At 68.6% G+C, this 57215-nt stretch carries 45 protein-coding genes, 1 tRNA gene, 1 pseudogene and 2 riboswitches (2 of these 49 running past the window's edge); of the genes and pseudogenes, 25 read left to right on the top strand and 22 right to left on the bottom strand.

Annotated elements, in window-relative coordinates:
* Positions 1-146: the final stretch of an AMP-binding protein gene (locus SB786_RS08710; protein ID WP_410727124.1), read on the top strand. Its footprint begins 1582 nt before the window's first position; 146 of the gene's 1728 nt are visible here — the last part of the coding sequence; the start codon falls outside the window, past its left edge; it ends in the stop codon at positions 144-146.
* A 715-nt stretch (positions 147-861) separates the two neighbouring features.
* On the opposite strand, the gene SB786_RS08705 is transcribed toward SB786_RS08710, so the two are convergent.
* Positions 862-1668 carry a transporter substrate-binding domain-containing protein gene (locus SB786_RS08705; RefSeq protein WP_410727123.1) on the bottom strand — a complete coding sequence of 269 codons (807 nt, stop codon included), beginning with the start codon at positions 1666-1668 and terminating at the stop codon, positions 862-864.
* Positions 1669-1817: 149 nt separating this feature from the next.
* Here SB786_RS08705 and hemE point away from each other — a divergent pair, with 149 nt between their 5' ends.
* The 4 genes from hemE (at position 1818) to SB786_RS08685 (ending at position 11145) form a co-directional block, all read left to right on the top strand.
* Positions 1818-2912 carry a uroporphyrinogen decarboxylase gene (gene hemE, locus SB786_RS08700; protein ID WP_410727122.1) on the top strand — a complete coding sequence of 365 codons (1095 nt, stop codon included), beginning with the start codon at positions 1818-1820 and terminating at the stop codon, positions 2910-2912.
* A gap of 448 nt (positions 2913-3360) precedes the next feature.
* Positions 3361-5622 (top strand): primosomal protein N', encoded by a 2262-nt coding sequence (locus SB786_RS08695; RefSeq protein ID WP_410727121.1) that lies wholly within the window; start codon positions 3361-3363, stop codon positions 5620-5622.
* A 366-nt stretch (positions 5623-5988) separates the two neighbouring features.
* Positions 5989-9921, top strand: coding sequence for a trifunctional transcriptional regulator/proline dehydrogenase/L-glutamate gamma-semialdehyde dehydrogenase (gene putA, locus SB786_RS08690; RefSeq protein ID WP_410727120.1), 3933 nt, complete (start codon positions 5989-5991; stop codon positions 9919-9921).
* A gap of 84 nt (positions 9922-10005) precedes the next feature.
* Complete coding sequence (locus SB786_RS08685; RefSeq protein WP_410727119.1) at positions 10006-11145, top strand: branched-chain amino acid ABC transporter substrate-binding protein; 1140 nt, start codon at positions 10006-10008, stop codon at positions 11143-11145.
* 178 nt (positions 11146-11323) lie between these two features.
* Here SB786_RS08685 and SB786_RS08680 read toward each other — a convergent pair whose 3' ends face one another.
* Positions 11324-11992, bottom strand: a complete 669-nt coding sequence (locus SB786_RS08680) for an FMN-dependent NADH-azoreductase (RefSeq protein WP_410727118.1) — start codon at positions 11990-11992, stop codon at positions 11324-11326.
* 113 nt (positions 11993-12105) lie between these two features.
* On the opposite strand from SB786_RS08680, the gene SB786_RS08675 reads away from it, so the two are divergent.
* The gene (locus SB786_RS08675; RefSeq protein ID WP_410727117.1) at positions 12106-12957 is read left to right on the top strand and encodes a LysR substrate-binding domain-containing protein; all 852 of its coding nucleotides are present in this window, start codon (positions 12106-12108) and stop codon (positions 12955-12957) included.
* Positions 12958-13166: 209 nt separating this feature from the next.
* Here SB786_RS08675 and SB786_RS08670 read toward each other — a convergent pair whose 3' ends face one another.
* A complete protein-coding gene (locus tag SB786_RS08670) occupies positions 13167-14819 on the bottom strand; it encodes an acyl-CoA dehydrogenase family protein (RefSeq protein WP_410727116.1) in 1653 nt (550 codons plus the stop codon).
* Positions 14820-14938: 119 nt separating this feature from the next.
* Here SB786_RS08670 and SB786_RS08665 point away from each other — a divergent pair, with 119 nt between their 5' ends.
* The 4 genes from SB786_RS08665 to SB786_RS08650 all read left to right on the top strand — a co-directional run bounded on the left by SB786_RS08665 (position 14939) and on the right by SB786_RS08650 (position 19343).
* Positions 14939-15607: a TetR/AcrR family transcriptional regulator gene (locus tag SB786_RS08665; RefSeq protein ID WP_410727115.1), complete on the top strand. Its 669-nt coding sequence runs from the start codon at positions 14939-14941 to the stop codon at positions 15605-15607.
* Positions 15608-15834: 227 nt separating this feature from the next.
* Positions 15835-16989: a pyridoxal phosphate-dependent aminotransferase gene (locus SB786_RS08660; protein WP_410727114.1), complete on the top strand. Its 1155-nt coding sequence runs from the start codon at positions 15835-15837 to the stop codon at positions 16987-16989.
* A gap of 115 nt (positions 16990-17104) precedes the next feature.
* Positions 17105-17893 carry an ABC transporter substrate-binding protein gene (locus tag SB786_RS08655; RefSeq protein WP_410727113.1) on the top strand — a complete coding sequence of 263 codons (789 nt, stop codon included), beginning with the start codon at positions 17105-17107 and terminating at the stop codon, positions 17891-17893.
* 13 nt (positions 17894-17906) lie between these two features.
* On the top strand, positions 17907-19343 hold the full coding sequence (locus SB786_RS08650) for an FAD-binding oxidoreductase (RefSeq protein WP_410727112.1): 1437 nt from the start codon (positions 17907-17909) through the stop codon (positions 19341-19343).
* 26 nt (positions 19344-19369) lie between these two features.
* On the opposite strand, the gene SB786_RS08645 is transcribed toward SB786_RS08650, so the two are convergent.
* A complete protein-coding gene (locus tag SB786_RS08645; RefSeq protein WP_410727111.1) occupies positions 19370-19942 on the bottom strand; it encodes a helix-turn-helix transcriptional regulator in 573 nt (190 codons plus the stop codon).
* Between the two features lie 68 nt (positions 19943-20010).
* On the bottom strand, positions 20011-20442 hold the full coding sequence (gene cadR / locus SB786_RS08640; RefSeq protein WP_006756450.1) for a Cd(II)/Pb(II)-responsive transcriptional regulator: 432 nt from the start codon (positions 20440-20442) through the stop codon (positions 20011-20013).
* A gap of 80 nt (positions 20443-20522) precedes the next feature.
* Between cadR and SB786_RS08635 the strand changes: the two genes are divergently transcribed.
* Together SB786_RS08635 and SB786_RS08630 are read left to right on the top strand one after the other, a co-directional pair.
* Positions 20523-23141, top strand: a complete 2619-nt coding sequence (locus tag SB786_RS08635; RefSeq protein WP_410727110.1) for a heavy metal translocating P-type ATPase — start codon at positions 20523-20525, stop codon at positions 23139-23141.
* A gap of 10 nt (positions 23142-23151) precedes the next feature.
* Positions 23152-23517, top strand: a complete 366-nt coding sequence (locus tag SB786_RS08630) for a zinc ribbon domain-containing protein (RefSeq protein ID WP_410727109.1) — start codon at positions 23152-23154, stop codon at positions 23515-23517.
* Between the two features lie 234 nt (positions 23518-23751).
* Here the strand turns inward: SB786_RS08630 and SB786_RS08625 are convergent.
* Positions 23752-24270, bottom strand: a pseudogene (locus tag SB786_RS08625) (GyrI-like domain-containing protein); the annotation flags it as partial.
* Between the two features lie 380 nt (positions 24271-24650).
* Here SB786_RS08625 and SB786_RS08620 point away from each other — a divergent pair.
* The 4 genes from SB786_RS08620 to eutC all read left to right on the top strand — a co-directional run bounded on the left by SB786_RS08620 (position 24651) and on the right by eutC (position 30036).
* Positions 24651-26114, top strand: coding sequence for a mechanosensitive ion channel (locus SB786_RS08620; RefSeq protein ID WP_410727108.1), 1464 nt, complete (start codon positions 24651-24653; stop codon positions 26112-26114).
* Positions 26115-26326: 212 nt separating this feature from the next.
* Complete coding sequence (gene eat, locus SB786_RS08615) at positions 26327-27739, top strand: ethanolamine permease (RefSeq protein WP_410727107.1); 1413 nt, start codon at positions 26327-26329, stop codon at positions 27737-27739.
* A gap of 111 nt (positions 27740-27850) precedes the next feature.
* Positions 27851-29248 (top strand): ethanolamine ammonia-lyase subunit EutB, encoded by a 1398-nt coding sequence (locus SB786_RS08610; RefSeq protein WP_410727106.1) that lies wholly within the window; start codon positions 27851-27853, stop codon positions 29246-29248.
* Positions 29245-30036, top strand: a complete 792-nt coding sequence (gene eutC / locus SB786_RS08605; protein WP_410727105.1) for an ethanolamine ammonia-lyase subunit EutC — start codon at positions 29245-29247, stop codon at positions 30034-30036. The genes SB786_RS08610 and eutC overlap by 4 nt, the downstream gene beginning before the upstream one ends.
* A 48-nt stretch (positions 30037-30084) precedes the next feature.
* On the opposite strand, the gene SB786_RS08600 is transcribed toward eutC, so the two are convergent.
* A complete protein-coding gene (locus SB786_RS08600; RefSeq protein WP_034177060.1) occupies positions 30085-30969 on the bottom strand; it encodes a LysR family transcriptional regulator in 885 nt (294 codons plus the stop codon).
* 154 nt (positions 30970-31123) lie between these two features.
* On the opposite strand from SB786_RS08600, the gene SB786_RS08595 reads away from it, so the two are divergent.
* A complete protein-coding gene (locus SB786_RS08595; RefSeq protein ID WP_410727104.1) occupies positions 31124-32731 on the top strand; it encodes an MFS transporter in 1608 nt (535 codons plus the stop codon).
* Between the two features lie 172 nt (positions 32732-32903).
* Here SB786_RS08595 and SB786_RS08590 read toward each other — a convergent pair whose 3' ends face one another.
* Positions 32904-33332, bottom strand: coding sequence for a pyridoxamine 5'-phosphate oxidase family protein (locus tag SB786_RS08590; RefSeq protein ID WP_410727103.1), 429 nt, complete (start codon positions 33330-33332; stop codon positions 32904-32906).
* Positions 33333-33649: 317 nt separating this feature from the next.
* Here SB786_RS08590 and SB786_RS08585 point away from each other — a divergent pair, with 317 nt between their 5' ends.
* From SB786_RS08585 to SB786_RS08575, 3 genes are all read left to right on the top strand, one after another.
* Entirely contained in the window at positions 33650-35176 is a 1527-nt protein-coding gene (locus tag SB786_RS08585) for an aldehyde dehydrogenase family protein (protein ID WP_410727102.1), read from the top strand.
* Between the two features lie 298 nt (positions 35177-35474).
* A complete protein-coding gene (locus SB786_RS08580) occupies positions 35475-36017 on the top strand; it encodes a pyridoxamine 5'-phosphate oxidase family protein (RefSeq protein ID WP_410727101.1) in 543 nt (180 codons plus the stop codon).
* A gap of 185 nt (positions 36018-36202) precedes the next feature.
* Complete coding sequence (locus tag SB786_RS08575; RefSeq protein WP_410727100.1) at positions 36203-37237, top strand: helix-turn-helix domain-containing protein; 1035 nt, start codon at positions 36203-36205, stop codon at positions 37235-37237.
* A 57-nt stretch (positions 37238-37294) separates the two neighbouring features.
* Here the strand turns inward: SB786_RS08575 and SB786_RS08570 are convergent, their stop codons facing one another.
* A complete protein-coding gene (locus SB786_RS08570) occupies positions 37295-38389 on the bottom strand; it encodes an ADP-heptose--LPS heptosyltransferase (protein WP_410727099.1) in 1095 nt (364 codons plus the stop codon).
* A complete protein-coding gene (locus SB786_RS08565) occupies positions 38386-40089 on the bottom strand; it encodes a thiamine pyrophosphate-binding protein (RefSeq protein WP_410727098.1) in 1704 nt (567 codons plus the stop codon). The genes SB786_RS08570 and SB786_RS08565 overlap by 4 nt, the downstream gene beginning before the upstream one ends.
* Positions 40090-40387: 298 nt before the next feature.
* On the opposite strand from SB786_RS08565, the gene SB786_RS08560 reads away from it, so the two are divergent.
* From SB786_RS08560 to SB786_RS08550, 3 genes are read left to right on the top strand one after another with little or no spacing between them, the layout of a single operon-like run.
* Complete coding sequence (locus tag SB786_RS08560) at positions 40388-40849, top strand: hypothetical protein (RefSeq protein ID WP_410727097.1); 462 nt, start codon at positions 40388-40390, stop codon at positions 40847-40849.
* On the top strand, positions 40846-41232 hold the full coding sequence (locus SB786_RS08555; protein ID WP_410727096.1) for a type II toxin-antitoxin system RelE/ParE family toxin: 387 nt from the start codon (positions 40846-40848) through the stop codon (positions 41230-41232). The genes SB786_RS08560 and SB786_RS08555 overlap by 4 nt, the downstream gene beginning before the upstream one ends.
* Positions 41232-41633: a type II toxin-antitoxin system VapC family toxin gene (locus SB786_RS08550; RefSeq protein WP_410727095.1), complete on the top strand. Its 402-nt coding sequence runs from the start codon at positions 41232-41234 to the stop codon at positions 41631-41633. The genes SB786_RS08555 and SB786_RS08550 overlap by 1 nt, the downstream gene beginning before the upstream one ends.
* Positions 41634-41703: 70 nt before the next feature.
* Here SB786_RS08550 and SB786_RS08545 read toward each other — a convergent pair whose 3' ends face one another.
* The 8 genes from SB786_RS08545 to SB786_RS08510 form a co-directional block, all read right to left on the bottom strand.
* Positions 41704-43092 carry an L-serine ammonia-lyase gene (locus SB786_RS08545; protein WP_410727094.1) on the bottom strand — a complete coding sequence of 463 codons (1389 nt, stop codon included), beginning with the start codon at positions 43090-43092 and terminating at the stop codon, positions 41704-41706.
* 30 nt (positions 43093-43122) lie between these two features.
* Positions 43123-44259 carry an alginate lyase family protein gene (locus SB786_RS08540; protein ID WP_410727093.1) on the bottom strand — a complete coding sequence of 379 codons (1137 nt, stop codon included), beginning with the start codon at positions 44257-44259 and terminating at the stop codon, positions 43123-43125.
* A gap of 152 nt (positions 44260-44411) precedes the next feature.
* The gene (gene gcvP, locus SB786_RS08535; protein ID WP_410727092.1) at positions 44412-47339 is read right to left on the bottom strand and encodes an aminomethyl-transferring glycine dehydrogenase; all 2928 of its coding nucleotides are present in this window, start codon (positions 47337-47339) and stop codon (positions 44412-44414) included.
* 61 nt (positions 47340-47400) lie between these two features.
* Positions 47401-47781, bottom strand: coding sequence for a glycine cleavage system protein GcvH (gene gcvH, locus SB786_RS08530; RefSeq protein ID WP_006754103.1), 381 nt, complete (start codon positions 47779-47781; stop codon positions 47401-47403).
* 115 nt (positions 47782-47896) lie between these two features.
* A complete protein-coding gene (gene gcvT, locus SB786_RS08525; RefSeq protein ID WP_410727091.1) occupies positions 47897-49015 on the bottom strand; it encodes a glycine cleavage system aminomethyltransferase GcvT in 1119 nt (372 codons plus the stop codon).
* 84 nt (positions 49016-49099) lie between these two features.
* Positions 49100-49233, bottom strand: a riboswitch (glycine riboswitch).
* Positions 49234-49264: 31 nt separating this feature from the next.
* Positions 49265-49369: riboswitch (glycine riboswitch) on the bottom strand.
* Between the two features lie 114 nt (positions 49370-49483).
* Positions 49484-49852, bottom strand: coding sequence for a hypothetical protein (locus SB786_RS08520; RefSeq protein WP_006754101.1), 369 nt, complete (start codon positions 49850-49852; stop codon positions 49484-49486).
* Between the two features lie 226 nt (positions 49853-50078).
* Positions 50079-51131, bottom strand: a complete 1053-nt coding sequence (locus SB786_RS08515; RefSeq protein WP_410727090.1) for an oxidoreductase — start codon at positions 51129-51131, stop codon at positions 50079-50081.
* A gap of 378 nt (positions 51132-51509) precedes the next feature.
* On the bottom strand, positions 51510-52232 hold the full coding sequence (locus tag SB786_RS08510) for an SGNH/GDSL hydrolase family protein (protein ID WP_410727089.1): 723 nt from the start codon (positions 52230-52232) through the stop codon (positions 51510-51512).
* 279 nt (positions 52233-52511) lie between these two features.
* Between SB786_RS08510 and SB786_RS08505 the strand changes: the two genes are divergently transcribed.
* Positions 52512-54599: a UvrD-helicase domain-containing protein gene (locus SB786_RS08505; RefSeq protein ID WP_410727088.1), complete on the top strand. Its 2088-nt coding sequence runs from the start codon at positions 52512-52514 to the stop codon at positions 54597-54599.
* 88 nt (positions 54600-54687) lie between these two features.
* Here SB786_RS08505 and SB786_RS08500 read toward each other — a convergent pair whose 3' ends face one another.
* The gene (locus SB786_RS08500) at positions 54688-55587 is read right to left on the bottom strand and encodes a c-type cytochrome (protein WP_410727087.1); all 900 of its coding nucleotides are present in this window, start codon (positions 55585-55587) and stop codon (positions 54688-54690) included.
* A gap of 261 nt (positions 55588-55848) precedes the next feature.
* On the opposite strand from SB786_RS08500, the gene SB786_RS08495 reads away from it, so the two are divergent.
* Positions 55849-55924, top strand: a tRNA-Arg gene (locus SB786_RS08495).
* Between the two features lie 98 nt (positions 55925-56022).
* Here SB786_RS08495 and SB786_RS08490 read toward each other — a convergent pair.
* The 3 genes from SB786_RS08490 to SB786_RS08480 all read right to left on the bottom strand — a co-directional run.
* The gene (locus SB786_RS08490) at positions 56023-56307 is read right to left on the bottom strand and encodes a helix-turn-helix domain-containing protein (protein WP_410727086.1); all 285 of its coding nucleotides are present in this window, start codon (positions 56305-56307) and stop codon (positions 56023-56025) included.
* Complete coding sequence (locus SB786_RS08485) at positions 56300-56614, bottom strand: transcriptional regulator (RefSeq protein WP_410727085.1); 315 nt, start codon at positions 56612-56614, stop codon at positions 56300-56302. The genes SB786_RS08490 and SB786_RS08485 overlap by 8 nt, the downstream gene beginning before the upstream one ends.
* A 316-nt stretch (positions 56615-56930) precedes the next feature.
* Positions 56931-57215, bottom strand: the 3' portion of a protein-coding gene (locus tag SB786_RS08480) for a glycosyltransferase (RefSeq protein ID WP_410727084.1). 2502 nt of this gene lie beyond the right edge of the window; 285 of the gene's 2787 nt are visible here — the last part of the coding sequence; its start codon lies off the right edge, out of view — the gene reads right to left on this strand; its stop codon occupies positions 56931-56933.

Raw genomic sequence — 57215 nt, 5'->3', positions numbered from 1 at the left:
CCGGCCAGATCGCGCACTACAAGATTCCGCGCTACATCCGCTTCGTCGACGAACTGCCGATGACGGTGACGGGCAAGGTGCAGAAGTTCGTGATGCGCGAACGGATGATCGAGGAACTAAAGCTCGACGTGCAGAAGACCGCTTGAAACGACGGGCGGCCCGGCGGCGGGAAAAGCGCGGCGGCCTTCGGGCCGTCCCATGCGGGCCGCTGCGTTTTCGATGGACGAAAAAAAGCGGGCTTATTAGCCCGCTAAAAACCACACGCTACGGGGTTAGCGCGAGGAGACCAAAGATGAAACCGAGTCCGACCGGGGCCGGAAACGACTCCAACAGGGATGCCCCTCGGAAGGGCTTCGGTACGTGACCGACTGGCTCGCAGCGCTTCGCGTCCGCTCACACTTGGCACACGAGACCGCATCCGTGTTGAAACCGTTGAGGCCCATTGTGGGCGAATTAATGACCCGTCGCGGTAACAAAGTGTTTCAGGTTGTAACGTCCGCCAGATAAGGCTTTCCGGGATTTTTTGCTGTTTTCGGGATACTGAAAATGGTCATATTTACTTATCGTTTCCGCAGAGTTTTCATCGGGTGCGCGCAATGCGTTTTTCATGCGTATCGGCATCGATGAATTGCCGATTTACACGATCGAACGTGCATCGCATGGCAGATACGGCGTATGACGATTGATTCGTCGGAAAGATTTTGAAACGTGATCGGCCGCCGCGATAGTCAGCCATTCGGCCGGTTTCACGGTTTTTCCACCGCGGCGTCCCGCGCCGATGTGTAACGGCACCCGGCGTTCGGCTTCAGGGACGCGCGGTCGGTGCCCGTTATCCGCCACCGTTGCAGTGCGCGATCGTATTTATTTCAGCCACTTGTCGGAGATCGCCTGGTACTCGCCGCTCGATAGCGCGAGGTGCAGCCACTGGTCGACGTACTGCTGGAACGCGACGTCGCCGCGCGGCACCATGTACGCCTTTTCGCCGAACTGGAACGGCTTGTCCGGGTGCACGGAGCAGAGGCCCGGATTCAGCTTTTGCTGCAGCAGCGTCTCGGACGCATCCGTCACCATCACGTCCGCCTTGCCCGCGAGAATCTGCTTGAAGATGGTCACGTTGTCAGGATAGACAGTCAGGTTTGCGTGCGTGAAGAACTGCTTCGCAAAGCGCTCGTTGGTGCCGCCCGGGTTCACGATCACGCGGGTCTCGGGCCGGTCGATCTGCGCGACGGTCTGGTATTTGTCGGCATCCGCGCACCGTGCGATCGCCGTCTTGCCGTCGACCACATACGGCTGCGTGAAGAACACGCGCTTCTGGCGCTCGAGCGTCGTCGAGACGCCGCCCACCGCGATATCGCACTTCGCGACGAAGTCGTTGGTGAGGTTCGACCAGCTCGTCTTCACGAAGTCGGCCTTCACGCCGAGCGATTTCGCGAGCGATTCGGCCATGTCGATGTCGATGCCCTCGAAGCGGCCGTCGGTCCGGTAGTACGAATACGGCTTGTAGTCGCCCGTCGTGCACACGCGCAGCGTGCCGCGGGCGAGCACGTCGTCGAGTCGCGAGCCGGCGCTGGCGGCCGGGGGCGCGGCTGCGGCGGTCTGAGCGTGCGCGACGGCGCAGCAAAGCATGGTGGCGGCGGCGAGCGCGCCCAGCGCGGCGAATGTCTTCATCGGTCTCCTCCTTCGTTCGGGTTGATATCAGCGTCCGATCATAACGGAGCCCTCGCGCGTGTCATATGGCCGCCATCGCATCGGCATACGCAGCGGCGGGGCCGCGCTCCGGTAAAATGCCGCTTTGCCTTCGCACCGTCGCTCCTACCGTGGCCCATAACCTGCTCAACGACACCTTCCTGCGTGCGCTTCTGCGCGAGCCGACCGACTACACGCCGATCTGGCTGATGCGCCAGGCCGGCCGCTACCTGCCCGAATACAACGCGACGCGCGCACGCGCCGGCAGCTTCCTCGGCCTTGCGAAGAATCCCGACTACGCGACCGAAGTGACGCTGCAGCCGCTCGAGCGCTTCCCGCTCGACGCCGCGATCCTGTTCTCGGACATCCTGACGATTCCCGACGCGATGGGTCTCGGCCTCGACTTCCAGGTCGGCGAAGGGCCGAAGTTCGCGCATCCGGTGCGCACCGAGGCCGACGTCGCGAAGCTCGCGGTGCCGGACATCGACGCGACGCTCGGCTACGTGACGGGCGCCGTGCGCGAGATCCGCCGCGCGCTGACCGACGGCCAGGGCCGCCAGCGCGTGCCGCTGATCGGCTTCTCGGGCAGCCCGTGGACGCTCGCGTGCTACATGGTCGAAGGCGGCGGGTCGGACGATTTCCGCACGGTGAAGTCGATGGCGTATTCGCGCCCCGACCTGATGCACCGGATCCTCGACGTGAACGCGCAGGCCGTGGCCGCGTACCTGAATGCGCAGATCGAAGCCGGCGCGCAGGCCGTGATGATCTTCGATACGTGGGGCGGCGCACTGGCGGACGGCGCGTACCAGCGCTTCTCGCTCGACTACATTCGCCGCGTGGTCGCTCAGCTCAAGCGCGAGCACGACGGCGAGCGCGTGCCGGTGATCACGTTCACGAAGGGCGGCGGGCTGTGGCTCGAGGAAATCGCGGCGACCGGCGTCGACGCGGTCGGGCTCGACTGGACGGTCAACCTGGGCGCCGCACGCGAGCGCGTCGCGGGGCGCGTCGCGCTGCAGGGCAACCTCGACCCGACGATCCTGTTTGCGCCGCCGGCCGCGGTGCGCGAGCAGGCGCGCGCGGTACTCGACAGCTACGGCAATCATCCGGGCCACGTATTCAACCTCGGCCACGGCATTTCGCAGTTCACGTCGCCGGATCACGTCGCCGAACTCGTCGACGAAGTGCACAGCCACAGCCGCAAGATCCTTAGCGGAGCGGCGGGCTGAGCGCAAGCGCTGTCATGCTGCAACGCGGCGTGACGGCGTTTCGCTGTCGGCACTAAACAGGGCGCAAGCCCGCACCGGTTGCCGATTCATGGCTTGTCAAGACTTGACTTATGCACATTTTCCACGTTGCAGCGCGGTAGAGCCCTGTATCGGTCGAATTGTCTCGCTATGGTTGGGGAATTTGAATAGCAGCCTTATGGAATAAGGCTTCGCGGGGCGCGGCAGCGAGCGGGCCAAATCGACGGAAAGCACGGCCCCGCGCGCTTCGCGGCTGGTGAACGGCGAGTTCTCAACAAAGTTATCCACAGGCTGTTCAGGGTATACGGCGATTCCCAATGCGAATCCAAAACTTAGCGCCGAATCTGAAGTTTTACTTTAAGTTCGCCACCTTGACGCGGATGCGCGGGCCAGCCGTTCGCGCGCCCCGGACCGCCGCCGGAGCGCGCTGATGGGCGATACCTACCTGCGCGTCGCGCTCGACCACCCGCTCGCCACCCTGTTCGACTACCGCTGCGACGTCCAGCCGGCGCCCGAGCCCGGCACGCTCGTCCAGGTGCCGTTCGGCAAGCGGCAGGTCGTCGGGCTCGTGTGCGAAGTGACGACTCACACCGACGTGCCGCCGTCCCGGTTGCGGGCGATCGACGCAATCTGTACCGAACTGCCGCCGCTGGCGCCGGACTGGCTCGCGCTCGTGTCGTTCGCGGCCGATTACTACCAGCGCGGCCGCGGCGAAGTCGCGCTGCCGGCGTTGCCGCAGGCGTTGCGCGATGCGCAGCGCTGGGGGCGGCTGCTGGCGCCGGAGGTGCGCTATCGGTTGAGCGAAGCCGGCCGCGCCGCGCTTCCCGACGCACTGCCCGCGCGCGGGGCGGCGCTGCGAAGGCTCGCGCAGGCGCTCGCCGACACCGATTCGCTGACGTTGCCCGACGCGCGCGCGTTGCACCCGAAGGCGGCCGCTACGCTCGACGACTGGGCGGCGCGCGACTGGGTTGCGATCGAGGAGATCGGCTGGGCCGACGCGCCTGTGCCCAAAGCTGTGGATAACCTGTCGACAACCGGTGGACGAGCTGTGCCGCCGGCGCTCACCGACCAGCAGGCCGAGGCGCTCGACGCGATCCGCGCCGGGCAGGGTTTCGCGCCGTTCCTGCTGCATGGCGTGACGGGCAGCGGCAAGACCGAGGTCTATCTGCATGCGCTGGCCGCGCTGCTCGAGGCGCGGGCCGACGCGCAGGCGCTCGTGCTCGTGCCCGAAATCAACCTGACGCCGCAGTTCGAGGCCGCGTTTCGCGCGCGCTTCGCGGGCACGCTCGCGGACGACGCAATCGTCACGCTGCACAGCGGGCTCGCCGAGGGCGAGCGTGCGCGCAACTGGCTCGCCGCGCACACGGGCCGCGCGCGGATCGTGCTCGGCACGCGGCTCGCGGTGCTCGCGTCGTTGCCGACGCTCGCGCTGATCGTCGTCGACGAGGAACACGAGCCCGCGTACAAGCAGCAGGAAGGGTTGCGCTATTCGGCGCGCGATCTCGCGGTGTGGCGCGCGAAGCATCTCGGCATTCCGGTCGTGCTCGGTTCGGCGACGCCATCGCTCGAAAGCTGGTGGCAGGCCGAGCAGGGGCGCTACACGCGGCTCACGCTGTCGCGCCGTGCGGTGGCCGACGCGACGCTGCCCACCGTGCGGCTGATCGATCTCGAAGAGGAGCGGCGGCGCGGGCGCGCGTCGATGGGCGGGCTGTCGGGGCCGCTCGTCGCGGCGCTGAAGGCGCGGCTCGAGCGCGGCGAACAGAGCCTCGTGTTCCTGAACCGGCGCGGTTACGCGCCGCAACTCGCGTGCGACGCGTGCGGCTGGGTCGCCGGTTGCCCGCGCTGCAGCGCCTACGTCGTGCTGCACAAGCCCGAGCATGCGCTGCGCTGCCATCACTGCGGCTGGGAAGCGCGTATTCCGCGCTCGTGCCCGGAATGCGGGAACGTCGACATCGCGCCGCTCGGGCGCGGCACGCAGCGCATCGAGGAGGCGCTCGCCGAGGCCGTGACGGGCGCGCGGATCCTGCGGATCGACGCGGACAGTACACGACGCAAGGGCAGCGCGCAGGCGTTGTTCTCGGACGTGCACGCCGGTGAAGTCGACATCCTGGTCGGCACGCAGATGATCGCGAAGGGGCACGACTTCCAGCGCGTGTCGCTCGTCGGCGTGCTCAATGCGGACACCGCGCTGTTCTCGCACGACTTCCGCGCGAGCGAGCGGCTGTTCGCGCAGCTGATGCAGGTGAGCGGCCGCGCCGGGCGCGCCGGGCTGCCCGGCGAGGTGCTCGTGCAGACGCGCTATCCGCGTCACGCGCTGTATCACGCGCTCGGCCGGCAGGATTACGTCGGCTTCGCGAATTCGACGCTCGGCGAGCGCCGCGACGCGCACCTGCCGCCGTTCGTCTACCAGGCGCTGCTGCGTGCCGAGGGGCGCACGCTCGACGCGGCACTCGCGTTCCTGCTGCAGGCCGCCGCCGCGCTGCCGGGGCTGCCGGGCGCCGATCGGGTGACCGTATACGACGCGGTGCCGATGACGATCGTGAAGGTCGCGAACGTCCACCGCGCCCAGCTGCTGCTCGAAAGCGCGTCGCGCGCGGCACTGCAGCATGCGCTGCGCGCGTGGCAGCCCGAGCTGCGCGCGCTGAAGGGCGTACATCGGTGGAGCCTCGAGGTCGATCCGCTGGATATCTGATCCGGGCGCCACGGCTGCGGCCGTCGGGCCGCGCGCCCACCATGTGACACCCCCGGCCGACTGTCGAGGCCCTTCCATACCCGCTTTGCGGCACCCGTCCGGCCGCCCAGTGCAACCGATTTTCCTCTCCGCCTCGCGCCCCGCGGGTTGCCCCACGCACGCCGAATCGACCCGATCAGGGAAAACACCGATCCGCCGACCACGGGCAACCCCTAGGTTGCAACGATCTAAGTGGCTGATTATATTGGCTAACTTGCGGGTGCAACCAATCTCGTAATTCGGTTGCACCTTTTTATTGCGTGCCGTAGGATTTCGCGCATCCTCTCACACCACATTGCCGGGCCCGCACCGGCGCACGAACCCACCATGGCAAGCACGACTCTCGGCGTCAAAGTCGACGACCTTCTCCGCTCGCGCCTGAAAGACGCGGCCGCGCGTCTCGAGCGCACTCCCCACTGGCTGATCAAGCAGGCGATCTTCGCGTATCTCGAGCGGATCGAGCACGGCCAGTTGCCGCCCGAGCTGTCGGGCCACAGCGGCGTGACGGAGCTCGCCGACGGTCAGGCGGTGGACAGCGACGACGACAACTCGCCGCATCCGTTCCTCGAGTTCGCGCAGAACGTGCAGCCGCAATCGGTGCTGCGCGCGGCGATCACGGCCGCGTATCGCCGCCCCGAGCCGGAATGCGTGCCGTTCCTGCTGGGGCAGGCGCGCCTGCCGGCGAACCTGCAGGCGGACGCGCAGGCGCTCGCGACGACGCTCGTCGAGGCGCTGCGCGAGAAGAACTCGGGCGGCGGCGTCGAAGGGCTGATCCACGAGTTCTCGCTGTCGAGCCAGGAAGGCGTCGCGCTGATGTGTCTCGCCGAAGCGCTGCTGCGCATTCCCGATCGCGCGACGCGCGATGCGCTGATCCGCGACAAGATCAGCAAGGGCGACTGGCGCTCGCACGTCGGCCACGCGCCGTCGCTGTTCGTGAACGCGGCGACCTGGGGGCTGATGATCACCGGCAAGCTCGTGACGACCAACAGCGAAGCGGGCCTGTCGTCGGCGCTCACGCGCCTGATCGGCCGCGGCGGCGAGCCGCTGATCCGCAAGGGCGTCGACATGGCGATGCGCCTGATGGGCGAGCAGTTCGTCACCGGCGAGACGATTTCCGAGGCGCTCGCGAACAGCCGCAAGTACGAGGCGCGCGGCTTCCGCTACTCGTACGACATGCTCGGCGAAGCGGCGACGACCGAAGAGGACGCGCTGCGCTACTACGCGTCGTACGAGCAGGCGATCCACGCGATCGGCAAGGCGGCCGGCGGCCGCGGCATCTACGAAGGCCCGGGCATCTCGATCAAGCTGTCGGCGCTGCACGCGCGCTACGCGCGCTCGCAGCAGGACCGCACGATGAGCGAGTTGCTGCCGCGCGTGCGCGCGCTGGCGCTGCTCGCGCGCCGCTACGACATCGGCCTGAACATCGACGCGGAAGAAGCCGACCGTCTCGAACTGTCGCTCGACCTGCTCGAGGCGCTGTGTTTCGATCCGGAGCTCGCCGGCTGGAACGGCATCGGCTTCGTCGTGCAGGGCTACCAGAAGCGCTGCCCGTTCGTGATCGACTACCTGATCGACCTCGCGCGCCGCAGCCGTCACCGCCTGATGATCCGCCTGGTCAAGGGCGCGTACTGGGACAGCGAAATCAAGCGGGCGCAGGTCGACGGCCTCGAAGGCTATCCGGTCTACACGCGCAAGATCTACACGGACGTGTCGTACCTCGCGTGCGCGAAGAAGCTGCTCGCGGCGCCCGACGCCGTCTACCCGCAGTTCGCGACGCACAATGCGTACACGCTGGCCGCGATCTATCACCTTGCCGGCCACAACTACTACCCGGGCCAGTACGAATTCCAGTGCCTGCACGGGATGGGCGAGCCGCTGTACGAGGAAGTCACGGGGCGCGACAAGCTGAACCGTCCGTGCCGCGTGTACGCGCCGGTCGGCACGCATGAAACGCTGCTCGCGTACCTGGTGCGCCGCCTGCTGGAGAACGGCGCGAACACGTCGTTCGTGAACCGCATCGCCGATAAAACCGTGTCGGTGAAGGAGCTGGTCGCCGATCCGGTCGACGAGGCGTCGAAGGTCGTGCCGCTCGGCGCGCCGCACGCGAAGATCCCGCTGCCGCGCAACCTGTACGGCGACGAGCGTCCCAATTCGATGGGCCTCGACCTGTCGAACGAACACCGTCTCGCATCGCTGTCGTCCGCGCTGCTCGCGAGCGCGCATCATCCGTGGCGCGCGGCGCCGATGCTCGCCGACGACGCGCTCGTCGACGCACCGGCGCGCGACGTGCGCAACCCGGCCGACCTGCGCGACGTGGTCGGCACGGTCAGCGAAGCGACGGCCGAACACGTGAGCGCGGCGCTCGCGCATGCGGTGGCTGCCGCGCCGATCTGGCAGGCGACGCCGGTCGATGCGCGCGCCGACTGCCTGGTGCGCGCGGCCGACCTGCTCGAAGCGCAGATGCACACGCTGATGGGCCTGATCGTGCGCGAGGCCGGCAAGTCGCTGCCGAACGCGATCGCCGAAATCCGCGAAGCCGTCGACTTCCTGCGCTACTACGCGGCGCAGATTCGCGACGAATTCTCGAACGACACGCACCGTCCGCTCGGCCCCGTGGTCTGCATCAGCCCGTGGAACTTCCCGCTCGCGATCTTCATGGGCCAGGTGGCCGCTGCACTGGCAGCCGGCAACACGGTGCTCGCGAAGCCGGCCGAACAGACGCCGCTGATCGCAGCACAAGCCGTGCGCCTGCTGCGCGAGGCCGGCGTGCCGGCCGGCGCGGTGCAGTTGCTGCCGGGCACCGGCGAGACCGTCGGCGCGGCGCTGGTCGCCGATCCGCGCACGCGCGCGGTGATGTTCACCGGCTCGACCGAAGTCGCGCGCCTGATCAACAAGACGCTCGCCGCGCGCCTCGACCCGGACGGCAAGCCGATTCCGCTGATCGCCGAAACGGGCGGCCAGAACGCGATGATCGTCGACTCGTCGGCGCTCGCGGAGCAGGTGGTCGCGGACGTGCTGCAGTCGTCGTTCGACTCGGCCGGTCAACGGTGTTCGGCGCTGCGTGTTCTGTGTCTGCAGGACGACGTCGCGGACCGCACGCTGACGATGCTCAAGGGCGCGATGCACGAGCTGGCGCTCGGCAACCCGGACCGTCTGTCGACCGACGTCGGCCCGGTGATCGACGCCGAAGCGAAGCAGACGATCGACACGCACGTCGCGACGATGACCGACAAGGGCCACACGGTCACGCAGCTGCCGGCGCCGGAAGCCTGCGCGCACGGTACGTTCGTGCCGCCGACGCTGATCGAGATCGGCAGCATCGACGAGCTCAAGCGCGAGGTGTTCGGCCCCGTGCTGCACGTCGTGCGCTACCGGCGCAATCAGCTCGACAAGCTGCTCGAGCAGATCCGTGCGACGGGTTACGGCCTGACGCTCGGGATCCACACGCGGATCGACGAGACGATCGCACACGTGATCTCGAACGCGCACGTCGGCAACATCTACGTGAACCGCAACGTGATCGGCGCGGTGGTCGGCGTGCAGCCGTTCGGCGGCGAAGGGCTGTCGGGCACGGGCCCGAAGGCCGGCGGCGCGCTGTACCTGCAGCGCCTGCTCGCGACGCGTCCGTCGGGCCTGCCGCGTTCGCTCGCGCAGATGCTGATCGCGGACGGCGCGGTCGAAAGCGACCCGCGCGGCAACCCGGCGGCGGCGCTCACCGCGCTGCGCGACTGGCTGATCGAGCAGCGCGAACCGGCGCTGGCCGCGCGCTGCGACGGCTACCTGGCGCAGGTGCCGGCCGGCGCGACCGCGGTGCTGACCGGCCCGACGGGCGAGCGAAACACGTATACACTCGGCCCGCGCGGCACGGTGCTGTGCGTCGCGGCGACGCCGAGCGGTGCGCGTGCGCAGTTCGCGGCGGTGCTGGCGACCGGCAACCGCGCGTTGTTCGCCGGTGCGGCGGGCGAGGCGCTGGTCGCGGCGCTGCCGGCTGCGCTGAAGGCGCATGCGGCCGTGCGCAAGCAGCCCGACGCGCCGTTCGACGCGGTGCTGTTCGAAGGCGACAGCGACGAACTGCAGACGCTCGTTAAGGACGTCGCGCAGCGCCCGGGCCCGATCGTATCGGTGCAGGGCGTGTCGGCGGGCGCGTTCGAGAACGGCGACGCTGAAGACTACGCGCTCGAGCGACTGCTCACCGAGCGCTCGGTCAGCGTGAATACGGCCGCGGCGGGCGGCAATGCAAATTTGATGACGATCGGCTGACCATCCTTGCCGTTCGGATCAAACAAAGGAAGCGGCAAGGCGATCCCGAAGCCGCTCCATTTACCCTGGTACCAAGGAGATGCTATGCAACACACGATGAAAAAGGTGGCAGGCGCGACGTTCGTCGCTGTCATGTCGCTGGCGGGGACGGCCCATGCTGACGACGTGAAGATCGGTTACGCAGGGCCGATGACGGGCGCCCAGGCTCACTACGGCAAGGATATGCAGAACGGGATCGCGCTCGCGCTGGAAGACTTCAACGCGACGAACCCGAAGATCGGCGGCAAGCCGGTGAAGTTCACGCTCGAGACGCAGGACGACCAGGCTGACCCGCGCACCGGCACGACGGTTGCGCAGAAGCTTGTCGACGACGGCATCAAGGGCATGCTCGGCCACTTCAACTCGGGCACGACGATCCCGGCCTCGCGTATCTACGCGAACGCCGGCATTCCGGAAATCGCGATGGCGACGGCGCCGGAATACACGCAGCAGGGTTACAAGACGACCTTCCGCATGATGACGTCCGACACGCAGCAGGGCTCGGTGGCGGGCACGTTCGCGTCGAAGGATCTCGGCATGAAGAAGATCGCGATCGTCGACGACCGCACGGCCTACGGCCAGGGTCTCGCCGACCAGTTCGAGAAGGCCGCGAAGGCTGGCGGCGCGAAGATCGTCGACCGTGAGTTCACGAACGACAAGGCCGTCGACTTCAAGGCGATCCTGACCAAGCTGAAGGCGGCGAAGCCGGATCTCGTCTACTACGGCGGCGCGGATTCGCAGGCAGCGCCGATGGTCAAGCAGATGAAGACGCTCGGCATGACTGCCCCGCTGATGAGCGGCGAAATGGTGAAGACGCCGACGTTCCTGAAGATCGCGGGCAACGCGGCCGAAGGCACGATCGCCTCGCTGGCAGGCCTGCCGCTCGACGAAATGCCGGGCGGCAAGTCGTACGCCGAGAAGTACAAGAAGCGCTTCGGCGAGGACGTCCAGACCTACTCGCCGTACGCGTACGACGGCGCGATGGCGATGCTGAATGCGATGAAGAAGGCCGATTCGACCGATCCGGCGAAGTACCTGCCGGTGCTCGCGAAGACCGACATGGCCGGCGTCACGTCGACCCACGTTGCGTACGACGCGAAGGGCGACCTGAAGAACGGCGGCATCACGATGTACAAGGTCGAGAAGGGCGAGTGGAAGCCGCTGAAGAGCATCGGCGGGAAGTAAGCGCGATGGTATGACGGTGGTTCGCGGCGCCGTGAAACGGGAGTTTTGCGGTGTCGGCGGCCAGCGTCGAACGCCCGCTGCAAGCGCGATGCGCTTGTGGCGGGCGTTTTTTTGTCCGCAATAATTTTCGATCACCGACGACCGCACGGTGCTCGGCGATCTCCAGCCATTGGCCAGTTCAGCCGTCAACCGAAGCTGACGCTGCTGACGATGACGACGCCGCGTGTGCCAGCGTTACAGCCCGTTCGCGCGCAACCTCTCTGCCCGCGTGATCGACTTCAGGTCCAAACAGCGTTTTCTCGACGACGATCGATTCGATGTCCGTGATACCGATGAAGCGCAGCCACGCTTCAAGAAACGGCCGCTGAAAGTCGAACGACTCGGCGGGCGTGCTCGATTGCCTTGAATAGTCGAGGCCTCTCGCATAGATCACGACTGCTTTCTTGCCGTTCAGCAATCCCGCCAACTCGCCCTCCTTAAATGAGAAGAGGACGCCGCGGTGGGACACGGCATCGATGAAATGCTTGAGCTTGTAGGGGATGGAAAAATTCCACAGCGGCACGGAGAACAACAGCGTATCCGCGTCGTGCATCCGCTGCGCCAGTTGCCGAAAACCTGCCCACGCTTGCTGCTGGCCTTCGCTGAGCGGCGTGCCGCTCAAGTCAGCGTATTTGGCATCGAGCGCATCGCCGTCGAGTTCCGGCAAGTGCGTCGCCCACAGGTCGAGCACGTCGATCCGATGCTCCGGATGCGCGTCGCGCCAGGCTTCGAGATACGCGTGCGCGACGTCGAGCGATGCGGACCGCGACTTGCGCGGGGAAGATTCGATATGCAGCAAGGTCGACATGGAACCACTCCTGACAGGTTGATGGCCCTCATCAGAACATAGTTCGATTCAAAATATAAACGAAGTATCATCGCGCTAATCAGTAGCATTCGCACTATATTGCGGGGCATCTCATGTTCGATACCGTTTTGCTGCGCTCTTTCGTGGCCGTCGTCCAGGAAGGCGGGTTCACGCATGCCGCGGCCCGTCTGAATCTGACGCAGTCCGCGGTCAGCGCGCATCTGCGGCGCCTGGAAAAACAGATCGGCCGTGACCTGCTCGTGCGCACCACCCGCTCGGTCACGCTCACAGTGGACGGCGAACTGCTGCTGGGTTACGCGCGCGCCATCCTCGCGCTTAATGAGGACGCGCGGGCGCAACTGCTGCGCGAACCGAGCGCTGGCGCGATCCGCGTGGGTCTGTCGGAAGACCTCGCCAATGTCAGGCTGATGCACGTGATGCAGGCGTTTGCCGTGCGGTACCCGCGCATCGCATTCAGCATCAGAGTCGGCATCCCGGGCGAACTGCTCCAGGCGCTGGATCACGGTGAACTGGATGTGGTGATGGGTGGACGCTGCCACGACGGGCCCACCGGACGCGTGCTCTGGCGCGAGCCGCTCGTGTGGGCCGGTGCAGATTGGGCGTCGCTCACGCCTGGCGTACCGGTGCCGATTGCGCTGCTGCCGGAACCGTGCCCGTATCGTGAGGCCTCGCTGGCAGCACTGGCCCGCGCGCGCGTGGATTACCGGATCGTGCTCGTGTCCCCGAGCAGCGCCGGCCTGTGCGCCGCCGCGCACGCGGGCTTTGCGGTGACGCCAATCGTGCATACACAACTCGCGCACGGCTTGCGTGCGATCCCGCCGGATGCCGGCCTGCCGGCCCTGCCCGATGTCGAGTTCACGATGTTCGCGGCGCCGGGCGCGTCGGCCCGGGTTGTCGATGAACTGGGCAACGCGATCGTGCTGGCATTCTCGCACAAAGGATGACGACGATCATCGCGGCGACAGGGGCGGGATTTTCGCGGCCAGGGGCACACGCATCGTCATCGGTTCACGAAATTCCTCGAAGCACCTTTTTTCCTTGGCTGGCCCGTCGGGTGTCGCCACCATTCGCGGCGCGTGCGCGGCGGCGTTTGCGCGAACCCGAATCCGCCCGGGATCGAGCGGGATCGAGCGGGATCGAGCGGGCCGGGCCGTCAAGCCGGATAGGCCCGTTGTAGCAACGCAGCGACGTCGAGCGCATGCGGATCGAAGCCGCCCGCGATGCGACCCCAGTCGGGCGCGGCGAGCCGCGTCGCGACGAACGCATCGGCGACGGCCGAGGGCGCGTCGCGCCGCAGCAGGCACGCCTGCGCGACGAGCGCGAGCCGCTGCGCGAACAGGCGGGCCGACGCCTCGAGCGTATCGGCCGGCGCCGCGAGCATCGCGCGAAGCGCATCGAGTGCCGCACGGATGCGCGGTTCGCCCGCGCCGAGGTCGGCCAGTTCGGCGAGCAGCGCCGCGGCCGCGTCGGGTTCGCGCGACACCGCGCGCAGCACGTCGAGGCACATCACGTTGCCGGAGCCTTCCCAGATCGAGTTGACCGGCGCTTCGCGGAACAGCCGCGCGATCGGGCCGTCGTCGACGTAGCCGTTGCCGCCGAACACCTCCATCACCTCGCCGGTCAGTTCGACCGCGCGCTTGCAGACCCAGAACTTCGCGGCGGGCGTGACGATCCGTTTCCACGCGCGTTCGCGCGGCGAGTCGTCACGTTCGAACGCGTCGGCGAGCCGCATCGCCAGCACGAGCGCGGCCTCGCTTTCGAGCGCGAGATCGGCGAGCACGGTGCGCATCAGCGGCTGCTCGGCGAGCGCGCGGCCGAACGCATGGCGCTGGCGCGTGTACGCGATCGCCTGCACGACGCCCTGGCGCAGCATCGCCGCGCTGCCGAGCACGCAGCTCAGCCGCGTGTAGGTAGCCATCTCGATGATGGTCGGAATGCCACGGCCTTCGTCGCCGAGCATGATGCCCCACGCGTCGTTCAGCTCGATCTCGCTGCTCGAGTTGCTGCGGTTGCCGACCTTGTTCTTCAGCCGCTGGATCTCGACCGCGTTCTTCGTGCCGTCCGGCCGCCAGCGCGGCACGTAGAAGCACGACGGGCCGCCGGCATCGGTGCGCGCGACGACCAGGTGCGCGTCGCACATCGGCGCGGAGAAGAACCACTTGTGGCCGCGCAGCCGGTATTCGCCGCCGCGTCCGCCCGCACCGACCGCGGTCGCGAGCGTCGTGTTCGCGCGCACGTCGGAGCCGCCCTGTTTCTCGGTCATCCCCATGCCGAACCAGATCGCGCGCTTGTCGGCGACGGGCACGTCGCGCGGATCGTAGTCGTCGCTGTACAGCTTGTCGCGCAGCAGGCCCCACAGCGCGGGCTCCTTCTGCAGCACCGGAATCGCGGCCTGCGTCATCGTCGCCGGGCACAGCGTGCCGGCCTCGATCTGGCCGTGCAGGTAGAAGCCGGCCGCGCTCGCGGCCCAGCGGCCGGCGCGCGTATCGCGGAACGGGAGCGACACGAAGCCTTCGTTCCGGTACAGGCCGAGCAGCGTGTGCCAGGCCGGATGGAAGTCGACGCGGTCGATGCGCCGGCCGCGCCGGTCGAACGCGTTCAGCTCCGGCGTGTGGCGGTTCGCTTCGTCGGCGAGCCGTGCGGTGTCGGCGCTGCCAAGCCGCGCGCCGTATGCGTCGAGCCGCGGCACGGCCCAGTCGGCGCCCGCGCGGGCCAGTGCGTCGCGCAGCGCGATGTCGGTGGCGAAGAGGTTATAGTCGACCAGTTCGTCGAACTGGTTCGTGACGGCATGGTTCGATTCGGTCATCGGGCTGTCTCCGGTCTCGTGCGTCGCGGTCCGCCGCGCGGGCGCCGCACCGTTGGCGTTTGCGCGCCAGCGCCGGCTTCCGGTCAAACGTGTATCCGCTGAATTTCAGAGTAGCAAATATGCCGCCGCGACATGTTCAGGTTCCGGCGCCGCCCAGCCAGCCGGCGGCGCAACCCGCGCCCGCGTTGCGTCGCCGGCCGCGCCAGTCGCGCGCGCAGGCCACGTCCGATGCCCTCCAGCAGGCTTTCGTTCAGCTTTTGATCGAGCGCGGCTACGCGAAGGCGACGATCCGCGAGATCGCGGCCGTCGCGGGCGTGAGCATCGGCACCTTCTACGAATACTTCGGCGACAAGCAGAGCCTCGCCGCGCTGTGCATCCACCGGCGCGTGCTGGCGCTGGCCGACCGGCTGCGCGACGCGGCGCACGGCCTGGGCGGCGCGCCGCGCGCCGAACTCGCGGCCGCGCTGGTGGATGTGCAGCTCGATGCGATCGGCGCCGACGCCGCGCTGTGGGGCGCTTTCTTCGCGCTGGAGCGGCAGGTGTCGCCGCTCGCCGCGTACCGCCGGCATTACGACGCGTATGTCGCGCTGTGGCGCGACGCGTTCGCGCAGGCCGCCGATCCGCCGCCGGCCGCGCGGCTCGACGGGATCGCCCGGATGGCGCATACGATCTGCTACGGCGGCGTGTCGCAGGCGCTGCTCACGCTCGGGCCCTCGCTCGATTTCGTCGCGTTGCGCGCCGAGCTTCAGGCCGTGCTGCGCGCCTATCTGGCGGCAGCGGGCGAGTGATGCGCGCCGCGGCCGCACGGCCTAGGGGTAATGCCTGATTCGCATGCGCGGCCGGCGGCACCGGCGTGACATCGCGCCTTTCTAATGCAAGGCCATGAGAAAAATGCATGGCCTCCATGACGAACTTTCGGTTGGCCGCGGTTATTGGCTCGGGCTAAATCATGCCGCATGAGCCGAGCCGCGCGCGTTGCGCGGGCCGGCCCGAAGGGACATCAGAAGGAGGAGTCATGCGAAGCGCCACCACGCCCCGTTCGAAACTGCCGGACGTCGGGACGACGATCTTCACGGTGATCGGCCAGCTTGCCGCGCAGCACGATGCGCTGAACCTGTCGCAGGGCGCGCCGAATTTCGCGCCCGATCCGGCGCTGGTCGAGGGCGTCGCGCGCGCGATGCGCGACGGCCACAACCAGTACGCGCCGATGGCCGGCCTCACGTCGCTGCGCGAGCGGCTCGCGGAGAAGACCGAGGCGCTGTACGGCACGCGCTACGACCCGGGCACCGAGATCACGGTGATCGCGAGCGCGAGCGAAGGGCTCTATGCGGCGATCAGCGCGCTCGTGCATCCGGGCGACGAAGTGATCTATTTCGAGCCGTCGTTCGACAGCTATGCGCCGATCGTGCGGATGCAGGGCGCGACGCCGGTCGCGATCAAGCTGTCGTCCGGGCATTTCCGCGTGAACTGGGACGAAGTGGCCGCGGCGATCACGCCGCGCACGCGGATGATCATCGTCAACACGCCGCACAACCCGACCGCGACGGTGTTTTCCGCCGACGATCTCGAACGGCTCGCGCAGCTCACGCGCGATACCGACATCGTGGTGTTGTCCGATGAAGTCTACGAGCACGTCGTGTTCGACGGCGCGCAGCACCAGAGCGTCGCGCGTCATCGCGAGCTGGCGGAGCGCAGCGTGATCGTGTCGTCGTTCGGCAAGTCGTTCCACGTGACGGGCTGGCGGATCGGCCATTGCCTCGCGCCGGCCGAGCTGATGGGCGAGATCCGCAAGGTGCACCAGTTCATGGTGTTCTCGGCCGATACGCCGATGCAGGTCGCGTTCGCGGAGATCCTCGCGCGGCCCGACAGCTATCTCGGCCTGTCGGCGTTCTACCAGGCCAAGCGCGACCTGCTCGCGCGCGAGCTGGCCGATTCCCGCTTCGAGCTGCTGCCGAGCGAAGGCTCGTTCTTCATGCTCGCGCGGTTCCGGCACTTCTCGGACGAGCGCGACAGCGACTTCGTGCTGCGCCTGATCCGCGATGCGCGCGTCGCGACGATTCCGCTGTCGGCGTTCTATGCCGACGGCACCGACGCGGGCGTGATTCGCCTCAGTTTCTCGAAGGACGACGCGACGCTGATCGAAGGCGCGCGGCGGTTGCGGTCGCTGTAAATCGCGGGCGCGAGCCCGCACCCAAGCAGGCGACATGTACGTCGCACCGAAGGCCACGGATGGGACCGGAGCACGTGCCGAAGCGCGGCGCCGGTCGACAAGTCAGGAGATCACGATGAAGCACGGAAACACCCTGAAACTCGCGTTCGCACTCGCATGCGCGCTCGGCGCCGGTGCGGCGTTCGCCGACGGCCAGACCCTGCGTTTCGGCCTGGAGGCGCAGTATCCGCCGTTCGAATCGAAGGCGCCGAACGGCGACCTGCAGGGCTTCGACATCGACGTCGGCAACGCCGTCTGCCAGAGCGCGAAGCTGTCGTGCAAGTGGGTCGAGACGTCGTTCGACGGATTGATTCCCGCGCTGAAAGGCCGCAAGTTCGACGCGATCAACTCGGCGATGAATGCGACCGAACAGCGGCGCCAGGCGATCGACTTCACGACGATCATCTATCGTGTGCCGACGCAACTGATCGCGCGCACCGGCAGCGGCCTGCTGCCGACGCCGGAATCGCTGAAGGGCAAGCGCGTCGGCGTGCTGCAGGCGTCGATCCAGGAAACCTATGCGAAGGCGCACTGGGAGCCGGCCGGCGTGTCGATCGTCGCGTACCAGGACCAGAACCAGGCCTATGCGGATCTCGTGGCGGGCCGCCTCGACGCGACGCTGGTGCTCGCGCCGGCCGGCCAGCGCGGCTTCCTGTCGCGTCCGGACGGCAAGGGCTTCTCGTTCGTCGGTCAGCCGGTGCGCGACGAGCGGATTCTCGGCAGCGGGATCGCGTTCGGCCTGCGCAAGGGCGACGACGCGCTGAAGGCGAAGCTCGACGCGGCGATCGACAAGCTGAAGGCGGACGGCACGGTGAAGTCGCTCGGCCAGAAGTACTTCGGCGACATCGACATTTCCGCCAAGTAAGCGGGCGCGCGTGATGGAGAGCCTGGATACGGCTGCCGCGAAAGACGGTCACGGCGCGGCAGCGCCGGCGCAAGACGCGCTCGAGGCGGCGCTCGTCGCCGGCTTGGGCGACGCACTCGTCACGCGGGCGGCCGACATCGATCCGCATTACTTCACCGCGTACAACGAGCCGGCCGGCGTGCGGCCGCGCGCGCTGGTGCGGCCGCGCAGCGTCGACGACGTGTCGCGTACGCTTGCGCTGTGCACGCGGCTCGGGCAGCCGGTCGTGCCGCAGGGCGGCCTCACGGGGCTTGCGCGCGGCGCGGTCGCGCTGGGCGGCGAGGTCGTGCTGTCGCTGGAACGTTTCGCCGGCGTCGAAGCGATCGACGCGGCCGCAGGGACGATGACGGTGCGCGCCGGGACGCCGCTGCAGACGGTGCAGGAAGCGGCGGACGCGGCGGGTTTCACGTTCGGGGTGGATCTCGGCGCGCGCGGTTCGTGCCAGATCGGCGGCATGCTCGCGACCAACGCGGGCGGCACGCGCGCGATCCGCTACGGCATGATGCGCGAGCAGGTGCTCGGGCTCGAGGCCGTGCTGGCCGACGGCACCGTGGTGTCGTCGATGAACCGGATGCTGAAGAACAACGCGGGCTACGACCTGAAACAGCTGTTCATCGGCAGCGAAGGCACGCTCGGCGTCGTCACGCGCGCGGTGCTGCGGCTGCATCCCAAGCTCGCGGCACCGGTCACCGCACTCTGCCGGGTGTATGGCTACGACGCCGTCGTCGCGTTGTGGAACCGCATGCGCGCACTACCGGAGATCGTCAGTTTCGAAGCGATGTGGCCGGCTTTCTACGACTACGTGGCGCGTCATACGCCCGGCGTCGTCGCGCCGTTCGCCGGCGACGGCAGCTTCGCGGTGCTGATCGAGTGCGCGACGAGCGCGCCGGGCGGCGATGCGCGCGACGCACTGGAAAACGCGCTCGCGGATGCGCTCGACATGGGACTCGTCGACGATGCCGCGCTGGCGACCTCGGAGCGGCAGGCGCGCGACCTGTGGACATTGCGCGAGGGCCTCGCAATCGATGCGCTGCCGCATCTGGTCAACTTCGACGTGAGCCTGCCGACCGGCGAACTCGGCCTGTTCGCCGAGCGTTGCGAAGCGGCGTTGCGCGCGCTTTGGCCCGACATCGTGTGTCTGTGCTTCGGCCACGTCGGTGACGGCAACGTGCATATCGGCGTATCGCTTGCCGGCATGCGCGACGCCGACGCGGATGCCGACGCGATCGATCGATGCGTGTACGCGGTTGTCCGCGAGATGGGCGGCTCGGTGTCGGCGGAGCACGGCATCGGCATGCTCAAGCGAGCCTATCTCGGCCACACGCGCACCGAAGCCGAAGTCGGCCTGATGCGGCGCCTGAAGGCCGCGCTCGATCCCGCCGGCATACTCAATCCCGGCAAGGTGCTTTGAGCGGCGCGAGCCGATGGTGACGCGCGTCAGCCGTCGACCCAGCGCAGCGCGCCGATCTTCAAGTGTTCGACGACGCTGCGTGCCCAGTCGAGCTCCGCGTTGAGCAGCACGAGCGCATGCTCGTTCTGCAGGAGGAACAGGCGCGGCACCTGGTCGTTCTGCGCGGCGTTGCGCAGCGACTCGAGACGTTCGCGTTCGGCTTCGAGCGCGGCGATACGGCGCTCGAGTTGCTGGCGTGCGTCCTCGGCGTCAAGCAGCGGCAGGAATGCAAGGCCGGCGCCGAACGCCGGAAACTCGCGCGCGGGCTCAGCGAGCAGCGCATGCAGCCATGCCTGGCCGGCCGTGTGTCCGGCCTCGGTCAGCGTGTACAGCGTGCGCTCGGGAAACGCGCCATCGCGCTCGGTGTCGTGCACGGCGATCAGCCCGTCGCGCAGCAGCCGGTCGATCGTCTGGTAGAGGCTCGTGCGCTGCCGTACGTTGACGACTTCGTCGTAGCCGCGCGCCTTCAACTGCTGCAGCATCCCGTACGGATGCATCGGCGTTTCGGTGAGCGTCGCGAGGACCGCGAGCGCGAGGGGAGACGGGCGGCTCAATGTCATGAATAGTGATGTTCTATCTAGTAATACCATGACTAGTATTAACTAGACCATCATATTCCACAAGGGTTTCAGCCGAGGTGCGAGCGCTTCGCGGCCGGCGCGACGGTTTCCATCGTCGCGAGACCATGCACGATTCCGCAATCCTCCACCGAATGTTCGCCAACGCACTGGCGGCGCAATTCCGTGAGCTGGTCGCGCAGATGCGTCAGTTCGGCGAGGCGCGCATCGACGTGGCCGATGTGCTCGTCGAGCAGCGCGTTGACGGAATCGCACGGGTCGGCCGGCGTGTCGGTGAGCTGCAGCAACGTGCGGATTTCGTCGTGCGCCATGTCGAGCGCGCGGCAGTTGCGGATGAAGCGCAGCCGTTCGACGTGCACGTCGGTGTAGTTGCGGTAGTTCGCGTCGGTGCGCTCCGCGTCGGGCATCAGCCCCTCCCGCTCGTAGAAGCGGATCGTTTCGGGCGTGCAGCGGGCCGCCTTGGCCAATTCGCCGATCTTCATGGCTTTCTCCGTTGCAAGGGTTGACCTTGTAGTGGCTTCAGGGTGTTAACTCTACACCTCAAGCCATAGAGGAGGTTGTCATGACCGACGCGCAGCGTCCCCACGACCCACGACACCGTCATGCCGGCGCCGCCGCGACCTGCAGCGCCGACGCGCGCGACACGCAGGCCGCGACCGTTGCCGATGCGGGGCCGGCGGCCGGCGAGCACCCGCTCGGCGACGCGGCGGCACGCGGCGCGCAGCCGCATGGATGCGGTCACGAGCATGACCACGATCACGCATCCGCGCACGGCACGGCGCACGACCACGGCGACCATGCGGATCATGCCGACCACGCGCGTGGCGATGGGCATGTGCACGGCGCTGCGTGCTCGCACGACCCTGCGGCGCATGACCATGCTGGTCACGACCACGACCACGACCACGACCACGACCACGACCACGACCACGACCACGACCACGACCACGACCACGACCACGACCACGCCGCCGGCGCCTGCTGCGCACCCGCCGCGCTGACGCTCGCGCCGCTGCCGGTCGCGCGGGCGACCGCGTCGGGTCACGTGCGCTCCGCGTTCCGGATCATGCAGATGGACTGCCCGACCGAGGAAACGCTGATCCGCAAGAAACTCGGCGGGATGCAGCAAGTGTCGGCGCTCGAATTCAACCTGATGCAACGGATGCTGACGGTCGAACACGTGCCGGGCGCGCAGCCCGCGATCGAAAGCGCGATCCGCACGCTCGGGATGACGCCGGAGGCCGCGGCGGCCGACGCGCCTGCCACGCCCGTCGCGCCGCCGCCCGCGAAGCCGTGGTGGCCGCTCGCGCTGGCCGGCGTCGCCGCGATCGCGTCCGAGGCCGTGAGCTGGGCCGGCCTGCCGGTGTGGCTCTCGGCCGTGCTGGCGCTCGCGGCGGTGCTCGCGTGCGGGCTGACCACCTACAAGAAGGGCTGGATCGCGATCCGCAACGGCAACCTGAACATCAACGCGCTGATGAGCATCGCGGTGACGGGCGCGATGGCGATCGGCCAGTGGCCGGAAGCCGCGATGGTGATGGTGCTGTTCACGATCGCCGAGCTGATCGAGGCGAAGTCGCTCGACCGGGCGCGCAACGCGATCCAGGGCCTGATGCAGCTCGCACCGGACACCGCGACCGTGCAGGGCGCCGACGGCACGTGGCGCACGATCGAGGCCGCGCAGGTCACGCTCGGCGCGGTCGTGCGCGTGAAGCCGGGCGAGCGGATCGGGCTGGACGGCGAAGTCGTCGCGGGACGCTCGACGGTGAACCAGGCGCCGATCACCGGTGAGAGCCTGCCTGTCGACAAGACGGCAGGCGACGCGGTGTACGCGGGCACGATCAACGAGGCCGGTTCGTTCGACTATCGCGTGACGGCGGTTGCCGCCAACTCGACGCTCGCGCGGATCATCCACGCGGTCGAGCAAGCGCAGGGCGCGAAGGCGCCGACGCAGCGCTTCGTCGACCAGTTCGCCCGCGTCTATACGCCGATCGTGTTCGCGATCGCGCTGCTGGTCGCGGTGGTGCCGCCGCTCGTGATGGGCGGCGCGTGGCATGACTGGATCTACCGCGCGCTGGTGCTGCTTGTGATCGCGTGCCCGTGCGCGCTGGTGATCTCGACGCCGGTGACGATCGTGTCGGGGCTCGCGGCCGCGGCGCGGCGCGGGATACTCGTGAAGGGCGGCGTGTATCTGGAAGAAGGCCGCAAGCTCGCATGGCTCGCGCTCGACAAGACCGGCACGATCACGCACGGCAAGCCGGTGCAGACCGATTTCGACCTGTATGCAACGGACGTCGACGCCGCACGCGTGCGTCACCTCGGCGCGAGCCTCGCGGCGCGCTCCGATCACCCGGTGTCGCAGGCGATTGCCGCGGCGGCCCGCGACGCGCAGACGGCGGCGTTCGCCGAGGTGGAGGCGTTCGAAGCGCTCGTCGGGCGCGGCGTGCGCGGCACCATCGACGGTACGCGTTACTGGCTCGGCAATCGCCGGCTCGTCGAGGAGCTCGAACGCTGCTCGCCCGCGCTGGAGGCGAAGCTCGACGCGCTCGAGCGGCAGGGCAAGAGCGTCGTGATGCTGGTCGACGATACGCGCGTGCTCGGCATCTTCGCGGTGGCCGACACGATCAAGGACACGAGCCGCGCGGCGATCGCCGACCTGCACGCGCTCGGCATCCGCACCGCGCTGCTGACCGGCGACAACCCGCACACCGCGCAGGCGATCGCGCAGCAGGCCGGCATCGACGATGCGCGCGGCAACCAGTTGCCCGAGGACAAGCTCGCGGCGGTCGAGGAGCTGTCGGCGGGCGGCGCGGGCGCGGTGGGGATGGTCGGCGACGGGATCAACGACGCACCGGCGCTCGCACGCGCCGACATCGGCTTCGCGATGGGCGCGATGGGCACCGACACGGCGATCGAGACGGCCGACGTCGCGCTGATGGACGACGACCTGCGCAAGATTCCCGCGTTCGTGCGGCTGTCGCGCGCGACGCACCGCGTGCTGGTGCAGAACATCGGCTTCGCGCTCGGCGTGAAGATCGTGTTCCTCGGCCTCACGGTCGCCGGGCTCGGCACGATGTGGATGGCCGTGTTCGCCGACGCGGGCGCGAGCCTGATCGTCGTCGGCAACGGGTTGCGGCTGCTGTCGAAAGCAGGCGTGTTCGACGGCGCGCAGACGCAGCGATGAGGCGCGGGTGATGAGCTTCCTGATACGGATCCTGGGCGGCCACGGACGTGGTCATGGCGGCGGACACGGTAGTGGCGGCCATGGCGACGGGCATCATGGCGGAGCGGGCCGGGACGGCCCCGGCGGCCACGATGCGCGCGGCCGCGACCGTCATGGCTGGGGCTGGCAGCCGTCGGCCGATGCGCAAGGCGGCCCGGCCGGCAACGTGCCGCTGCGCCAGCTCGCGTGCGCGGGCTGCGGCGCGATCAACGCGGCGGATGCGCGTTTCTGCGCGCAGTGCGGCGCATCGCAGCGCGGCAACGCGTGCAGCCGCTGCCACGCGGCGCTGGCCATCGACGCGCGCTTCTGTCCGAACTGCGGGACGCAGGCCGCGTAAGGCTCGCTCGGGAGCCTTGTTGCCGGCGTCACAGCCGATTTCGATGACGGCATGGCGCCTGAAACGGCCATGGTGTCGCAGCGGGGCGCTTGCTTGCGCCGCTCGAACGCCCGCACGCCCGCACGCCCGCACGCCGGCACGCCGGCACGCCGCGAACGCCCAAACGCCCAAACGCCCAAACGCCCAAACGCCCAAACGCCCAAACGCGCGAATCCCCGAGCCCCGGCCCGCCGATCACCGCAGCGGCAAATGAATCTCGGTGCGCAGGTCGGCCGGCGCCGCATCCATCGGCGTATTCAGATACAGCTCGAACGGTGGTGCGTCGGCGGCTTCGCGGCCCGACTGACGCAGCCAGTCGCCATATAGCCATTGGTAGGCCATCTTCAGGTCCGCATAGGGTCCCGTATGCAGCAGCACCGCGTACTCGCCACCGGCGACCGTCACGCGCTCGACGGGCGCCGCCGGCTCGACGTCCGGCGCGCCGTCGGCCGGCACGAAGCACGCTTTCGCGCGCAACTGCGCCTGCGGCGTGGTATCGGGATCGTCGTAGAAGATGCCGATCATCTTCGCGCCGGGGCCGAGCAGCCCGTGCTGCGCGACCCACGCGCCGATCTGCCCGAACGCATCGCCGATCTTCAGGTACGCGCCCGTATGCGCCACCGCATAACCGCGCAGTTCCGGCAGCCGCCGGATCTCGACTTCATGCCTGAACATGTCTCCCTCTCCTCGCTGTAACGGATAAATCGGCCGGTGGAACCGCCGCACCGTCAGCACGATCGTCCCGCCGCAGAGCGCGCGACGCGTTGCGAGCCGCATGGCGGATGCACGCGTGCGTTCCGGCTTTCGTATCGACGGTCATGCGTGCGTCCCCGGCACGAATCGACATCACGGTAGCACGCCGCCGAGCGGCACATCTCGCGGCGATGCGTAGGCCTGCCAAATCCGCCCCTTTTTATTTCGAAGAAATTGGGTCTCGTCCCCGTCGATCTTGTCTAAAGTTAAAGACGGTGAAATCGGGTGAACGCGTCATTTTTCTCGGGTAAGTTGGTCGGGCGCCAACGCACGGTTGTCGAAGTACGCGGGTAGTTCGTCGATGTTCAATCGCAACGCCACGTTTTTCGGGAGAATAAGAAATGGATGCTTCCAGCTTCATCACGTCGCTGCAGGCCACGCTAGGCGGATACCTGCCCAAGATCGCCGGAGCGATCGGCATCCTGGTGATCGGCTGGCTGATCGCCGTGGTGGTGCGGGCCGGCGCGCTCCGGCTGCTCAACGCGCTGAAGGTCGATCAGCGGATCACCGAAAGCACCGGGCAGGGCGCACGCGTCGAGCGGATCATCGCCGGCGGGCTGTTCTGGCTCGTGCTGCTCGTCACCGCGGTGGGCATCTTCAATGTGCTCAACCTGTATGCGGTGTCCAATCCGTTCTCGCTGCTGGTCACGCACATCGTCAATTACCTGCCGAACCTGATCGGCGGCGCGGCGCTGACGCTGATCGCGTGGTTGATCGCATCGCTGCTGCGCAGCCTCGCGAACCGTGCGCTGAGAGCCAGCAAGGTCGACGACAAGCTGTCCGAAAGCGCCGGCATGCAGCCGATGAGCGGCTATCTCGGCGACGTGCTGTTCTGGCTCGTGATCCTGATGTTCCTGCCGGCGATCCTCGGGTCGTTCGCGTTGTCCGGCCTGCTGTCGCCGGTGCAGGGGATGGTCGACAAGCTGCTCGCGATCGTGCCGAACCTGTTCGCGGCCGCGGTGATCGGCGTCGTCGGCTGGATCGTCGCGCGCGTGCTGCGCGGCCTCGTGACGAACCTGCTGGTCGCCGCCGGCGCCGACCGCCTCACCGCGAGTCTCGACAGCCCGACGCCGGTGCGCGTGTCGAGCCTGATCGGCACGATCGTCTACGTGTTCGTGTTCGTGCCGACGCTGATCTCCGCGCTCGACGCGCTGAAGATCGACGCGATCTCGATTCCCGCCACCAACATGCTGAACCAGTTTCTCGGCGCGGTGCCGGACATCGTCGCGGCGATCGTGATCGTGCTGGTCACGTACTATTTCGCGCGCTTCGTCGCGTCGCTCGCGCAGCGGCTGCTGGAAGCCGCCGGCGTCGACGGGCTGCCGGCCATGCTCGGCGTCGAGCGCGTGTTCTCGGGGATCCTGCAGCCGTCGGTGCTGGTCGCGCGGCTGATCGTGTTCTTCGCGATGCTGTTCGCGGCGGTCGAGGCCGCGAACCGGCTCGGCTTCACGCAGGTGCGCGACGTCGTCACGCTGTTCATCGAATTCGGCGGCCACGTGCTGATGGGCGGCGTGATCCTCGTGATCGGCGTGTGGCTCGCGAGCCTCGCGCGCCGCGTGATCGAGCAGGCCGACCGCGAACACAGCGTGCTGTTCGCGCGGATCGCGCAATTCGCGATCCTCGGCCTCGTGTTCGCGATGGGGCTGCGCGCGATGGGCATCGCCAACGAGATCGTGCAGCTCGCATTCGGCCTCGTGCTCGGCGCGATCGCGGTGGCGGTCGCGCTGTCGTTCGGCCTCGGCGGCCGGGAAGCGGCCGGCAAGCTGCTCGACCGCTGGTTCAACCAGCGCGGCGGCGGCCAGTAAGCGGCGTCGTGCCGCCCATCCGGCCGCTGCGTGCGGCCGGATGGCGCGAGCATGAAGGCGCGCACGACGAGCGCGGCCCGCGGCCGCCGTTGCCGCCGGCGAAACGCCAGCCGTCATCTTTGCCGAATTTCGATAACACGTCCTTTAATGACTCTCTAGCATCGATTCTCAGTCGCGCGGGCAGGCAGGCCGGCGCCTTTCAGGAGAATCCGATGAAAGCAGAGTCGAATGGCCGGCCCGCCGCCGGCGCCAAGTTGTCAGGCCAGCCCGCGCTGCAGCAGACGCTCGGGACCTGGCAACTGTGGGGCATCGCGGTCGGCCTCGTGATTTCCGGCGAATACTTCGGCTGGAGCTACGGCTGGGCGAGCGCCGGCACGCTGGGTTTCGTGATCACCGCGGTGTTCGTCGCGGCGATGTACACCACCTTCATCTTCAGCTTCACCGAACTGACGACGTCGATCCCGCACGCGGGCGGCCCGTTCGCGTATGCGCGCCGCGCATTCGGCCCGACGGGCGGCTATCTCGCCGGCGCGGCGACGCTCGTCGAGTTCGTGTTCGCGCCGCCCGCGATCGCGCTGGCGATCGGTGCGTATCTGCATGTGCAGTTTCCGGGGCTCGAACCGAAACACGCGGCGATGGGTGCGTATCTCATATTCATGGCGCTGAACATCGTCGGCGTGCAGATCGCCGCGACGTTCGAGCTGGTCGTCACGCTGTTCGCGATCTTCGAGCTGCTGGTGTTCATGGGTGTCGTGTCGCCGGGCTTCGCGTGGAGCAACTTCATGAAGGGCGGCTGGTCGGGCGCCGATCATTTCAGCGTCGGCGCCTTCCACGGGATGTTCGCGGCGATCCCGTTCGCGATCTGGTTCTTCCTCGCGATCGAAGGCGTCGCGATGGCCGCCGAGGAGGCGAAGAACCCGAAACGCTCGATCCCGATCGCGTACGTGGCCGGCATCCTGACCCTCGTCGCGCTCGCGATCGGCGTGATGGTGTTCGCTGGCGGCGCGGGCGACTGGACCAAGCTCGCGAACATCAACGACCCGCTGCCGCAGGCGATGAAATACATCGTCGGCGCGAACAGCGGCTGGATGCACATGCTCGTGTGGCTCGGGCTGTTCGGGCTGGTCGCGTCGTTCCACGGGATCATCCTCGGCTATTCGCGCCAGATCTTCGCGCTGGCGCGCGAGGGCTACCTGCCCGAATGGCTCGCGAAGGTGCATCCGCGCTTCCGCACGCCCTATCGCGCGATTCTCGCGGGCGGCGTGGTCGGGATCGCCGCGATCTACAGCGACGAGCTGATCCAGTTCGGCGGCCAGACGCTCACCGCGAACATCGTGACGATGTCGGTGTTCGGTGCGATCGTGATGTATATCGTAAGCATGGCGGCGCTGTTCAAGCTGCGCCGCTCGCAGCCGGACATGGCGCGGCCGTTCCGCGCGCCGCTGTACCCGTTCTTCCCGGCATTCGCGATCGTGGCGGCCCTGGTCTGCCTCGGGACGATGGTGTACTTCAACGGGCTGGTGGCGATGGTGTTCATCGCGTTCCTCGCGCTCGGCTACGCGTACTTCCTCGCGACCCGTTCGCAGCGTGCGAGCGCGCCGGGCGACGTGGCGCTCGAGGAGTGAGCATGGCGAACCCGCACGGCCGCGCCTGACGGCATCCGGTGCGCCCCGTCGAACGGGCGCGCCGTCGGCGTCCGGCACGGATGGGCAAGGACTGGCAAGGAGATTCGAACGATGGCCTACACGGAGACGATCGGCCCGCGCACGTACCGCTTCGCGGACCTGAAGACGCTGCTCGCGAAGGCGAGCCCGTTGCGCTCCGGCGACCAGCTCGCCGGCGTCGCGGCGGCGAGCGAGGAGGAGCGCGTAGCCGCGAAGATCGCGCTTGCGGGCGTGCCGCTGAAGGCATTCCTGAACGAGGCGCTGATTCCGTACGAACACGACGAGGTCACGCGCCTGATCCTCGACGATCACGACGCGGCCGCGTTCGCGGAAATCTCGCACCTGACGGTGGGGGATTTCCGCAACTGGCTGTTGTCGCCCGCGGCCGACGGCGCCGCGCTCGAGCGGATCGCGCCGGGCCTCACGCCCGAGATGGTCGCGGCCGTGTCGAAGCTGATGCGCAACCAGGACCTGATCGCGGCCGCGCGGAAGCGCCGCGTCGTCACGCGCTTTCGCAACACGGTTGGGCTGGCGGGCCGGATGTCGGTGCGGTTGCAGCCGAACCATCCGACCGACGACGTGAAGGGCATCGCCGCGTCGATGCTCGACGGGCTGATGTACGGCTGCGGCGACGCGATGATCGGCATCAACCCGGCCACCGACAGCCTCGCGGCGATCATGAAGCTGCTCGCGATGATCGACGGGTTCCGCGAACGCTACGGCGTGCCGACGCAGTCGTGTGTGCTCACTCACGTGACGAATACGATCGCCGCGATCGAGAAGGGCGCGCCGGTCGACCTGGTGTTCCAGTCGATCGCGGGCACCGAGAAGGCGAACGCGAGCTTCGGGATCTCGCTCGCGCTGCTCGGCGAGGCGCGCGAGGCCGCGTTGTCGCTCGGGCGCGGCACCGTCGGCAACAACCTGATGTATTTCGAGACGGGCCAGGGCAGCGCGCTGTCGGCGAACGCGCATTTCGGCGTCGACCAGCAGACCTGCGAGGTGCGGGCGTACGCGGTCGCGCGCAAGTTCGACCCGTTCCTCGTGAACACGGTCGTCGGCTTCATCGGGCCCGAATACCTGTACGACGGCAAGCAGATCATCCGCGCGGGGCTCGAGGATCACTTCTGCGGCAAGCTGCTCGGCGTGCCGATGGGCTGCGACATCTGCTACACGAACCACGCGGAAGCCGACCAGGACGACATGGACACGCTGCTGACGCTGCTGGGTGCGGCCGGCATCAACTTCATCATGGGGATTCCGGGCGCGGACGACGTGATGCTGAACTACCAGAGCACGTCGTTTCACGACCAGCTGTACGTGCGCGAGGTGCTCGGCCTGCGCCGCGCGCCCGAGTTCGAGGAGTGGCTGGAGACGATGGAGATCGCCGACGCGCACGGCGCGCTGCGCGTGGCGAGCCCGCGCGTGCCGCTGCTCGCGGGCGCGAACGACTGGATGGGGATTTCCGCATGAGCGACGCCGTCGAAAAGAACCCGTGGGCGCAGCTGAGGTCGTTCACGAACGCGCGGATCGCGCTCGGCCGCGCCGGCAACAGCCTGCCGACCGCGCCGCTGCTCGCGTTCAACCTGTCTCACGCGCAGGCGCGCGACGCCGTGCACCAGCCGCTCGACGCGGACGCGCTGCGGCGCGAGATCGACGCATGCGGGCTGCCGACGCTCGGCGTGCAGAGCGCCGCGCCCGACCGCGACCACTATCTGCGCCGGCCCGACCTCGGCCGCAAGCTGTCGGACGACAGCCGCGGGCTGCTGGCCGGCTACGGCGCGGCGCTCGACGACGCGCCCGATGTGGTGTTCGTGGTCGGCGACGGGCTGTCGGCGTTCGCGGCCGCGAAGCAGGCGCTGCCGCTGCTGCAGGCCGTGCGGCCGCGGCTCGACGCGGACGGCTGGCGGATCGGCCCGGTGGTGGTCGCGACGCAGGCGCGCGTCGCGCTCGGCGACGAGATCGGCGAGCTGCTGCGCGCGAAGGTCGTCGCGATGCTGATCGGCGAACGGCCGGGGCTCAGCTCGCCCGACAGTCTCGGCGTGTACCTGACGTGGGCGCCGAAGGTCGGCTGCCACGACGCGCTGCGCAACTGCATCTCGAACGTGCGGCCCGAGGGGCTCCCGCATGCCGCCGCCGCGCACAAGCTGCATTACCTGATGACGCAGGCGCGCCGGCTCGGGCTCACGGGTGTCGGGCTGAAGGACGACAGCGATGCGCTGCTGCCGCAGGCGGACGCGGAGCGGATCGGCGCGGAATGACGCGGAATGACGAGGCGGCTGCGCGTTGCGAGCCGGCCGTCTACTTGACTACTTGAACAGCCGCTCGCACAGGAAGTCGACGAACACGCGCAGCTTCGGCGACAACTGCCGGCTCGACGGCCACACGATCGAGAACTGCCCGGGCGCGATCCGGTAGTCGTCGAGCACGGTGACGAGCGCGCCGGTGTCCAGCGCGTCGCGCGCGAGGAAGTCGGGCATGTAGCCGATGCCGAGCCCCGCCATGACCGCGCCGCGCAGTGCTTCCATGTTGTTGCAGGTCATCGCGGTGCGCAGCTTCAGCGGCGTGCCGTCGCGGGCGGCGAGCGCCCAGTCCTGCAGCTTGCCGGTGGTCGGGAAGCAATAGCGCACGCAATCGTGCGCTTCGAGATCGTGCGGCGCGCGCGGCGTGCCGGCCTGCGCGAGATACGCGGGCGTCGCGCACAGCACGAACGCGAACGGGCCGAGCCGCCGCGACATCAGGCTCGAATCCGATAGCGGACCGCTGCGGATCACCGCGTCGAAGCCGCCTTCGACGACGTCCACCATCCGATCGTTGAAATCCAGGTCGAGCTCGACGTCCGGATAGCGCTGCCTGAATTCGGGCAGCACCGGCAGCAGGAACCGGTAGCCGATCACCGGCAGGCTCACGCGCAGCTTGCCGCGCGGGCGCTGCGCGGATGCCGTCACCGTCGCTTCCGCATCGCGAAAATCCTCGAGGATCCGCTGGCAGCGTTCGTAGAAATGGCGCCCTTCGTCGGTCAGCGTGACGCGGCGCGTCGTGCGGTTGAACAGGCGCACGCCGAGCGACTGCTCGAGCCGCGCGATCGTCTTGCCGACGGCGGACGCGGAAATGCCGAGCGCGCGGCCGGCCGCGACGAAGCTGAGCGCCTCGGCGGTGCGGACGAACGCGGCGATGCCGTTCAGGTTTTCCATCGACATAAGCGGGCCGGCAAGAAGCGGAGAAGAGACCGATTGCGGAATATTAGTCCGTTATATCCGGAGTCTTGCACGGTTTTTCGCCGATTGAATCGGATTTATCTTTGATCGCTCTGGCGGCGCATCCGCGCCCGCTTTTCGAGGAGCGATGATGGATCACCCGTTTTCACCCGATTCGGCCAGCTCGGCACGCCGGCGCGCGTGGGTGCTGGCCGCCGTCTGCATGGCCGCCGTCGCGCTGCCGTTGTCGTTTTCGGGCGGCGCGGTCGCGACGCCCGCGATCGGCCGCGACCTGCACGGCGGGCCGGTCGCGATGAACTGGATCACCAACGCGTTCATGCTCGCGTTCGGCAGTTTCCTGATGGCGGCGGGCGCGCTGGCCGACCAGTTCGGCCGCAAGCGCGTGTTCGCGATCGGCGTCGGCGGCTTCACGCTGATGTCGGTCGCGCTCGCGTTCGCGCCGTCGATGCTCGTGCTCGACCTGCTGCGCGCCGCGCAGGGGCTCGCGGCGGCCGCGGCGCTTGCGGGCGGCACGGCCGCGCTCGCGCAGGAGTTCGACGGCGCGGCGCGCACGCGTGCGTTCAGCCTGCTCGGCACGACGTTCGGGATCGGGCTCGCCTTCGGGCCCGTGCTCGCCGGCGGCCTGATCGCGCACTACGGCTGGCGCGCGATCTTCGTCACGGGAGCGGCGGCCGGCGCGCTGTCGCTCGCGTTCGGGCTGCCGCGCATGCACGAATCGCGCGATCCGCACGCGACGGGGCTCGACTGGCCCGGCACGACCGCGTTCACCGCCGCGCTCACGCTGTTCACGTTCGGCGTGATCGAGGCGCCCGCGCGCGGCTGGACGCATCCGCTCGTCGTCGCGCTGCTGGCGGGCGCGGCGCTCGGCGCATGCGCGTTCGTCGCGATCGAGACGCGCGTCGCGCGGCCGATGCTCGACCTGTCGCTGTTCCGGATTCCGCGCTTCGTCGGCGTGCAGGTGCTGCCGGTATCGACCTGCTGCTGCTACATCGTGCTGCTCGTCGTGCTGCCGCTGCGCTTCATCGGCATCGACGGTTTCAGCGAGATCGACACGGGCTGGCTGATGCTCGCGATTTCCGCGCCGATGCTGGTCGTGCCGTTCGTCGCGGCGACGCTCACGCGCCGGCTGTCGGCCGGCGTGATCTCGGGGCTCGGGCTGTTGCTCGCGGCGGTGGGCCTCGTGTGGCTGGACGTCGCGCTGCGCGGCGGCGCGGGGCCGGCGGCGATCGCGCCGATGCTCGCGATCGGCGTCGGGGCCGGCATGCCGTGGGGGCTGATGGACGGGCTGTCGGTCAGCGTCGTGCCGAAGGAGCGCGCAGGGATGGCGACCGGGATCTTCAGCACGACGCGCGTGGCGGGCGAGGGGATCGCGCTCGCGATCGTCGGCGCGGTGCTCGCGACGTTCGCGCATGGCGATTTGCGGCGGATGGCGCCGGGCACGTCCGGCGCGACGCTGCGGGCCGCCGCGCGGCTCGCGACCGGCGATCTCGCCGGCGCGGCGGCCGTGTTGCCGGGCGTCGATCGTGCGGCGCTGCTCGCGAGCTATACGCACGCGTTCGATCGGCTGCTGATCGGGCTCGCGGTCGTCACGGTGCTGTGCGCGGGCGTGGTGTTCGCGTTTCTGGGCGCGCGGCCGGCGGTTGCGGAGGGGCGCGGCGATGAAAGCGACCATGCGCGTGCCGACGCACCGGCGCGGCGCCGGACCGAGCCGGCTTGTGCGGAGGCAAACGGGCGGTGAACGGTGGGGGCGTCGACGGGGGCTGGCGCTTCCGCAGGAGCGGTCGGGTATTTCGTGCGCGTCACCCCGCTGCAGGAGGAGCCGGCTCCCGCGTCATGTCGGCACGCGCGGTGGGCGCCGCCGCGTCGGTGCGGGCATGCCCCCGCCGTTTCAACGGCGACATGGCGCAACATCACGCCAGCACGAGCGGCGGCAGCCCCGCTTCGCCCCGCGCGTGCGCGCTTTCGACTTCGACGACCACATAACGCAGCGCATCCGGCCACAGGTGCGCGTGGCTTCCCGCGTCCTCGTCGATCGTCGCGCGTCCTTGCACGACCCACGTCGTCTGCCCGACGAAATCGACGAACAGCAGCGCAATCGCCGGATTCACGAGCAGGTTGCCGATCGTGTTGAACAGGTTATTCCCCGCGAAGTCGGGCAGCACGAGCGTATGCCGATCGGGCAGGTCGACGAGCGGGGCGAACGAACCGTTCGCGCGCGGTTGCCGGCCGCGATACGAGCAGTCGCTGTCGCCCTCCGCGTTCGCGGTTGCCACGATCAGGAACGCCTGTTCGCGGATGAACGCGACGGCATCGTCGCTGAGGGGGCCCGGTTCGTTCATGGTGTCGGTCGGCGCGTGGCCGCGGCGTGCGGATCCGCGTTGCGCACGCAAGCGACATGCCACGCGGCGCGCGTAGCGCGCGGCGACGCGAGCACCGCTGCGCTGTGAAAAATCCGAACACCCGCCGCGCCGCTGTGCCGTCGCGGTGTTCAGAATCGGCACACTCGTTTCCCGTGCGCCGGCACCGCGCCCGGCGGGCGGCCGGACGCGCCGCTCGTGTTCCGTTTTCGGCCCGTGTGGCACGCATGTTGCGTAAACCGTGCAGCGCGATCCAACCGGCGCTGCATTCACACAAGCACGATGAACAGGAGACATGTATGAACCCGTTTGACCTGAAGCAACTGGGCCTCGACGTCGAATATCCGTACCGTCAGCAGTACGACAACTACATCGGCGGCAAGTGGGTTCCGCCGGTGAAGGGCGAGTATTTCGAGAACGTGTCGCCGATCAACGGCAAGCCGTTCTGCCGCGTGCCGCGCTCGAGCGCCGACGACATCGAGATCGCACTCGACGCCGCGCACGCCGCGCGCCGCAAGTGGGGCAAGACGTCGGTCGCCGAGCGCGCGAACCTGCTGTTGGCCGCCGCCGACCGGATGGAAAAGAACCTGAAGCTGCTCGCGGTGGCCGAGACGATCGACAACGGCAAGCCGCTGCGCGAGACGATGGCGGCCGACCTGCCGCTCGCGATCGATCACTTCCGCTATTTCGCGGGCTGCATCCGCGCGCAGGAAGGCGGCATTTCCGAGATCGACGACAACACCGTCGCGTATCACTTCCACGAGCCGCTCGGCGTCGTCGGCCAGATCATCCCGTGGAACTTCCCGCTGCTGATGGCCGCATGGAAGCTCGCGCCGGCGCTCGCGGCCGGCTGCTGCGTGGTGATGAAGCCGGCCGAGCAGACGCCCGCGTCGGTGATGGTGCTGATGGAGCTGATCGGCGACCTGTTCCCGGCCGGTACGATCAACATCGTGAGCGGCTTCGGCAAGGAAGCGGGCGAAGCGCTCGCGACCAGCAAGCGGATCGCGAAGATCGCGTTCACGGGCTCGACGCCGGTCGGCAAGCACATCCTGCGCGCGGCGGCCGACAACCTGATCCCGTCGACGGTGGAACTGGGCGGCAAGAGCCCGAACATCTTCTTCGCGGACGTGCTCGACCAGGACGACGCGTTCCTCGACAAGACGCTCGAAGGCCTCGCGATGTTCGCGCTGAACCAGGGCGAGGTGTGCACGTGCCCGTCGCGGATCCTGATCCAGGAGTCGATCTACGAACGCTTCATCGAGAAGGCCGTCGCGCGCGTCGAGCGCATCAAGGCCGGCCACCCGCTCGACCTGCAGACGATGATCGGCGCGCAGGCGTCGCAGCAGCAGCTCGACAAGATCCTGTCGTACATCGACATCGGCCGCGACGAAGGCGCGCAATGCCTGACGGGCGGCGAGCGCACGGCGCCGGGCGCCGATCTCGGCACGGGCTACTACGTGAAGCCGACGATGCTGTTCGGCAACAACAAGATGCGCGTGTTCCAGGAAGAGATCTTCGGGCCGGTCGCGTCGGTGATGACGTTCAAGGACGAGCAGGAAGCGATCGAACTCGCGAACGACACGTTCTACGGGCTCGGCGCGGGCGTGTGGACGCGCAACGGCACGCGTGCGTACCGGATGGGCCGCGAGATCGAGGCCGGCCGCGTGTGGACCAACTGCTATCACCTGTACCCGGCGCACGCGGCGTTCGGCGGCTACAAGCAGTCGGGCATCGGTCGCGAGACGCACAAGATGGCGCTGTCGAACTATCAGCAGACGAAATGCCTGCTGGTCAGCTACCAGGCCGAGGCGCTCGGGTTCTTCTGATCGCCTGAGCAGGTGGCGAGGTGCCGGGGCCGGCCGGGCGGCGGGGGAACGCTGCCCGGTACGGTTGCCGGTGTCCGATTCCCGATTCTCGATTCCGGGCAGGGTTCGACGGCCGGGCTCGGGTGACGCATCTGCGGCCGTCGAGCGGCACCGGCGGCGATGCAGTGCGCTGACGGCGGTGCGCCCGGCATTTCGCCACTTTCGCCTCAAGACATTGGACACGTGGCGCCGCCGACCCCGGCAGTCGCGCGGTGGCGGCGGCCGCATCGCGCACCGGTGGGCCCGACGGAAAACCAGCATGGCAGAACCACCCCGATCCTATCCACGCCACCCGGTGTTCCACGCGGGCGAGCTCGACGCGCATCATCGGTTCGGCGTCGCCGACGAAGCCGAGCGGATGAGCGACGTCGTGACGACGCGGCTGAGCATCGGCGTGCGCCAGTTCGTCGAGTCGCAGCCGTTCATGTTCGTCGGCACGACGCGCGGCGAACCGGCGCGCGTGACCTGCGACATCGTGCAGGGCATGCGCGACGCGAACGGCGATCTATGGCCGGTCGTGCGCGTGATCGACACGAAGACGCTGCGTTTCGCGCTGTCGACGCCCGGCGACGGCGACCGGATCGATGCGCTCGAATGCGACGGCCGCGGCGTCGGGCTGCTGTTCATCGATTTCGTGCGCGGCATCCGCTATCGGATCAACGGCCGCGCGACGCTGCGGGCCGATCTCCCGGAAGCGGACGCGGCGCCCTGGCCGGCCGGCAGCCCGATCGTCGAGCTGGCGGTCGCCCAGGCGTACGGCAATTGCGGCACACGGGTCGTGCGGTTGCAGCCGCGCACCTAGCGCGGGGGCCGGGCCGCCGGCGGCATGCATGCCGCACCCGCGCGGTGCGCGGCACGCCGCCTCCGGGTGCGCCCGCATGGCGCGCGGCGGCCGTACAGCGTGGAATGACGGGCTTGTCGCCGGCCGCGCGGTTCGGCACGGGACTTGCGTGATGGACGCGGTCCCGGGCAGGTGAGGAGAACACGATGGAGCAACGAGTGGCGTGCATGGCCGAACCGACGGCCGAGGACACGCGGTGCAGCGCGCAGGGTGACGACGCGCTGGCCGGCCAGGCCGTGGTGAGCGTCGCGCACGACGCCGACGAGCAGGCGCGCAACCTGATCGGCTGGCGGCAGACCTACGACCAGCTCGCGGCCGGCCGCTTCGTCGGCACGCTGACCGAGCTGCCGCTCGATACGATGAAGCTGTTTCGCGAATCGACCAGCCACCTGCTGCGCCAGGCGTGCGAGGTGCGCGGCGACGCATACTGGTTCGGCATCCCGCTGGCGAGCGACGGCACCGCGCGCGTCGATGCATGCCGCATCGGCCCCGGCGCGCTCGCGTTCCGGCCCGGCAACGTCGAATTCGAATTGCTGACGCCCGCGCAGTTCTCGATCTACGGCGTCGTCGTGCGCGGCGACGTGTTGCGCCGTTACGCGGAGGAAGTCGAGCACCGCGCGCTCGACGAGCGGCTGTTCACGCAGCACGTGATCCAGATTGGCGACACGCGGCTCGCGCGCCTGTGCGCGCTGCTCGGCCGCCGGCTCGACGGCGCGGCGGCCGTCGGCGGCCCGCTGCCCGACGCGCAGCGCGACGACCTGCAGGCCGAGGTGCTGGGCGCGCTGTTCGACGCGTGCGCGCAGCCGGCGGACGACCGCGCGGGCGGCGCGCCGTCGACCCGGCGCTGGATCGTCGAGCAGGCGCGCGAGTACGTGCTGGCGCACCGCACGCGCCCGGTCGGCGTGCCCGAGCTGTGCGAGCAATTGCACGTGAGCCGACGCACGCTGCAGTACTGCTTCCAGGACGTGCTCGGCATGGCGCCCGCGACCTACCTGCGCACGCTGCGGCTGAACGGCGCGCGGCGCGATCTGTGCGGGCGGGCGGCCGGTTCGGTGCAGGACGTCGCGGAGGCGTGGGGCTTCTGGCACCTGAGCCAGTTTGCGACCGACTACCGGCGGCTGTTCGGCAAGCGGCCGTCGGAGACGCTGCGCGATCGTGCCGTGATGGTCGCGGCCGGGTGAGCGTGGCGGCGCGTGGAGGCCGCTGAAGGTTCGATCTTTCGGGCGAGTTCCGTTTATCTATTCGGCTGCGGCGGCCGCTTGGCGCGGCGCCGGCCACCGCAATGCATCCCAGTCGATCGCGCGGTAAGCGGCTTCGACCGCCGTCAGATCCTCCGGCCGCTCGCTGCGATGCAGCCCGCGCAATTCGGCCGGCACGTCGAGCTCGACCGGCACGCAGTGCGGATAGTCGCGCACGCGCAGCGCCGGCCCGATCGTCGTGAAACAACCGAGTGTCGGCACGTCGAAGCCGTCGGCGACATGAAGCGCGGCCGTGTCGGGCGCGAACAGCATGCTGGCACCCTTGACCCAGGCAATGAAACTCGCGGTGTCGGGCGCGTGGCGGCTCACGTCGACGTAGGCCGGATGCGCGACGGGACCGAACCCGACCACCGGCAGCCCGTAACGCTGCGCGATTCGCTCCACGAATGCCGCGCGCAGCGCGGGCGGCACGCTGCGCACCGCGGTGCTCGCCGTCGGGCAAAACAGCACGTACGGGCGCTGCCATTCGGCCGGCAGCGCGGGCAGCCGCAGCCGCGCGAGCCAGCGATTGCGCTTCGCGGCAGCCGGCACCGTGGCCGGATCCGCACCGAGCGCGTCGAGGAAGAAGTCGATCATCGGCTGCCGCGCGAACGCGGGCCAGTACAGGTGATTGCCGAGATCGATGCACGGCGTGTGCGCGGGCAGCCCGTCGACGGGGTACGGCAGCGCACGTGACGGTGCGACGACGTCGGCCGCGAGCGCATACAGCGCTTCGACGTAGCGCGGTGCGCGGGCCGGCCGGTACAGCGTGAAGCGCACGCCGGGATGCATCGCGCGCAGCGCGGCGAGCGCGGTCAGCCCGATCACCGAGTCGCCGAGTGCGACACCCATCCCGTTGATCACGTGCACGTCCGTTGTGCGGCCGTAGTCGCGCCGGAACGGCCGATGAACGGCATGCAGCAGACCGAGCGCCGCCGCGGCCGGCACGCAGCCTTCCGCGCGATCCCTGCCGTGCTCGATGTCGTACGGCGCGACGAGCGTACCGTCGGGCGCGAGCAGCGTGCCGGGGAGGACGAGCGCGTCGTCGTGCGACAACGCGAGACTGGCCGGTGCGGCGTGCATGCCCATGATCATGCGCCGCGCGCCCGGCGGCCCTGCTCGCGGATCTGCTCGAGCGTCGCGGCCGGCGTGCTGGCGTCCTGCGGGATGCGGATCTCGATCAGCGCCGGCAGCCCGCAGGTCAGCGCGCGCTCGAGTGCCGGCGCGAAGTCGGCGGTGCGCTCGACCATCTCGCCATGCGCGCCGAACGCGCGCGCATACGCGGCGAAGTCGGGGTTCGTGAGCCCCGTGCCGTGTACGCGCCCCGGATAGTTGCGCTCCTGATGCATACGGATCGTACCGAAATGCCCGTTGTTGACGACGATTGCGACGATGTTCAGCCCGTACTGCATCGCGGTCGCGAGTTCGTTGCCGGCCATCATGAAGCAGCCGTCGCCAGCGAGCGCGACGACGGCCCGCTCCGGATACAGCGACTTGGCGGCGAGCGCGGCGGGCAGCCCGTAACCCATCGCGCCGCTGGTCGGCGCGAGCTGCGAGCGGAAGTGCCGGTACGCGAAGTGGCGATGCAGCCAGATTGCGTAGTTGCCGGCGCCGTTGGTCAGGATCGCGTCGTGCGGCAGGCGCTCGCGCAACTGCACCATCACGTCGCCGAGCTGGACATCGCCGGGCATCGGCAGCGGCGCATGCCATTCGCGGTACGCGCGGTGCGCGTCGGCGGCCGTGCCGGCCCATGCCGGGTGCGCCGGCGGTTCGAGCGCGGCGAGCGGCGCCGCGATCTCCGGCATCCCCGACACGATCGGCAGGTCGGCCGCATACACGCGGCCGAGCTCGTCCGCGCCCTGATGCACGTGGATCAGCGTCTGGCGCGTCTTCGGGATGTCGAGCAGCGTATAGCCGCCCGTCGTCGCTTCGCCCAGGCGCGGGCCGAGCACCAGCAGCAGGTCGGCGTCGCGAATCCGCTTGGCGAGCGCGGGATTGATCCCGAGGCCGACGTCGCCCGCGTAGTTCGGATGCGCGTTGTCGAAGGTGTCCTGGAAGCGGAACGCGCACGCGACCGGCAACTGCCAGCGCTCGACGAAGGTGCGCAGGTTCGCGCATGCGTCCGGCGTCCAGCCGCTGCCGCCGACGATCGCGAATGGCCGTTCCGCCCGCGCGAGCCGTTCGCGCAGCTCGTCGAGCTGGGTGGTCGACGGCGACGCCGCGACGCGTTTCGCGGCCGGCACGACCGGCTGCGACGCGCAGGCTTCGGACAGCACGTCCTCCGGCAGCGCGAGCACGACGGGCCCCGGGCGACCGGAGGTCGCGACGTGGAACGCATGGCTCAGGTATTCGGGAATGCGGCGCGGGTCGTCGATCTGCGCGACCCATTTCGCCATCTGGCCGAACATCCGCCGGTAGTCGATTTCCTGGAAGGCTTCGCGGTCGAGGTGCTCGCGCGCGCACTGGCCGACGAACAGGATCATCGGCGTCGAATCCTGGAACGCGGTGTGCACGCCGATCGACGCATGGGTCGCGCCGGGCCCGCGCGTGACGAACGCGATGCCGGGGCGGCCGGTCAGCTTGCCGACCGCCTCGGCCATGTTCGCGGCGGCCGCCTCGTGGCGGCAGACGACCGTCTGGATGCGCGCGGTGTGATCCGCGAGCGCATCGAGTACGGCGAGGAAGCTCTCGCCCGGCACGCAGAACGTGCGTTCGACGTGATTGGCGAGCAACGCATCGACGAGCAGTCGCGCACCGGTGGTGGCGCTCTGCTCGAGATCCTTGGAATGCGACATGGGCTGCCGTCTCCGTGGGTAGCGGGACGTACAGCTTACGCCCGTTGGCGGGGCGCCGGTACGCCGCCCGGTGAAAAGTGTCGGATCGCGGGGGGACTTCGGAACGCACGCCGGGCTTTCGGCTGGCCGGACGGCCGGCTTGTGCCTGCGCGCTCGGTGGTGAAAAGTGAGTGCAGGGGATGTTGGGTCGGGCTTCTGTGTCGACTCGGAAACGGAGATATCCCAATCAATAATAAAGTGGGATGCCGTTCAATAGTAAAATTCACCGAACGCATGGACAAACGTATCGAGGATCACCATGGCAACCGAAACGATCGATCAAAAGACGCTGACGGAGCTGATCGAAGCCGGTGCCGTATGCGGGGCTCGCGTGGTCGGCTGCGGCAACGGCTGGGCGCTCTCGGCCCGTTGCGGCGCGCACGACCGTTTCCTGTCGGCCAAGCGCGGCGACGTGCGGGTGTTTCGCCGTTTCGAAACACTGGTCGGATTTCTACGCGACATCGGCATCAGCCGGTTCGATGTGGACGCGTCGGCATTCGACCCGGATGCGGCAGGCCGGGCGACCCGGCCCGATCGCGCAGCCGCGTTGAAGGCGGCGCACGAGGCAGCGGCCCACGATCGCTGGTTTCGCGAGCAGGTGCGGCAGGCGCTGGACGATCCGCGTGCGGCGATTCCCGACGCAGAGGTCAGCGCCGACTTCGCGTCGCGCCGTGCGGCGATGCGTGAGCGGCTCGCGGGCAAGCGAGGGGATGCTTCTTGACCCTCGCGCTGCACTGGAATCCGAAGGCGTACGAGGATCGCGCCGCGATCATGGACACCATCGGCGAGGACGACCCGCTGGCCGCGCTCGAACTCGACGAACTGCTGGAAGAAAGGGCACGTTCGTTGCCGGCCCATGCCGAGCTGTATCGGCAAGGTCGGGTGGCGGGCACGCGCGAGCTGGTGGTCGCGCCGAACTATGTGCTCGTGTATCGCATCCGACCGGCCGACGGGATCGTGGAGGTGCTTCGGGTGTTGCATGCGCGACGTCGGCCCACGCGGCGGCCGCTGACCCACGTACTCGAGAAATTCGCGAAATTCGGGCCGGATTTCATGGCCGAAGGGCGGGGTGACCAGGAGCAGGCCGATCGCGAGGGTTTGTGATGCCGCGCTATATGCTCGACACCAACATGTGCATCTATTTGATGAAGAACCAGCCGGAGCAGGTCGCGAGGCGGTTCGCGCAGTGTTACACCGGAGACGTCGTGATGTCGGCGATCACCTATGCCGAACTCGAGTACGGCGTTACCGTGTGTGCGAGTCCAGCCCGCGAGCGTCGCAATCTTGCCGCGCTGATCGACGATATTCCGGTTGCGCCGTTCGACGTCGCGGCTGCGCAAGCGTATGGTCCGGCCCGCGACGCAACCCGCGAGCGAAAGAAGGATCACCTCGATAAATTGATCGCCGCTCATGCGGTATCGCTCGATGTCGTCCTCGTGACCAGCAACGAGCGGGATTTCGTCAGCTATCCGGGGTTGCGGTTGGAGAACTGGCTGAACGATTAGTGTCCGACGCTACGATCGACGGTAATTATTCGGGGCGTCGATCCGCCCCGCGTTACCGACCGACCGCGCATCAACACTCGACGATATTCACCGCCAGGCCGCCGCGCGAGGTTTCCTTGTACTTCGTCTTCATGTCGGCGCCCGTCTCGCGCATCGTCTTGATCACCGAGTCGAGCGACACGTAGTGCGAGCCGTCGCCGCGCAGCGCCATGCGTGCCGCGTTGACGGCCTTCACCGACGCCATCGCGTTGCGCTCGATGCACGGGATCTGCACCATCCCGCCGACCGGGTCGCAGGTGAGGCCGAGGTTGTGCTCCATCCCGATCTCGGCCGCGTTCTCGACCTGGCGCGGCGTGCCGCCGAGCACGGCCGCGAGCGCGCCGGCCGCCATCGAGCACGCGACGCCCACTTCGCCCTGGCAGCCCACTTCCGCGCCCGAAATCGACGCGTTGAGCTTGTAAAGAATGCCGATCGCCGCGGCCGTCAGCAGGAAGTCGATCACGCCCTGTTCGTTCGCGCCCGGCGTGAAGCGCGTGTAGTAGTGCAGCACGGCCGGAATGATGCCGGCCGCGCCGTTGGTCGGCGCGGTGACGACGCGGCCGCCGGCCGCGTTTTCCTCGTTCACTGCGATCGCATACAGGTTGATCCAGTCGATCATCGACAGCGGATCCTGCAGCGCCTGTTCGGGGTTGCCGGTCAGCGTGCGATACAGCTGCGGCGCGCGGCGCTTGACCTGGAACGGGCCGGGCAGGTTGCCGTCGGCATCCGGGTTGCCGATCCCGCAGCCGCGCGACACGCACGACTGCATCACGGCCCAGATCTTCAGCAGCCCGTCGCGCGTCTCTTCCTCGGTGTGCCACGCGCGCTCGTTTTCCCACATCAGCCGCGCGATCGACTTGCCGGTCGCCTCGGTCAGCGCGAGCAGCTCGGCGCCGGTGCTAAACGGGTGCGTCATCTGCTCGGCCGCGCTCAGCACCTTCGTGTTCGGCGCGCCGGCCGTCACGACGAAGCCGCCGCCGACCGACAGGTAGGTGCGCTCGACCAGCACGTCGCCGTTCGCGTCGGACGCGCGCAGCTTCATCCCGTTCGGATGCTCGGGCAGCGCCTGCCGGTAGAACGCGATGTGCTCCTTCAGCACGAACGGCACCGGATGCGTGCCGAGCAGCGCGAGCTGCTTCGACTTGCGGACGTCGTCGAGCCGCGCGTCGATCGTGTCGGGATCGACGGTGTCGGGCGCGTCGCCGAGCAGGCCGAGCATCACGCCGCGGTCGGTGCCGTGGCCCTTGCCGGTCGCGCCGAGCGAGCCGTACAGTTCGACCTTCACGTTGGCCGTCGCGTCGAGCAGCCCGTCGCGCTCGAGGCCCTGGACGAACATCAGCGCCGCGCGCATCGGTCCGACCGTATGCGAACTGGACGGGCCGATGCCGATCTTGAAGAGGTCAAACACGCTGACTGCCATTTTGATACCTGCCTTGCTTTGAGAATGATGCTAGCGCGCCTGCAACGGCAGGCACGCGGCCAGCCATGCGGGCGGCATGACGGATAACCGCCGCGCGACACGGGCATAGCGCCCGTCGAGCCGCGCGGCCAGATGAAAGAGTTCGGTGGCGTTTTTCGGGTCCCACTGCCCCGTGTAGCCCGGCAAGCCGGCTTCGCGGCGCTTCGCATCGAACGGCACCGGCGAATTCACGAATTCCTCGTGGGTCTTCTCGCCGAGCGCGTACGGCACGAGCCAGTCGAGCGCGGCCGCGAGCGACGCGCCGTTCGCGCCGCGCTCGCGCAGCCAGTTGCGGTTGAAGCGGCGCGCGGCGAGCGCGGCCGTGACCAGCGGCTGCAGGTCGTACACCGCGTAATGCAGCGCATCGCGTTCGTCGAAATCCCAGGTCTTGCCGTCCGGGCCGATGTTGTCGGCAAGATGCTCGACGAACAGCCGCTGCGCGGCGTTCATCATCTTGCGGTCGCCGAGCGTGAACGCGGACAGCGCGATCAGCTTGATCCGGTGGCTCTGCCAGTTGTTGCGCCACGTGCCGGTGAGCGGGCGCTTCTGCGCGTCGATCTGCGCGACATAGCCGGCGCCCAGTTTCGCGATGAACGCCGCGGTGGCGTTGCGCGTCTTGACCGGCAGCGCGCTCGCCGTCATGTCGTACGCGACGATCAGGCTGTCGAAGCGCGTCTCGTCGATCGGGTTGAAGCTCGGCTGGTAGGTCGACACCCACGCGGACAGGAAGCGGTCGACGAGCTGCAGGTAGCGCGGCGCATTCGTCACGCGCCACGCGAGCGCGGCGTCGCGCATCAGCTCCATGTCCTTCAGCGCGTCGGCGCTCTGGTCGTAGATGCCTTCGTGCGGCAGCGTGCCTTCGGTGTGCACGCGCGGCATCGCCTTCGGCTGCTCGCCGATGCGCGCGTCGACGCTGCGGATCAGCGCCTGCACGCCCGGCTCGGCCTGTATCGTCTCGCTCGCCTGCAACGCGGGCGCCGCGCAGAAATTCATCGCCGCGCGCGCGCTGCCGGCCGTGCCGAGGCCGACGGTGACGAACGACAGCGACGCGACGAGCAGCGGCACGAAGCGGCGCGTGCGCGGCCGCTCCTGCGTTGCACCCTGGCCCGGAAACATCGGACGCACCATGCGGAACTCCTTGATTGGCTGGATCGCGTGTGATGTTAGCCGGATTGGCGGGCAAGCGTGAATCGATTGGCCGGGCGGCGAACGCAAAAACCGCACGCAACCGAGGGTTGCGTGCGGTCTGGTCACGATCGGACTCCGGCGCGCGGCAGGCGTTATGCGTATTCCGACATCGGCACGCACGAGCAGAACAGGTTGCGGTCGCCGTAGGCGTTGTCCGCACGGCCGACCGGCGGCCAGTACTTGTTCGTGCCGAGCGAGGCGACCGGGTAGGCGGCCTGCTCGCGCGAGTACGCGTGCGGCCACTCGTTCGCGGTGACGACGGCGGCCGTGTGCGGCGCGTGACGCAGCGGGTTGTCGTCGCGATCGGCGCGGCCTTCCTCGACCGCGCGGATTTCCTCGCGGATCGCGATCATCGCGGCGATGAAGCGGTCGAGTTCTTCCTGCGATTCCGATTCGGTCGGCTCGACCATCAGCGTGCCCGGCACCGGGAAGCTCATCGTCGGCGCGTGGAAGCCGTAGTCCATCAGGCGCTTGGCGACATCGTCGACGCTGATGCCGCTCGTTTCCTTGATCGGACGCAGGTCGAGAATGCACTCGTGCGCGACCAGCCCGCCCGGGCCCGAATACAGCACCGGGTAGTGCGGCGCGAGGCGCTTCGCGATGTAGTTCGCGTTGAGGATCGCGGTCTCGGTGGCGGCGGTCAGGTTCTTCGCGCCCATCATCGCGATGTACATCCACGAGATCGGCAGGATCGACGCCGAGCCGTACGGCGCGGCCGATACCGCGCCGATGCCTTCCTCGCCGCGCGCGTAGCCGGTCGAACGCTGGTTCGGCAGGAATTTCGCGAGGTGCGCGCCAACCGCGACCGGGCCGACGCCCGGGCCGCCGCCGCCGTGCGGGATGCAGAAGGTCTTGTGCAGGTTCAGGTGCGACACGTCGCCGCCGAACTGGCCCGGCGCGGTCAGGCCGACCATCGCGTTCATGTTCGCGCCGTCGACGTACACCTGGCCGCCGTGCGCATGGACGATCTCGCAGATCTCGCGCACGTTCTGCTCGAACACGCCGTGCGTCGACGGATACGTGATCATGATCGCCGCGAGGTCGTTCGCGTGCTGCTCGGCCTTCGCCTTGAGATCGGCGATATCGACGTTGCCCTGCGCGTCGCATGCGACGACCACGACCTTCATGCCGGCCATGTGGGCGGAGGCCGGGTTCGTGCCGTGCGCGGAGGCCGGGATCAGGCACACGTCGCGATGCGCTTCGCCGCGCGATGCGTGGTACGCGTGGATGATCAGCAGGCCCGCGTACTCGCCCTGCGAGCCGGCGTTCGGCTGCAGCGACACGGCCGCGTAGCCGGTGGCCGCGACGAGCATCTGCTCGAGCTGGTCGATCATCTCGCGGTAGCCGACGGTCTGCTCGGCGGGCGCGAACGGGTGGATCCTGCCGAACTCGGGCCACGTGACCGGCAGCATTTCCGACGTTGCGTTCAGCTTCATCGTGCACGAGCCGAGCGGGATCATCGAGCGGTCGAGCGCGAGATCCTTGTCCGACAGGCTGCGCAGGTAGCGCAGCATTTCGGTCTCGGAATGGTGGCGGTTGAACACGTGGTGCGTCAGGTACGCGCTGGTGCGCTCGAGGCCGGCCGGCAGCGCGGCGACGCCGGCGAGGCCGGCGTCCAGCGCGTCGACGGACGGCGCGGTGCCGCCCGCGGCCTGCGCGAACACGGCGAGGAGATCGGCGAGGTCGTCGCGGGTCGTCGTTTCGTCGATCGACACGCCGACTTGCGTGTCGCTCACGCGGCGCAGGTTGATGCGCCGGGCCTTCGCGAATTCGTGGACCTGCGCGGTGCGCGCGCCGGTGTCGATCGTCAGCGTGTCGAAGAACGTGTCGTTGACGGTCGCGAAGCCGAGCTGCTTCACGCCGGCGGCGAACAGCGCCGCGATGCGGTTCACGCGCAGCGCGATCGTCTTCAGGCCGTGCGGGCCGTGGTAGACCGCGTACATGCTCGCCATGATCGCGAGCAGCGCTTGCGCGGTACACACGTTCGACGTCGCCTTCTCGCGGCGGATGTGCTGTTCGCGCGTCTGCAGCGCGAGGCGCAGCGCGGGCTTGCCCTGCGCGTCGACGGTCACGCCGACGAGGCGGCCCGGCATCTGCCGCTTGAATTCGTCACGCACCGCGAGATACGCGGCGTGCGGGCCGCCGAAGCCCATCGGCACGCCGAAGCGCTGCGTGTTGCCGATCGCGACGTCCGCGCCCCATTCGCCCGGGGGCGTCAGCACGGTCAGCGCGAGCAGGTCGGCCGCGACGACGACATGGCCGCCGGCCGCGTGGATCGCGTCGGTGAGCGCGCGGTAGTCGCGCACGTCGCCGTTGACGCCCGGATATTGCAGCAGCACGCCGAACGCGTTGGCCTGCGCGGCGTCGGCTGCCGGGCCCGTCTTCACTTCGATGCCGACCGGCAGCGCGCGCGTGCGGATCACTTCAAGGGTTTGCGGCAGCACGTCGTCGGCCACGTAGAACACGTTCGACGCCGGCTTGCCGGTGCGCTGCAGCAGCGTCATCGCTTCGGCCGCGGCGGTGGCTTCGTCGAGCAGCGATGCGTTCGAGATCGCGAGGCCCGTGAGGTCGGCGACCATCTGCTGGAAGTTGAGGAGCGCCTCGAGGCGACCCTGGGAAATTTCGGGCTGGTACGGCGTGTAAGCCGTGTACCACGCCGGGTTTTCGAGCACGTTGCGCAGGATCACGGCCGGCGTGTGCGTGTCGTGATAGCCCTGGCCGATATACGAGCGGAACACCTGGTTCTTGTCCGCGAGGGCACGCAGCGCGGCGAGGGCTTCGGCCTCGCTCTTCGGTTGCGCGAACGGGCCGAGCGGCAGCGTTTCGGCGCGGCGGATCGAGGCCGGGATCACGGCGTCGATCAGGGCGGCGCGCGACGCGAAGCCGAGCGTGTCGAGCATGGCCTGCTGGCTGGCGGCATCGGGGCCGATGTGGCGTTCGGCGAACGCGTCGTGCGTTTCGAGCGCGGCGAGCGAGAGGGGCGTGCGGTTCATCAGACGGTCCGGGTGTTCGAGCTTCATGGCGTGACTCTGGTCCCGCGCGGGCCGGCTGGCCGGCCGCGCGCGGTTCGGGTAAGGAAAGTTAGTCGATCAGCTTGCCGTAGGCGTCGGCGTCGATCAGCTTGTCGGTCGATGCGCCGTCCGCGAGCTTGATCTTGAAGAGCCACACGCCGTATGCGTCGCTGTTCACTTCCTCCGGCGAGTCGGCGGCTTCTTCGTTGATGGCGATGATTTCGCCGGACACCGGCGAGTAGATGTCGGATGCCGCCTTGACCGATTCGACGACGCCGACTGCGTCGCCTGCGCTCACCGACTTGCCGACTGCCGGCAGTTCGAGGAAGACGATGTCGCCGAGCGTGCTCTGCGCGTGATCGGTGATGCCGACCGTCAGCGTGCCGTCGGCTTCGGTGCGGATCCACTCGTGTTCGTCGGTGTACTTCAGATCGGCCGGGACGTTGCTCATCGGATGCTCCTGGATAAAAGGTATGTTCGTTATGCTGGCGCGCCGCGGGGGGCGCGCCGGATGTGGTTGCGCCGGGCGCCATTTCCCGGCTTGCCGGGAGGCGGCCCCCCGGTCGTTACGCAGCGAGGACCTTGCCGTTGCGCACGAACGGCAGTTTTACCACGCGCGCGGGCAGTTGCTTGTCTCGAATCTGCACATGAATGGTGTCGCCGACCTGGACGGCCGCCGGCACGCGCGCGAACGCGATCGATTCCTGCATCGACGGCGAGAACGTGCCGCTCGTGATCTCGCCTTCGCCGTGCGGCGTGACGACCTTCTGGTGCGCGCGCAGCACGCCGCCCGCCTTGCCGTTTTCCTTTTGCAGGATCAGGCCGACGAACGCGGCGCGCGTGCCGTCGCGCTCGAGCGCGGCGCGGCCGACGAAGTCGCGCGGGGCGGACAAGTCGACCGTCCATGCGAGGCCCGCGTCGAGCGGGGACACGGTCTCGTCCATGTCCTGGCCGTACAGGTTCATGCCGGCCTCGAGGCGCAGCGTGTCGCGCGCGCCGAGCCCGCACGGGCGCACGCCGTTTTGCCGCAGCGCGGTCCACAGCGCTTCGACGTGCACGGCCGGGACGATCACTTCGAAGCCGTCTTCGCCGGTGTAGCCGGTGCGCGCGATGGTGAGCTCGCCGAACGGCGTGCCGGCGACCCGCGCGGCGTTGAACGGCTTCAGTTCGCTGGTGGCGGCGCGCGCGGCGGGCACCGTCGTCCAGACCTTTTCACGGGCGTTCGGGCCCTGCACCGCGACGATCGCGAAATCGCGGCGCGGCGCGATGGTCAGGCCGTAGCCGCCTTGTTCGTTGAGCTGGTTGAACCACGCGATGTCCTTCTCGGCCGTGCCGGCGTTGACGACGACGCGGAAGAAGTCTTCGGTGAAGTAATAGACGATCAGGTCGTCGATGACGCCGCCCTGCGGATTGAGCAGGCACGAGTAGAGCGCCTTGCCGGGGGTCTTCAGCTTGCCGACGTGGTTCGCGATCGCGTGCTCGAAGAACGCGCGCACGCGGCTGCCGGTGAAATCGACGACGCACATGTGCGACACGTCGAACATGCCGGCGTCGGTGCGCACGGCTTCGTGTTCTTCGATCTGCGAGCCGTAGTTGACGGGCATGTCCCAGCCGCCGAAGTCGACCATGCGGGCATTGAGCGCGCGATGCGCGGCGTTGAGCGGGGTGTGATTCAGTGCAGTCATCGAGGCCTCAGGCAAGGCGCTTGCGCGCGGGTCAGAACGGCCATGTGCCGACCGCCGCGGCCGTGAGCCTGCGAGCGATCCGGTACATGCCCCTCTGTCCTCGATACCTGAGAGATTGCGCTGCGGCCACAGGCCGGCGAACGCGCGCCCCTTCGGTGGGCAGCTTGCCCGCGCCGCATGGGCGCAACGGGCTACTGCCGCTCTCCAGAGTGCGGGGAGTGCGGCCCGCGCAATGCGCGGACGGGATTCCCCGACGCGGTCGGTCCTTTTGCCTGAGAGTTTGCGGGTGTGCCCCTTCGGCGGCGCGACCGGCGTTCCTAGCTACGCGGTCACACGCTCTCCCGACGCGTGCGGGCGACTGTACGCGAGCGGGTGGGCGTTGTCAATTTGAGCAAAAGAATGTCGCTTCGCGACAAGCGGCGGCGTGGGGCGCCGCCGCTTTTTTGCCGCCAGCGGCGGGCGCCGGCGTCACTCGCCGATCGCGCGCGCGGCCGTGTCGAGTTCCTGGTTCAGCACGCGCTGCTCGTCGCCGGACAGGCCGCCGTTGTGCTGGGTCGACATGTCGTTCGCTTCCTGGCGGATCACGTCGAGGCGATGGTGCAGCTGCGCGCCGTACGGCGGCGGGTAGTAGCCGCCATTGACGCGCGTGTCGATCCGGCGGTGCAGGTTATCGATCCGGCCCTGGACCTCCTGCATGCGGTCGTTCGCGACGACCTGCGGATTCGGTCGCGGGGGAGGCGGCGGCGCCTGCCGGACCGGCCGCTGCGGCTGCACGACACACGCGGCGAGCGAGGAAACCAGGACGCAGCATGCCGCTGCGCGAATCAACCGTTGCATCACATTCTCCTGACGGTTTGGAGTCGGATCGACTTTTTGAGAAACGCGTCAGACCGGGCGACCGCTGACTTTCGTTCCCGCACCATTTGTAACGGAATGTTCGCGGCAGCGGCGCCGGGGGGGCTGACGCATCGCTGCCGCCGGCGTGCGGCGTGGCGCGGCGCCCGATGGCAGGATTGCTGCGGGATGGCTGCCGCCGGGGCGGCCCCGACTCGACCGGCGGCCGTCAGACGGTGCGGCGCACGAATGGTACGCGACGGCCTTCGTGCTCGCTCTGCGCGGCGAGCTCGATGATCGTCATCACGTCGACCGCGTCCTGCGGCGTGACCGGGAACGGTGCGCCGTCGTGGACCGACGCGGCGAGCGCGCGATAGAACTCCGCATACTGGCCGTCGAGCGTCGGCACCGGCCGCTCGACCTCGACCTCGCCTTCGAGCGTGCGCAGCACGCCGGGCGGGTTGCCGCCGCCGAACTCGACGTGATCGGGCGTGAGGCCTGCCTTCAACTGGTCTTCCTGCGTGTCGAGCCCGAACTTCTGGTAGCTGCCGCACGTGCCGTGCAGCGTGAAGCGCGCGGGCTCGATCGCCGACAGCGCGCTCGCGTGCAGCGCGACGTCCTTGTCCGGATAGCCGAGCAGCAGGTGCACGAAATCGGGCGCCGTGCCGTTGTCGCGGCGCGTCTTGACCGTCGCGCCGACCGTGTCCGGCAGCCCGAACAGCGCGAGCGCCTGGTCGATCAGGTGCGGGCCGAGGTCGAGCAGCAGGCCGCCGCCGCGTGCGGGCTCCTCGCGCCAGCGCGTGCGCGGGGTCGGCCGGAAACGGTCGAAGTGCGACGCGAAATACGTCAGCCGGCCGAGTTCGCCGGATTCGACGATGCGGCGCACGGTGAGGAAGTCGCCGTCCCAGCGGCGGTTGTGGAACGGCGCGAACAGGCGGCTGCGCGCGTTCGCGAGCCGCGCGAGCGCAAGCGCCTCGTCGGCCCGGAGCGTGACCGGCTTGTCGACGACGACGTGACGGCCGGCTTCGAGCACCTGGCGCGCGAGCGTGAAGTGGGTGTCGTTCGGCGTGGCGATCACCACGCAGTCGATATCGTCGAGGCCGAGCAGCGTATCGAGATCGGGGACGATGCGTGCGCCCGGATACGCGGCGCGTGCGCGATCGGGCTGCCCCGTCGCGATCGCGGCGACCTCGGTGCGGCCGCTCGCGGCGATCACGGGCGCGTGGAACGTCGCGCCGGCGAAACCGAAACCCATCAAACCAATCCTGAGCAATGACGACATGGCAATCCCTGGCTGCGTACGAAACGAAAGGATGGCGCGCCGTGGCGGCGCGTGGACGACCGACTATTTTGGCATGGCGCGGCGGCACGCACCGACGCCTTCGGCAAAACGCACGGCAGCAGGCGGCGCATGCGCGGCCGAACCCGGCGTTTGGCGCGGCATCGGAAGGTACGGCGCGGTATCGCGCGCGGTTGGCCGTGCCGTCGACGGCGGCATGGGGCGGGCCGGCAGGCCGTCAGCGGGTCGCGAGATCCGGCGCGCGCTGCCGCCGCATGGCGGGGCATGTGGGCGCCGGCCGGCAGCCCGTCAGCGGTGTCGCATGGTCCGGCGCGCGCTGCCGCGGCATGGCGGCGGCATGGGGCGCCGGCCGGCAGCCCGTCAGCGTGTCGCGTGATCCGGCGCGCGCTGCCGCGGCACCGCGTCGGCCACTTGCGCGGCCCACGCGGTGCAGGCGGCCGCGCCCGGATGAAAGCCGTCGGCCGCCATCAGGTGGCGTTCGAGCGGCAGCGCGACGCGCAGGAACGTGCAGTTCGGCTGCGTCGCGGCCCAGTCGGCGAGCGCGGCATTGAGCCGCTTCGCGCGCAGCCCGAGATACCACGCGAGCGGCTGCGGCAGCGCCGGAAAGCGCTCCATCGGCGGCACCGCCGACAGGATCACGTGCCCGACCTGGAAGCGCGCGGCGAGCAGCCGCACGAGTTCGGCCTGCTGCGCCTGCCAGCGGGCCGGCGGCACGCCGCCCGTCACGTCGTTGACGCCGAGCGAGGTCACGGCCACGTCGAATGGCTCGGGCGGCTCGGTCGCGAGCCAGTCGACGAGCTCCCGCGTGGTCAGGCCGGTGCGCGCGAGCAGCTTCCAGCCGACCCGGTGGGTGGCCGCGAGCGTGCGCGCGAGCTGCCCGGACAGTGCGTCGTGCTGGGAGGCGACGCCGACGCCCGCGGCGGCCGAATCGCCGACCACCAGCACGCGCAGCGGCGGGCCGTCGCCTGCCACGCCGTCGCGCGGGCCGGCCGCTTCGGCCAGCCGCGGCGTGACACGGCGCACGTGGCGCCCCTGGAGGAAGAGCAGCGGGCCGAGGGCGGCGGTGGCGAACGGGTATCCCATGAAGTCGATCCGGTGACGAGGCTGGCGGGCCCGGCGCGCAGACGCGCCGACATCCGTCCATTGTGGCCGATCGGGCCGCGGATGGGGCCGGATTGGCCGATCGGACAGGCGATGAACGGCACCGCGCCTGCGCGGCCTCCGTTCGGCCGGGTTCGCGAAAAGTGCGCCGCCGACGTGTTAACATGCGCGTCCTGCCCGTGTGTCCGCCTGCATTCCAGGCCTGCCGCGCGCGGCATCCCTCCCGGCGTTTCGCCGTCAACCGCAACATCATCCGCCATCATGTCCGCAGGCCTCAACCCCGCTCAGAACGAAGCGGTGCGCTACCTCGACGGTCCCTGCCTCGTGCTCGCCGGCGCGGGCAGCGGCAAGACCCGCGTGATCACGCAGAAGATCGCGCACCTGATCGAAGCGAAAGGCTTCGAGCCGCGCCACATCGCGGCCGTCACGTTCACGAACAAGGCCGCCGCCGAAATGCGCGAGCGCGTGTCGAAGCTGCTGGAGGGCAAGACGCTCACCACGCCCGGCAAGGAAGGCCGCAAGGTGCCCGTCAACCAGCTCACCGTGTGCACGTTCCACTCGCTCGGCGTGCAGATCCTGCGCCAGGAGGCCGAGCACGTCGGCCTGAAGCCGCAGTTCTCGATCATGGATTCGGACGACTGCTTCGGGATGATCCAGGAGCAGATCGGCACCACCGACAAGGGCCTGATCCGCAAGATCCAGAGCACCATCTCGCTGTGGAAGAACGGCCTGATCATGCCCGACGAGGCGATGACGATCGCGGCCAACGAGGACGAGCACCAGGCGGCGCTGGTCTACCGCAACTACGTCGCGACGCTGCATGCGTACCAGGCGGTCGATTTCGACGACCTGATCCGCCTGCCGGCCGAGCTGTTCGCGAAGAACGAACCGGTGCGCGACCGCTGGCAGAACAAGCTGCGCTATCTGCTGATCGATGAATACCAGGACACCAACGCGTGCCAGTACGAGCTGCTGAAGCAGCTCGCCGGCCCGCGCGCCGCGTTCACGGCGGTGGGCGACGACGACCAGGCGATCTACGGCTGGCGCGGCGCCACGCTCGAAAACCTCGCGCAGCTCGGCAAGGATTTCCCGAAGCTGCACGTGATCAAGCTCGAGCAGAACTACCGGTCGACCGTGCGGATCCTGACCGCCGCGAACAACGTGATCGCCAACAACCCGAAGCTGTTCGAGAAGAAGCTGTGGTCCGAGCACGGGATGGGCGACTCGATCACCGTCACGCCGTGCAACGACGAGGAACACGAAGCCGAATCGGTCGTGTTCCGGCTGTCCGCGCACAAGTTCGAGCGGCGCGCGCAGTTCCGAGACTACGCGATCCTGTATCGCGGCAACTTCCAGGCGCGGATCTTCGAGCAGGTGCTGCGGCGCGAGCGGATCCCGTACGTGCTGTCCGGCGGCCAGTCGTTCTTCGACAAGGCCGAGATCAAGGATCTGTGCGCGTACTTGCGCCTGATCGCCAACGCCGACGACGATCCCGCGTTCATCCGCGCGGTCACGACGCCGCGCCGCGGGATCGGCAACACGACGCTCGAGGCGCTCGGCTCGTTCGCGGGCCAGGCCAAGGTGTCGCTGTTCGAGGCCGTGTACATGGGCGGGATCGAGGCGCGGCTGTCCGCGCGGCAGGTCGAGCCGCTGCGCATGTTCTGCGACTTCATCCAGCGCCTGACCGATCGCGCCGACAAGGAGCCCGCGACCGTCGTGCTCGACGACATGATGGAGGCCATCCACTACGAGGGCTACCTGTACGACGCGTTTGACGAGCGGCAGGCGCAATCGAAGTGGCAGAACGTGCTCGAATTCCTCGAATGGCTGAAGCGCAAGGGCACGAAGCCCGAGACGGAAGCCGTCGACGGCGAGGCGGAAGGGTTCCACAACGCGGACGGGCTCGCCGATACCGGCAAGAACCTGCTCGGCCTGATCCAGACCGTCGCGCTGATGTCGATGTTGGAAGGCAAGGACGAGGATCCGGACGCCGTGCGGCTGTCGACCGTCCATGCATCGAAGGGCCTCGAGTATCCGCACGTGTTCCTGGTCGGCGTCGAGGAAGGCATCATGCCGCACCGCGGCGGCAGCGAGGACGACGGCCCGATCGACAGCGAGCGGATCGAGGAGGAGCGCCGGCTGATGTACGTCGCGATCACGCGCGCGCAGCGCAGCCTGCATCTGAACTGGTGCAAGAAGCGCAAGCGGGCGCGCGAGACGGTCGTGTGCGAGCCGTCGCGCTTCATCCCCGAGATGGGGCTCGACGAAGCGCCGCCGCCGACGCCGGAGGAAGCGCCGATGACGCCGAAGGACCGGCTCGCGAGCCTGAAGGCCTTGTTGCAGAAGTGATATGCGCGGTGGCCTTCGTTTCGGCCTCCGCAAAACAAAACCCCCGCGATGCGTGTGCGCCGCGGGGGTTTTTTCTGGCCGGCAGCCGTTACTTTGCCGCGTTGACCATGTAGTCGACGGCCGCCTTCACGTCGGTATCGGACGCGCTCGAGCCGCCCTTCGGCGGCATCGCGCCCTTGCCGTGCAGCGCGTAGTTGTAGACGGTATCCATCGACTCCTTCAGGCGCGGCGCCCAGTCCTCCTTGCTGCCGAACTTCGGCGCGCCGAGCACGCCGGCCGCGTGACACGCCTGGCACACCTGCGTGTACAGCGCCTTGCCGGCCGATGCGGCGTCGGCGCTGGTCGGTGCGGCCGCGGGCTTTTCGCCGGCCTTCGGAATCGCGGCGATCGCGGCCATCGCGGCGGCGGCTTGCGCGTTGGATGCGTCGGCGCCCGATGCGCCGGCCGTGGCCGCCGCGCCGCTCGCTGCCGGCGCCGCATTGGCGGCCGGGGCAGCCGGCTCGGGGAAGTTCGCGCCGTCGTTGTTCGCCATGTAGACGATCGCACGCGCGATTTCATAGTCGCTGACGTCGTCGGGGTTCGTGCCGCCGCGCGGCGGCATCGCGCCTTTGCCTGACAGCGCCGTCTTCAGCAGCGTGTCGAAGCCCTGCGAGATGCGCGGCGCCCAGTCGTCCTTGTTGCCGAATTTCGGCGCGCCGGCGGCGCCGGTGCCGTGACAGGTCACGCACACGGCCTTGTAGACTTGCTCGCCGGTCTTGTACGTGCGGGGCGCATTCGCGTCCTTCACGTCGACCTTCGCGATCGGTGCGATGCGCGCGGCGACCTGTTCGTCGGAGAGCGCGTCCGTGCCTGCGCCCGCACGGAACGCATGGTTGGCATAGGTGGCAAACAGGACGATCACGGCGATCGGAATCGCGAATGATGCGATGACAACGGCAATCAGCTGCCCGGGAGTTTTGACGGGAGATTCGTGGGGTGCTTCGCTCATGCTTGCCTCGTCTCCATTAATAGGAATTGTGAGCGCGGTGCAACGGCAAAATGGCAGTCCAATGAAGCACGGACGATTATAGACGGAACGTTTACATCACGGCGAGCGGTGCGAAGGCGCGTGTTTACCCGCACCAAAGGGGGCCGGGTGCGGATTCGGCCGGGCAAGGTGGACGCGTCATGGGAAACCGGGTATCCTTGCCGTCTTGCCAATGGTGGCGGCCGGTTTATCAGGGTCGTTTCACTGTTGTCACTGTCATCTGCGCCCGTAGCTCAATGGATAGAGTACTGCCCTCCGAAGGCAGGGGTTGCTGGTTCGATCCCAGCCGGGCGCGCCAAGTCAAGCCTAGTAAGGCTTTCAGCGGTTTCGTTACTTCATCGTTTTTCCAAGTGCAGCTATACCCCAGCGGCAGGTCATTGGCCATTGACCTCGCAGTCAGGCTGCTCGCAAATCGCGCAGCGCTTCGGGATGAAGTGCTGCGACTCGCAGCAAGGTCTGCGCGGCGCCGGTTGGTTCGCGGCGCCCTTGTTCCCAATCCTGCAGCGTCCGTACCGACACACCGAGCAGTAAAGCGAAAGCGCTCTGCGACAGGCCAACTTTCGTGCGCGCCAGCGATGCCACGGTCGGTTCCACCTTGGTCACGCGTGCGCGTTTTCCCGCCTTCATATCGCTAACCGACTTCAGCAGGTCGGCCTGGAACTGTTCGAGTTCCTTATCCATTTTCGACCTCTTCACGTAGCCGGTTGAGAAAGTCTACCGGCAGATTGTCAAATTTCGCCTTTGTGTAAGCGATCAGTAGCCAGATACATCCATCGTCGAGCACGTTGTAATAGATGACGCGGGCGCCACCGCGCTTCCCCATACCGCCGCGCGACCATCGAACTTTGCGCAAGCCGCCGCTGCCAGGAATGACGTCCCCGGAAAGCGGATTGTTGGCCAGCCAGAGGATGAAGGCTTCTCGCTCACCGTCGCGCCAGATGTCAGCGGCATACCGCTGGAATACTTCCGTTTCGATGACCGTGTACATCGGAGAATTATACGGCAATGCCGTATGTCTCGCAACGCGGATCCATGTCCATAGGTAGCCGACGGCGTGAGATCGCAAGTTTGGCGGACAGGGAGCGCGTTGTCCCCATCCACACCTGCCGGCCACCTGCACCCAAGACGAGTAGTTTTCAAGGATGCATGCACGAGCCGCGCGGCGCGATGTATCCGGCTGCGAGAAGAAATCCCACTGGATCGCAGCCAGGGTTGGCTATAGCCGCCGAAGGGTTTCCAGCGCGATCCGGTCCCGCGAAACGGGGTCGTGCCGTCACCCCGTCATGCGAGAATCCCCGGCGCCGTCACTCAATCACGGCGTCCACGATCACCGTCTCCGACGCGCTGGCGCCCGTCTCCATGTCCGCGGCATCGATGATCGCGACCCAGTCGAACGCGGGCATCGCGGCCAGCTGGTCGGCGGTCGCCGCATACTCCTGCGCCGACGTGCCCAGGTAGCGCAGCCGGTCGGTCCACTCGGGCAACGGTCCGGACGACGTCGTCAGCACGACGCTCAGCAGATCCCGCTCGGCACGCGCCGCGACGATGCGCAGCGCGGCCTGCACGCGTTCGGCGTCGCCGGCGGCGTC

The organism is Burkholderia sp. SIMBA_062, assembly GCF_046534765.1.
GTDB classification, from domain to species: Bacteria; Pseudomonadota; Gammaproteobacteria; order Burkholderiales; family Burkholderiaceae; genus Burkholderia; species Burkholderia ambifaria.
Note: the sequence above shows the minus strand (reverse complement) of the source record. Positions and strands in the feature narration are given on the sequence as shown.

Excerpts from the sequence above, each read along its gene's own strand:
- SB786_RS08705 (WP_410727123.1), bottom strand. The coding sequence starts at position 1,668 with ATGAAGACATTCGCCGCGCTGGGCGCGCTCGCCGCCGCCACCATGCTT.
- SB786_RS08695 (WP_410727121.1), top strand. The coding sequence starts at position 3,361 with ATGGGCGATACCTACCTGCGCGTCGCGCTCGACCACCCGCTCGCCACC.
- putA (WP_410727120.1), top strand. The coding sequence starts at position 5,989 with ATGGCAAGCACGACTCTCGGCGTCAAAGTCGACGACCTTCTCCGCTCG.
- SB786_RS08685 (WP_410727119.1), top strand. The coding sequence starts at position 10,006 with ATGCAACACACGATGAAAAAGGTGGCAGGCGCGACGTTCGTCGCTGTC.
- SB786_RS08680 (WP_410727118.1), bottom strand. The coding sequence starts at position 11,992 with ATGTCGACCTTGCTGCATATCGAATCTTCCCCGCGCAAGTCGCGGTCC.
- SB786_RS08675 (WP_410727117.1), top strand. The coding sequence starts at position 12,106 with ATGTTCGATACCGTTTTGCTGCGCTCTTTCGTGGCCGTCGTCCAGGAA.
- SB786_RS08670 (WP_410727116.1), bottom strand. The coding sequence starts at position 14,819 with ATGACCGAATCGAACCATGCCGTCACGAACCAGTTCGACGAACTGGTC.
- SB786_RS08665 (WP_410727115.1), top strand. The coding sequence starts at position 14,939 with ATGCCGCCGCGACATGTTCAGGTTCCGGCGCCGCCCAGCCAGCCGGCG.
- SB786_RS08660 (WP_410727114.1), top strand. The coding sequence starts at position 15,835 with ATGCGAAGCGCCACCACGCCCCGTTCGAAACTGCCGGACGTCGGGACG.
- SB786_RS08655 (WP_410727113.1), top strand. The coding sequence starts at position 17,105 with ATGAAGCACGGAAACACCCTGAAACTCGCGTTCGCACTCGCATGCGCG.
- SB786_RS08650 (WP_410727112.1), top strand. The coding sequence starts at position 17,907 with ATGGAGAGCCTGGATACGGCTGCCGCGAAAGACGGTCACGGCGCGGCA.
- SB786_RS08645 (WP_410727111.1), bottom strand. The coding sequence starts at position 19,942 with ATGACATTGAGCCGCCCGTCTCCCCTCGCGCTCGCGGTCCTCGCGACG.
- cadR (WP_006756450.1), bottom strand. The coding sequence starts at position 20,442 with ATGAAGATCGGCGAATTGGCCAAGGCGGCCCGCTGCACGCCCGAAACG.
- SB786_RS08635 (WP_410727110.1), top strand. The coding sequence starts at position 20,523 with ATGACCGACGCGCAGCGTCCCCACGACCCACGACACCGTCATGCCGGC.
- SB786_RS08630 (WP_410727109.1), top strand. The coding sequence starts at position 23,152 with ATGAGCTTCCTGATACGGATCCTGGGCGGCCACGGACGTGGTCATGGC.
- SB786_RS08620 (WP_410727108.1), top strand. The coding sequence starts at position 24,651 with ATGGATGCTTCCAGCTTCATCACGTCGCTGCAGGCCACGCTAGGCGGA.
- eat (WP_410727107.1), top strand. The coding sequence starts at position 26,327 with ATGAAAGCAGAGTCGAATGGCCGGCCCGCCGCCGGCGCCAAGTTGTCA.
- SB786_RS08610 (WP_410727106.1), top strand. The coding sequence starts at position 27,851 with ATGGCCTACACGGAGACGATCGGCCCGCGCACGTACCGCTTCGCGGAC.
- eutC (WP_410727105.1), top strand. The coding sequence starts at position 29,245 with ATGAGCGACGCCGTCGAAAAGAACCCGTGGGCGCAGCTGAGGTCGTTC.
- SB786_RS08600 (WP_034177060.1), bottom strand. The coding sequence starts at position 30,969 with ATGGAAAACCTGAACGGCATCGCCGCGTTCGTCCGCACCGCCGAGGCG.
- SB786_RS08595 (WP_410727104.1), top strand. The coding sequence starts at position 31,124 with ATGGATCACCCGTTTTCACCCGATTCGGCCAGCTCGGCACGCCGGCGC.
- SB786_RS08590 (WP_410727103.1), bottom strand. The coding sequence starts at position 33,332 with ATGAACGAACCGGGCCCCCTCAGCGACGATGCCGTCGCGTTCATCCGC.
- SB786_RS08585 (WP_410727102.1), top strand. The coding sequence starts at position 33,650 with ATGAACCCGTTTGACCTGAAGCAACTGGGCCTCGACGTCGAATATCCG.
- SB786_RS08580 (WP_410727101.1), top strand. The coding sequence starts at position 35,475 with ATGGCAGAACCACCCCGATCCTATCCACGCCACCCGGTGTTCCACGCG.
- SB786_RS08575 (WP_410727100.1), top strand. The coding sequence starts at position 36,203 with ATGGAGCAACGAGTGGCGTGCATGGCCGAACCGACGGCCGAGGACACG.
- SB786_RS08570 (WP_410727099.1), bottom strand. The coding sequence starts at position 38,389 with ATGATCATGGGCATGCACGCCGCACCGGCCAGTCTCGCGTTGTCGCAC.
- SB786_RS08565 (WP_410727098.1), bottom strand. The coding sequence starts at position 40,089 with ATGTCGCATTCCAAGGATCTCGAGCAGAGCGCCACCACCGGTGCGCGA.
- SB786_RS08560 (WP_410727097.1), top strand. The coding sequence starts at position 40,388 with ATGGCAACCGAAACGATCGATCAAAAGACGCTGACGGAGCTGATCGAA.
- SB786_RS08550 (WP_410727095.1), top strand. The coding sequence starts at position 41,232 with ATGCCGCGCTATATGCTCGACACCAACATGTGCATCTATTTGATGAAG.
- SB786_RS08545 (WP_410727094.1), bottom strand. The coding sequence starts at position 43,092 with ATGGCAGTCAGCGTGTTTGACCTCTTCAAGATCGGCATCGGCCCGTCC.
- SB786_RS08540 (WP_410727093.1), bottom strand. The coding sequence starts at position 44,259 with ATGGTGCGTCCGATGTTTCCGGGCCAGGGTGCAACGCAGGAGCGGCCG.
- gcvP (WP_410727092.1), bottom strand. The coding sequence starts at position 47,339 with ATGAAGCTCGAACACCCGGACCGTCTGATGAACCGCACGCCCCTCTCG.
- gcvH (WP_006754103.1), bottom strand. The coding sequence starts at position 47,781 with ATGAGCAACGTCCCGGCCGATCTGAAGTACACCGACGAACACGAGTGG.
- gcvT (WP_410727091.1), bottom strand. The coding sequence starts at position 49,015 with ATGACTGCACTGAATCACACCCCGCTCAACGCCGCGCATCGCGCGCTC.
- SB786_RS08520 (WP_006754101.1), bottom strand. The coding sequence starts at position 49,852 with ATGCAACGGTTGATTCGCGCAGCGGCATGCTGCGTCCTGGTTTCCTCG.
- SB786_RS08515 (WP_410727090.1), bottom strand. The coding sequence starts at position 51,131 with ATGTCGTCATTGCTCAGGATTGGTTTGATGGGTTTCGGTTTCGCCGGC.
- SB786_RS08510 (WP_410727089.1), bottom strand. The coding sequence starts at position 52,232 with ATGGGATACCCGTTCGCCACCGCCGCCCTCGGCCCGCTGCTCTTCCTC.
- SB786_RS08505 (WP_410727088.1), top strand. The coding sequence starts at position 52,512 with ATGTCCGCAGGCCTCAACCCCGCTCAGAACGAAGCGGTGCGCTACCTC.
- SB786_RS08500 (WP_410727087.1), bottom strand. The coding sequence starts at position 55,587 with ATGAGCGAAGCACCCCACGAATCTCCCGTCAAAACTCCCGGGCAGCTG.
- SB786_RS08490 (WP_410727086.1), bottom strand. The coding sequence starts at position 56,307 with ATGGATAAGGAACTCGAACAGTTCCAGGCCGACCTGCTGAAGTCGGTT.
- SB786_RS08485 (WP_410727085.1), bottom strand. The coding sequence starts at position 56,614 with ATGTACACGGTCATCGAAACGGAAGTATTCCAGCGGTATGCCGCTGAC.